General features: G+C 26.4%; 54 protein-coding genes and 1 pseudogene (2 of these 55 cut by a window edge). 40 read left to right on the top strand and 15 right to left on the bottom strand.

All coding sequences use genetic code 11. The features are described from left to right. From Q0984_RS04095 to Q0984_RS04125, 7 genes are all read left to right on the top strand, one after another. Positions 1–497, top strand: partial view of an ATP-binding cassette domain-containing protein gene (locus tag Q0984_RS04095; protein ID WP_299523975.1) — the 3' portion only. Its footprint begins 442 nt before the window's first position; 497 of the gene's 939 nt are visible here — the last part of the coding sequence; its start codon lies beyond the left edge, outside the window; the stop codon is at positions 495–497. Positions 498–503: 6 nt separating this feature from the next. After that, on the top strand, positions 504–1,667 hold the full coding sequence (locus Q0984_RS04100; RefSeq protein ID WP_299523978.1) for an ABC transporter permease: 1,164 nt from the start codon (positions 504–506) through the stop codon (positions 1,665–1,667). 18 nt (positions 1,668–1,685) lie between these two features. Further along, entirely contained in the window at positions 1,686–2,072 is a 387-nt protein-coding gene (locus Q0984_RS04105; RefSeq protein WP_299523981.1) for an adhesin, read from the top strand. 220 nt (positions 2,073–2,292) lie between these two features. Then, entirely contained in the window at positions 2,293–2,670 is a 378-nt protein-coding gene (locus Q0984_RS04110) for a 30S ribosomal protein S8e (RefSeq protein ID WP_004033374.1), read from the top strand. Between the two features lie 122 nt (positions 2,671–2,792). After that, on the top strand, positions 2,793–3,812 hold the full coding sequence (hypE, locus tag Q0984_RS04115; protein ID WP_299523985.1) for a hydrogenase expression/formation protein HypE: 1,020 nt from the start codon (positions 2,793–2,795) through the stop codon (positions 3,810–3,812). A 12-nt stretch (positions 3,813–3,824) separates the two neighbouring features. Continuing rightward, on the top strand, positions 3,825–4,229 hold the full coding sequence (locus Q0984_RS04120) for an RDD family protein (protein WP_299523988.1): 405 nt from the start codon (positions 3,825–3,827) through the stop codon (positions 4,227–4,229). Between the two features lie 32 nt (positions 4,230–4,261). After that, complete coding sequence (locus Q0984_RS04125; RefSeq protein WP_299523991.1) at positions 4,262–4,903, top strand: hypothetical protein; 642 nt, start codon at positions 4,262–4,264, stop codon at positions 4,901–4,903. A 17-nt stretch (positions 4,904–4,920) separates the two neighbouring features. Here Q0984_RS04125 and Q0984_RS04130 read toward each other — a convergent pair whose 3' ends face one another. Beyond that, positions 4,921–5,328, bottom strand: a complete 408-nt coding sequence (locus tag Q0984_RS04130) for a thermonuclease family protein (protein WP_299524389.1) — start codon at positions 5,326–5,328, stop codon at positions 4,921–4,923. Between the two features lie 109 nt (positions 5,329–5,437). Then, positions 5,438–6,121: a PD-(D/E)XK nuclease family protein gene (locus tag Q0984_RS04135; protein ID WP_299523993.1), complete on the bottom strand. Its 684-nt coding sequence runs from the start codon at positions 6,119–6,121 to the stop codon at positions 5,438–5,440. An 80-nt stretch (positions 6,122–6,201) separates the two neighbouring features. Here Q0984_RS04135 and Q0984_RS04140 point away from each other — a divergent pair, with 80 nt between their 5' ends. Continuing rightward, positions 6,202–7,536 (top strand): radical SAM/SPASM domain-containing protein, encoded by a 1,335-nt coding sequence (locus Q0984_RS04140; protein WP_299523996.1) that lies wholly within the window; start codon positions 6,202–6,204, stop codon positions 7,534–7,536. A 33-nt stretch (positions 7,537–7,569) separates the two neighbouring features. Continuing rightward, positions 7,570–8,859: a DEAD/DEAH box helicase gene (locus tag Q0984_RS04145; RefSeq protein WP_299523999.1), complete on the top strand. Its 1,290-nt coding sequence runs from the start codon at positions 7,570–7,572 to the stop codon at positions 8,857–8,859. On the opposite strand, the gene Q0984_RS04150 is transcribed toward Q0984_RS04145, so the two are convergent. From Q0984_RS04150 to Q0984_RS04175, 6 genes are read right to left on the bottom strand one after another with little or no spacing between them, the layout of a single operon-like run. After that, on the bottom strand, positions 8,860–9,663 hold the full coding sequence (locus tag Q0984_RS04150; RefSeq protein WP_299524002.1) for a winged helix-turn-helix transcriptional regulator: 804 nt from the start codon (positions 9,661–9,663) through the stop codon (positions 8,860–8,862). Between the two features lie 54 nt (positions 9,664–9,717). Further along, positions 9,718–11,139 carry a DHH family phosphoesterase gene (locus tag Q0984_RS04155; RefSeq protein WP_299524005.1) on the bottom strand — a complete coding sequence of 474 codons (1,422 nt, stop codon included), beginning with the start codon at positions 11,137–11,139 and terminating at the stop codon, positions 9,718–9,720. Next, complete coding sequence (locus Q0984_RS04160) at positions 11,136–11,405, bottom strand: signal recognition particle subunit SRP19/SEC65 family protein (RefSeq protein WP_299524007.1); 270 nt, start codon at positions 11,403–11,405, stop codon at positions 11,136–11,138. The genes Q0984_RS04155 and Q0984_RS04160 overlap by 4 nt, the downstream gene beginning before the upstream one ends. Before the next feature lie 16 nt (positions 11,406–11,421). Next, on the bottom strand, positions 11,422–12,507 hold the full coding sequence (gene glf, locus Q0984_RS04165; RefSeq protein WP_299524010.1) for a UDP-galactopyranose mutase: 1,086 nt from the start codon (positions 12,505–12,507) through the stop codon (positions 11,422–11,424). 9 nt (positions 12,508–12,516) lie between these two features. Then, positions 12,517–13,620: a glycosyltransferase family 2 protein gene (locus tag Q0984_RS04170; protein ID WP_299524013.1), complete on the bottom strand. Its 1,104-nt coding sequence runs from the start codon at positions 13,618–13,620 to the stop codon at positions 12,517–12,519. Beyond that, on the bottom strand, positions 13,610–14,383 hold the full coding sequence (locus tag Q0984_RS04175; protein WP_299524017.1) for a uroporphyrinogen-III synthase: 774 nt from the start codon (positions 14,381–14,383) through the stop codon (positions 13,610–13,612). The genes Q0984_RS04170 and Q0984_RS04175 overlap by 11 nt, the downstream gene beginning before the upstream one ends. Positions 14,384–14,902: 519 nt before the next feature. Between Q0984_RS04175 and Q0984_RS04180 the strand changes: the two genes are divergently transcribed. Further along, positions 14,903–15,928 (top strand): glycosyltransferase family 2 protein, encoded by a 1,026-nt coding sequence (locus tag Q0984_RS04180; protein ID WP_299524020.1) that lies wholly within the window; start codon positions 14,903–14,905, stop codon positions 15,926–15,928. 153 nt (positions 15,929–16,081) lie between these two features. Further along, positions 16,082–16,417, top strand: coding sequence for a DUF2283 domain-containing protein (locus tag Q0984_RS04185; RefSeq protein ID WP_299524022.1), 336 nt, complete (start codon positions 16,082–16,084; stop codon positions 16,415–16,417). 85 nt (positions 16,418–16,502) lie between these two features. Here the strand turns inward: Q0984_RS04185 and Q0984_RS04190 are convergent, their stop codons facing one another. Further along, positions 16,503–16,736, bottom strand: coding sequence for a DUF3781 domain-containing protein (locus Q0984_RS04190; protein WP_299524025.1), 234 nt, complete (start codon positions 16,734–16,736; stop codon positions 16,503–16,505). Between the two features lie 594 nt (positions 16,737–17,330). Here Q0984_RS04190 and Q0984_RS04195 point away from each other — a divergent pair. The 3 genes from Q0984_RS04195 to Q0984_RS04205 are packed head-to-tail and all read left to right on the top strand — an operon-like array spanning position 17,331 to position 20,767. Next, positions 17,331–18,371: a phosphorylcholine transferase LicD gene (locus tag Q0984_RS04195; protein ID WP_299524027.1), complete on the top strand. Its 1,041-nt coding sequence runs from the start codon at positions 17,331–17,333 to the stop codon at positions 18,369–18,371. A 6-nt stretch (positions 18,372–18,377) separates the two neighbouring features. Continuing rightward, complete coding sequence (locus Q0984_RS04200; RefSeq protein WP_299524030.1) at positions 18,378–19,451, top strand: alanine--glyoxylate aminotransferase family protein; 1,074 nt, start codon at positions 18,378–18,380, stop codon at positions 19,449–19,451. Continuing rightward, a complete protein-coding gene (locus Q0984_RS04205) occupies positions 19,448–20,767 on the top strand; it encodes a Gfo/Idh/MocA family oxidoreductase (protein WP_299524033.1) in 1,320 nt (439 codons plus the stop codon). The genes Q0984_RS04200 and Q0984_RS04205 overlap by 4 nt, the downstream gene beginning before the upstream one ends. 2 nt (positions 20,768–20,769) lie before the next feature. Here the strand turns inward: Q0984_RS04205 and Q0984_RS04210 are convergent, their stop codons facing one another. Continuing rightward, complete coding sequence (locus Q0984_RS04210) at positions 20,770–21,636, bottom strand: phosphorylcholine transferase LicD (protein ID WP_299524036.1); 867 nt, start codon at positions 21,634–21,636, stop codon at positions 20,770–20,772. Between the two features lie 131 nt (positions 21,637–21,767). On the opposite strand from Q0984_RS04210, the gene Q0984_RS04215 reads away from it, so the two are divergent. Next, positions 21,768–23,591 (top strand): aminotransferase class I/II-fold pyridoxal phosphate-dependent enzyme, encoded by a 1,824-nt coding sequence (locus Q0984_RS04215; RefSeq protein ID WP_299524038.1) that lies wholly within the window; start codon positions 21,768–21,770, stop codon positions 23,589–23,591. A gap of 4 nt (positions 23,592–23,595) precedes the next feature. Continuing rightward, positions 23,596–24,663, top strand: a complete 1,068-nt coding sequence (locus tag Q0984_RS04220; protein WP_299524040.1) for an NAD/NADP-dependent octopine/nopaline dehydrogenase family protein — start codon at positions 23,596–23,598, stop codon at positions 24,661–24,663. A gap of 127 nt (positions 24,664–24,790) precedes the next feature. Here the strand turns inward: Q0984_RS04220 and Q0984_RS04225 are convergent, their stop codons facing one another. Continuing rightward, positions 24,791–25,264 carry an Ada metal-binding domain-containing protein gene (locus tag Q0984_RS04225; RefSeq protein ID WP_299524042.1) on the bottom strand — a complete coding sequence of 158 codons (474 nt, stop codon included), beginning with the start codon at positions 25,262–25,264 and terminating at the stop codon, positions 24,791–24,793. 374 nt (positions 25,265–25,638) lie between these two features. Here Q0984_RS04225 and Q0984_RS04230 point away from each other — a divergent pair. The 11 genes and pseudogenes from Q0984_RS04230 (at position 25,639) to Q0984_RS04280 (ending at position 38,708) form a co-directional block, all read left to right on the top strand. Then, a pseudogene (locus Q0984_RS04230) lies at positions 25,639–27,054 on the top strand (AAA family ATPase). Positions 27,055–27,066: 12 nt separating this feature from the next. After that, on the top strand, positions 27,067–27,267 hold the full coding sequence (locus Q0984_RS04235; protein ID WP_299524044.1) for a hypothetical protein: 201 nt from the start codon (positions 27,067–27,069) through the stop codon (positions 27,265–27,267). Between the two features lie 332 nt (positions 27,268–27,599). Beyond that, entirely contained in the window at positions 27,600–28,271 is a 672-nt protein-coding gene (locus Q0984_RS04240; protein ID WP_299524047.1) for a stage II sporulation protein M, read from the top strand. A gap of 272 nt (positions 28,272–28,543) precedes the next feature. Beyond that, positions 28,544–29,830 (top strand): ATP-binding protein, encoded by a 1,287-nt coding sequence (locus tag Q0984_RS04245; protein ID WP_299524050.1) that lies wholly within the window; start codon positions 28,544–28,546, stop codon positions 29,828–29,830. A gap of 219 nt (positions 29,831–30,049) precedes the next feature. After that, positions 30,050–31,546, top strand: a complete 1,497-nt coding sequence (locus tag Q0984_RS04250; protein WP_299524053.1) for a sodium-dependent transporter — start codon at positions 30,050–30,052, stop codon at positions 31,544–31,546. A gap of 754 nt (positions 31,547–32,300) precedes the next feature. Next, positions 32,301–33,296, top strand: a complete 996-nt coding sequence (gene pseB / locus Q0984_RS04255) for a UDP-N-acetylglucosamine 4,6-dehydratase (inverting) (RefSeq protein ID WP_299524056.1) — start codon at positions 32,301–32,303, stop codon at positions 33,294–33,296. Further along, the gene (gene pseC, locus Q0984_RS04260) at positions 33,297–34,448 is read left to right on the top strand and encodes a UDP-4-amino-4,6-dideoxy-N-acetyl-beta-L-altrosamine transaminase (RefSeq protein ID WP_299524059.1); all 1,152 of its coding nucleotides are present in this window, start codon (positions 33,297–33,299) and stop codon (positions 34,446–34,448) included. Between the two features lie 4 nt (positions 34,449–34,452). Further along, positions 34,453–35,283, top strand: a complete 831-nt coding sequence (locus Q0984_RS04265; RefSeq protein WP_299524062.1) for a glycosyltransferase family protein — start codon at positions 34,453–34,455, stop codon at positions 35,281–35,283. Further along, on the top strand, positions 35,280–36,677 hold the full coding sequence (locus tag Q0984_RS04270; protein WP_299524064.1) for a GNAT family N-acetyltransferase: 1,398 nt from the start codon (positions 35,280–35,282) through the stop codon (positions 36,675–36,677). The genes Q0984_RS04265 and Q0984_RS04270 overlap by 4 nt, the downstream gene beginning before the upstream one ends. Before the next feature lie 3 nt (positions 36,678–36,680). Further along, positions 36,681–37,730 (top strand): pseudaminic acid synthase, encoded by a 1,050-nt coding sequence (gene pseI, locus Q0984_RS04275; protein ID WP_299524067.1) that lies wholly within the window; start codon positions 36,681–36,683, stop codon positions 37,728–37,730. Between the two features lie 12 nt (positions 37,731–37,742). Next, positions 37,743–38,708: an NAD(P)H-dependent glycerol-3-phosphate dehydrogenase gene (locus Q0984_RS04280; RefSeq protein WP_299524070.1), complete on the top strand. Its 966-nt coding sequence runs from the start codon at positions 37,743–37,745 to the stop codon at positions 38,706–38,708. A 322-nt stretch (positions 38,709–39,030) separates the two neighbouring features. Here Q0984_RS04280 and Q0984_RS04285 read toward each other — a convergent pair whose 3' ends face one another. Beyond that, a complete protein-coding gene (locus Q0984_RS04285) occupies positions 39,031–39,912 on the bottom strand; it encodes a hypothetical protein (RefSeq protein ID WP_299524073.1) in 882 nt (293 codons plus the stop codon). A 267-nt stretch (positions 39,913–40,179) separates the two neighbouring features. On the opposite strand from Q0984_RS04285, the gene Q0984_RS04290 reads away from it, so the two are divergent. Next, the gene (locus Q0984_RS04290) at positions 40,180–40,875 is read left to right on the top strand and encodes a 2-C-methyl-D-erythritol 4-phosphate cytidylyltransferase (protein ID WP_299524076.1); all 696 of its coding nucleotides are present in this window, start codon (positions 40,180–40,182) and stop codon (positions 40,873–40,875) included. A 1-nt stretch (position 40,876) separates the two neighbouring features. Next, positions 40,877–42,172, top strand: a complete 1,296-nt coding sequence (locus Q0984_RS04295) for a surface carbohydrate biosynthesis protein (protein WP_299524078.1) — start codon at positions 40,877–40,879, stop codon at positions 42,170–42,172. On the opposite strand, the gene Q0984_RS04300 is transcribed toward Q0984_RS04295, so the two are convergent. Continuing rightward, the gene (locus tag Q0984_RS04300; RefSeq protein ID WP_299524081.1) at positions 42,160–42,993 is read right to left on the bottom strand and encodes a phosphorylcholine transferase LicD; all 834 of its coding nucleotides are present in this window, start codon (positions 42,991–42,993) and stop codon (positions 42,160–42,162) included. The two genes, Q0984_RS04295 and Q0984_RS04300, sit on opposite strands and share 13 nt — an antisense overlap. A gap of 126 nt (positions 42,994–43,119) precedes the next feature. Here Q0984_RS04300 and Q0984_RS04305 point away from each other — a divergent pair, with 126 nt between their 5' ends. The 7 genes from Q0984_RS04305 to Q0984_RS04335 all read left to right on the top strand — a co-directional run bounded on the left by Q0984_RS04305 (position 43,120) and on the right by Q0984_RS04335 (position 50,796). Further along, complete coding sequence (locus tag Q0984_RS04305; protein WP_299524083.1) at positions 43,120–44,163, top strand: glycosyltransferase family 2 protein; 1,044 nt, start codon at positions 43,120–43,122, stop codon at positions 44,161–44,163. Between the two features lie 172 nt (positions 44,164–44,335). Then, positions 44,336–45,067 (top strand): phosphoribosylaminoimidazolesuccinocarboxamide synthase, encoded by a 732-nt coding sequence (gene purC / locus Q0984_RS04310; RefSeq protein ID WP_299524086.1) that lies wholly within the window; start codon positions 44,336–44,338, stop codon positions 45,065–45,067. A 12-nt stretch (positions 45,068–45,079) separates the two neighbouring features. Beyond that, positions 45,080–45,346, top strand: a complete 267-nt coding sequence (gene purS, locus Q0984_RS04315) for a phosphoribosylformylglycinamidine synthase subunit PurS (protein WP_299524093.1) — start codon at positions 45,080–45,082, stop codon at positions 45,344–45,346. 12 nt (positions 45,347–45,358) lie between these two features. After that, entirely contained in the window at positions 45,359–46,003 is a 645-nt protein-coding gene (purQ, locus tag Q0984_RS04320; protein WP_299524096.1) for a phosphoribosylformylglycinamidine synthase subunit PurQ, read from the top strand. 9 nt (positions 46,004–46,012) lie between these two features. Then, positions 46,013–46,723 carry a uroporphyrinogen-III C-methyltransferase gene (cobA, locus tag Q0984_RS04325; protein ID WP_299524099.1) on the top strand — a complete coding sequence of 237 codons (711 nt, stop codon included), beginning with the start codon at positions 46,013–46,015 and terminating at the stop codon, positions 46,721–46,723. A gap of 9 nt (positions 46,724–46,732) precedes the next feature. Next, a complete protein-coding gene (gene glmS / locus Q0984_RS04330) occupies positions 46,733–48,517 on the top strand; it encodes a glutamine--fructose-6-phosphate transaminase (isomerizing) (RefSeq protein WP_299524102.1) in 1,785 nt (594 codons plus the stop codon). Positions 48,518–49,137: 620 nt separating this feature from the next. Next, the gene (locus tag Q0984_RS04335; protein WP_299524105.1) at positions 49,138–50,796 is read left to right on the top strand and encodes an adhesin; all 1,659 of its coding nucleotides are present in this window, start codon (positions 49,138–49,140) and stop codon (positions 50,794–50,796) included. Here the strand turns inward: Q0984_RS04335 and Q0984_RS04340 are convergent. Together Q0984_RS04340 and Q0984_RS04345 are read right to left on the bottom strand one after the other, a co-directional pair. After that, positions 50,769–52,004 carry an MnmC family methyltransferase gene (locus tag Q0984_RS04340; RefSeq protein WP_299524108.1) on the bottom strand — a complete coding sequence of 412 codons (1,236 nt, stop codon included), beginning with the start codon at positions 52,002–52,004 and terminating at the stop codon, positions 50,769–50,771. The two genes, Q0984_RS04335 and Q0984_RS04340, sit on opposite strands and share 28 nt — an antisense overlap. 96 nt (positions 52,005–52,100) lie before the next feature. Then, a complete protein-coding gene (locus Q0984_RS04345) occupies positions 52,101–52,856 on the bottom strand; it encodes a hypothetical protein (protein WP_299524111.1) in 756 nt (251 codons plus the stop codon). Positions 52,857–53,035: 179 nt separating this feature from the next. On the opposite strand from Q0984_RS04345, the gene Q0984_RS04350 reads away from it, so the two are divergent. From Q0984_RS04350 to Q0984_RS04365, 4 genes are all read left to right on the top strand, one after another. Beyond that, a complete protein-coding gene (locus Q0984_RS04350; protein ID WP_365907013.1) occupies positions 53,036–54,094 on the top strand; it encodes an acyltransferase family protein in 1,059 nt (352 codons plus the stop codon). 104 nt (positions 54,095–54,198) lie between these two features. Further along, on the top strand, positions 54,199–56,178 hold the full coding sequence (gene tgtA, locus Q0984_RS04355) for a tRNA guanosine(15) transglycosylase TgtA (protein ID WP_299524117.1): 1,980 nt from the start codon (positions 54,199–54,201) through the stop codon (positions 56,176–56,178). A 10-nt stretch (positions 56,179–56,188) separates the two neighbouring features. Beyond that, positions 56,189–56,851: a class I SAM-dependent methyltransferase gene (locus Q0984_RS04360; protein ID WP_299524120.1), complete on the top strand. Its 663-nt coding sequence runs from the start codon at positions 56,189–56,191 to the stop codon at positions 56,849–56,851. Positions 56,852–56,901: 50 nt separating this feature from the next. Next, positions 56,902–57,671 carry the 5' portion of a flippase gene (locus Q0984_RS04365; RefSeq protein WP_299524122.1) on the top strand. The gene runs 661 nt beyond the window's last position, so only the first 770 of its 1,431 coding nucleotides appear in the window; it begins with the start codon at positions 56,902–56,904; its stop codon lies off the right edge, out of view.

A 57,671-nucleotide genomic window follows, 5' to 3' on the forward strand; every position in this document is an offset into this window, starting at 1 on the left:
CTATTCATAATCCTTCTATTGTTGTTTTGGATGAACCTTCAGAAGGTTTAGATCCACAATCTAGACGTTTATTATGGGATTATATTCTCTATCAAAAAGAATTAGGCAATACAGTTATTTTAACTACTCATTTGATGGATGAAGCAGACATGTTAAGTGATAGAGTAGCCATTATTGATCATGGTGAATTATTGAAATTAGACACTCCTAAAAAATTAAAACAGATAATTGGTAAAGGAGATACTGTTCAATTAGAATTAAATAACTATGAAGATAATCCTAAAATCATATCTGCTCTTAAATCTATTTCAGATTTAAATAAAATTTTTGAAACTGAGGATAAAATAAATCTTATTTTATTAGATGCAGTTAAAAAATTACCAGATATAATTCATTTAGTTGAAAATAATAATTCTAAAATAATTGATATTAGTATACGCCAAAATACTTTAGAAGATGTTTTTATTGAGTTAACAGGCAGGCAACTAAGAGAGTGAGTTAAAATGAAAATGTTTGATATTGTCCAATTAAATTTTAAACAATTAACTAGAGATAAAAAGAATTTATTCTTTTTATTATTGTTTCCTGCAGTATTTATGTTAATATTTGGTGTTGCTTTTGGAAGTGGTGTAGAAACTAATGTGGATATAGCTATTGTAAATCATGATAATGCATCAACAACTAATTTAGGAAATGAATTAGTTGATGCAATTAAAGAGTTTAATTCTAGTGAAAATGAAAGTTTATTTTCTGTTCATGAAGTAAGTAATGAAAATCAAGCTCAAAAAATGCTGGAAAATGGTTCAGTTTCAACTATATTAGTTATTCCTCAGGATTTTACTGAAGATATGGGAAATAACCAGTCTAGTTTAGGGGAAGTTGTAATTAAAGGAAATCCTATATCAAGTGATTATGGTATTGGAAGTAGTGTTATTTCAGGTATTGTATCTGAATTTTCTAAAGAAATTATAAAAGAAGTTTCTGGACAAACAATTCCTGAAATTGAGTTAAAATATGAGGACTTAAATATTTCTTCATCATCTACATTTGATTTATATGCTCCAGGTTTAATTATATTTGCAATTTTAATGACTATAACAGTAGTTGCAACTAATGTGGCTCAAGAAGAAGAAAGTGGTATGATTAAACGTTTAAAACTTTCTAAAATGAAAACTAGTGATTATGTTATTGGAAATTTAATTTCCTGGTCTTTTGTTGGAGTAATTCAAGTAATTATAATGCTTTTAGTAGCTATTTTAGTTGGATTTAAATGGGAAGGTGGAGTGTATACATTATTCTTAGCATGTATTGTTGGAGTTGTAACTACATTTTCTTCAGTAGCTGTTGCTTTAATAATTGTAGCATTTTCAAAAAATGCAAAACAAGCTTCAAGTATTTCTCCAATAATTGCTGTTCCATTAAGTTTTATATCTGGATCATTTATTCCATTGCCTGATTGTGTAATAGCTAATTTTGGTGGTCAACCAATACAAATTTATGAAATTTTGCCTTGGAATCAGGCTATTACTGCAGTTCGCCAAGTTTTAACTTATGGACAAGGGTTAAATGCAATATTTACAAATCTAATAATTATATTAATAATGGGTACTATATTATTAGCTATAAGTATTGTTTTATTTAATAAAAAAATTTCAGCACAGGATTAATTTAGGATTTGGTTTATTATGAATACAGAGAATATGGCATATATTTCAATTATTATTGGAGCATTAATTGTATTGTTTGTTATTTCAATTTATGCTATAAGTTATTCTCAGGAAAAAACAAATTTGGAGATTGTTTCTGATTCAAATTTGCATAATGGTGATTCATTTAATTTAAAATTAAGTGATGCTTATAATAGGCCAATTAATAACAAATCAATTGAAATTATTGTAACTGATGCAATAGGTGAAAAAAACTGTTTTAATGTTACAACAAATAATATTGGTGAAAGTAGCTTTGGAATGAATGTTACTCCCGGTGTTTATTCATTTGAATGTATATTTTCAGGAGATAATAGTTATAAGTATTCTAGTGTTTCACAAAATATTTCAGTTTGTGATTACTAGTTTACTTCTTTTTTTTAGTAAAATTCTAATTTTCTTAATTTGAGGTAAGAAATAAAACATTTATATATAATGAAAGAGTAATAGTTTATTATCATTATTCTTTAAGGCTCTTTATTGCTCTCAATATTTAAGTTGTTATTAATTTTCTTGTCACAACAATTTAAATGAAAGGGACTTATTGACGCGATTATTATTTAATTTATATTTATTAGGTGAAATAATGGCAATTTCTCAAGGAAAATCAACAAGATTACCATCTGGTGCAAGGAATGTTGCAAACCGTGGAAAAAGGAAAGCTGAATTAGGTAGAGACCCAGCTGAAACTAGGGTAGATGAAAAAAGATTGAAAAAAATCAGAACTCGTGGTGGAAATGAAAAACTCAGATTAGCTACTGCTAATAAAATGAATTTAACTGATCCTGCTACTGGTAAATCTCAAGTTGTAGATGTTTTAGGTGTAATTGAAAACTCTGCAAACCCAAACTACGTAAGAAGGAACATCATTACTAAAGGTGCTATTGTAGAAACTCCTGAAGGTAATGCTAAAGTAACATCTAGACCTGGTCAAGATGGTGTACTTAACGGAATTTTAATTTAAATAATTTTTTTATTTAAATTTACTTTTTTTTAAAATATTTTTAACATATAACAACTATTATTAAATAGTTGGTATTACAGACATTATAACTATAAACTTTAATTATTTTTTTAGGAGATAAAATGTCAGAAGATAAAATTAGTATGAATCATGGTGCTGGTGGAGAGGTAATGGCTAATTTAATCTCCAAAGCTGTTTTAGAAAATATCACTAAAAAAAGTGTTAATGGTGGTATTAGTTTAGATGCTTTAGATGATGGTGCAACTATTCCTATAGGTGATTATGAGATTGTTGTAACTACTGATGGCCATACTATTGATCCTTTATTCTTCCCTGGTGGAGATATTGGTAGAATTTCTGCAGCGGGAACTATTAATGATGTTTCTGTTATGGGTGCTAAACCACTAGCTATTTCTAATGCAATTATTATGCAAGAAGGTTTTCCTGTTGATGATTTAGATAAAATAATGAAATCTTTAAATAAAACATGTGAAGAAGTTGATGTTGCAGTTATTACTGGTGATACTAAGGTAATGGAGCAAGGAAAGATTGATGGTATTGTAATGGTAACAACAGGTATTGGTATTGCTAAAAAAGGAGAAGTTGTTCGTGATTCTACTTTAGAAGTTGGTGATAAAATTATTGTTACAGGTTCTTTAGGTGATCATGGGATGAGTCTCATGTCATTTAGGGAAGGTTTTGGTTTTGAGACTGATTTAAAATCTGATGTAGCTCCAATGTGGAATGTTATCAAAAAAGCACTTGATGTAGGAGGAGTAACAGCTATGAAAGATCCTACTCGTGGGGGTTTTGCAAATGCCATTAATGAAATGGCTTCAAAATCTGGAAATGGTGTTTTACTTAAACAGGATGCAATTCCAATCAAAAAAGAAGTTCATGCTGTTTCTGAAATGTTAGGTATTGATCCATTTGAAGTAGCTAATGAAGGAAAAGTTGTTATGGGTGTTAAAGCAGATAAAGCTGAATCAGTTCTTGAAGCAATTAAAACAGAGGAATATGGAAAAGATGCAGCTATTATTGGGGAAGTTGTTGAAGGGGATTATGTTGTTGTTGAAACACCTATTGGTGGTGAAAGAATACTTGAAGCTCCAATAGCTGATCCAGTTCCAAGAGTTTGTTAATTAGGTGGTATTATGGCAAGTTTATTTACACGAAGAATTATAGCATATTTTGCTGATTTTTTTGTAGTTTCAGCATTTATGTGGATTGTATCTTTTGTGTTGTATATGGTGGTGAATCCATATAGTATGAATTCTATTTATTATTATTTTCCATTTGTTGTGCCTGTATTAATATTGGTGTATTTTATTGTATGTGAAAAATGTAAAGGAGCTACTGTGGGTAAAGCTTTATTATATCTGCAAGTTAGGTCTAATAATGGTGAATATATTTCATGGACACAAGCTTTTGTACGTAACTTAACTAAAATATATTGGGTTCCAATAATTTTTGATTGGGCTATAGGTAAAATATTAGGTAAAAATGATAGAATTTTAAATTCAATAACTAAAACAAGAGTTTTTGATGAATTAAGATAAAACTCTTTTCTTTTTTTCTTTTGGTGTTTTTTATGATTGATAGAGTGCAAGTGTTATGGTATTTAAATAAAGATGATTTAGAAAATTATTGCTTGGACTTTAAACCTTATAAATCTCATAAACTTGAAGGTTATGAAATTTGTGAAGTTGATGAGGACCTAATTTTTGATTTATGTGATAAGGATCCAGATAGGTTAGAACCTATTGATTATTTTAAAAATAAAAAAGAAATTGAAAATTATTTAACTGATTTTATTACAAATGAAGAGTATGAATTAGCTATTGACTCTCCAGAACTTAAAGATAAAATTAATAAAGCTATTAAAACTATTGATTTTTCTGGTGAGGATTATTATATCAGTGTTGGGTCTGGTGAAATTGGTTCTAATGAAAATAAGATAGTTAGCTGGTATGAAGCTCTTAAAAAAGAATATAACAGTTCTTCAAAAGATAATATGTGGGTTTTAATGGTTACTGGTTATGATCCATATGATTTAAAGCCAAGTGGTAAAGTTTTAACTTATGTGTTGGCAGATATTTTAAATTTACATGAATCTTATTTTGATGATATTATTCCAAATAAAGGTATTTTGGAAATTTCTGAATGGAATGCTATTTTAGATAATGTTTATAAGAAAAATAAACTGTATTTGGGACTTCATAGATCTGTTTAAAAAATAAAAGTGAGAAATTATATACTGCCTTTAGCAAATTCGCTTGGAGGTATGTACATAATTTCAGCTAAATTTTCATGTAATAGTTCTCTATTTATATCTTGATTTTCAGTATAAACAATAGCTAATGTTCTATTGTATTTATCGTAGTGTTTTTTATCATCAATGTCTAAGTAAACAGTTTTTCCAAGACATTTTTCTTTAACATAATCTTTAGCTTCTTGGTATCCATCTTCCCCTTTTTCGGGAGTGTTTACTTGTACAAATCTGATTTTTCCAATACCATCTACCCAGATTGTGTCTCCATCTACTACTTTATAACATTTTCCACTAGCTTCATAGTGTACACTTCTTACTTCATGTGTTTTAGAGTCCTCAATATTAAGTGTTCCTTGTGATGGAGCTGCTGCTACTTCATTATCTATAATGTTTGAAATTACAAATACTCCAACAAATAATATGAGTAATATTAATGAGATGTTTTTTGAATTCATTGTTATTATATATTATGTTAAATTAAATAAATATTGTGTTTTAATCGTGTATACAGTAACTCTGAAACCTGCAGTGTTTACATTTATTGGTATTTTTTGTTTTTATAAATGGTTTTTCTCCATTAAATAATCCATTCATTCTCTCAATTAGAAATTTAATTGATTTTTCTGCATCTTCATCAAATTCTTCACTCCAAAAAATGTTGTCTGTTCCCCGTTGTCTTAGAGCACCTACAATTTTTCTATTATCATTTATCATATTTTTAAATGCGAGACAGTAAGCTCTAACTTGGTTTATTGTTGAATTGTAGGCTCTATTTCCAGGTTTGTCATCAATTATTATAAATTCTTCAGGTGTCATCCATATTTCATCTATAAATCCTCTGATTCCTTCTTGAGGTGCAATTACAAACATTTCTCTAGTTAATATTTTTTGTGTTTTTGAAAGATCAAGTACTTCCTGAAATGTTGAGGGTGTTGCTGTTTTTTGAAATTTTTCTTCTAACTGATTATGAACTTTAGTTCCTTTACTCATGGCTTCAGTTTCTCCAACTTTTATTCCTTGGAAGTACTGAAGATATAGCTGATACTCACAATATCCTTGTTGATTTAACCAGCTAATAGGGAAATTGTTTTTACCATCAATAATTTGAACACCTTTGATGTCAGGATGATATTTAATATCCCAGTCTTTATCTAAATCAGTGATAATTTTGTTTTCCATAATCAATATTTTAGATTCAATAATATTTAAATATCATCAAGTCTTAATTTTATTTTAATTAAATAAATTGGGATATAAAAATGATTTTTACTAAAAATGATGATATAAATAATGAAGATATTGCAAATAAAGTAAAAACATTTGAAAATATTGTGGGTAGTGCTCTAGTTCAAAAATTAATTCAAGCAACAACTGATGAATGTAAAAAATGTGGTGCTAATCGTTTAGAAGTTGCTATTGATTATTATTTAGGTAAAAGAAAAGATATTTGTTTAAAATGCAGATTATTAGTTCCAATAATTAAAATGGTAATTGGAAATAGTATTGATATATTTGGGATCTCTGAAAAAGAATTAATTGAAATGATGCAGGATTCTTATTGGACTAAAGGATTAGTAAGTGTAATCAAAGGCTTGGGAATTTTAGGAATTAAAAAACCATTTATTCCAGCTGCACCTCTTCAAGTTCAATGGGATTTAACACAAAGTAATTTATCTTTTGATGAAATTCATAATGGAATAGATAAATTAGCTGATTTTGGAGTTGCACATATTACATTTATTGGAAATATTGAATCAACATTTATTAAACATGCTTGTGATAGGGGAATTTATCCTTGTTTAGCTACTAATGGGTTTAACTTAGATAAAATTGATAAATATGTTGAATCGGGTCTTAAATTTGTAGATATTTCTTTAGAAAGTATTATTCCAGTTAAACATGATGAAATAATGGGAATGCATAATTCTTGGCAAAATGCAGTTGATTCAATTAAAAAATACAATGAAAAAGATATTTATGTTGAAGTTTCAACAAAAGTAAATAAAAATAATATTTTGGAAATTCCACAATTAATTGAATTTTTAAAAGAATTAGGTGTTGGCTGGTATAAATTAGATGTAGTTACCTCTGATTTAACATGCAATCAGAGATTAGAATTATTTAAATTAATTTACATGGAAAATATTAATGAAAACATGCAAATATTAGTTAACGATCCTCAATTTGGAGATATTACAACAAATATCCAATGTAATAATGTTAATATAATTCCAACTCATTTTTTTAATTTAAATTATACAGAAAGTTCAATGAAGGAACTTGGAAATTATATTGGTAGCTGTGGTGCTGGAAGATTTTATTTGGCATTAAATGGAAATGGGGATATTTTACCTTGTGAATATTTTCAGGACTTTAAAATAGCTAATATAAATGATGATTTAAGTGATGTATGGTTAAATAATGAAATTTTATTAAAATTTAGAAATAGGAATCTTTTAAAAGGTAAATGTGGAAATTGTGAATCAAAATATATTTGTGGAGGATGTAGACTTAGAGCATTTGTTAATGATGGTGATTTTTTAGAAACTGATGATGATTGTTTAAAAGAGCTTAAGGAAGTTCTTTTAAATTAATTATAAATAGCTATTTTAACAAATATTAGGTTAATGAGTAATATAACATTTGATGATTTTGAGATTTTAGCAGAAATTAAAAAATCAATAAGAGAAATGGGTTTTGAAGAGCCAAGCCCAATACAAGAATTAACTATCCCTGAAGCTCTTAAAGGGATTGATATAATAGGACAGGCACAAACAGGTACTGGAAAAACATTAGCTTTCACTGTTCCATTACTTCAAAAGATTTTCATACCGGATAATTCTCCTCAAGCTATTGTATTGTGTCCAACAAGGGAATTATGTATTCAAGTAGCTGGTGAAATTGGTAAAATAGGTTCACACATGAAAAAACTTAAAATTTTACCAGTTTATGGTGGTCAACCGATTGGAAGGCAAATTAGGGTGTTGAATAAAGGGGTTCATGTAGTTATTGGAACTCCAGGTCGTGTTTTAGATCATATTGAAAGAAAAACTTTAGATTTAAAAGGAATTTCAACTGTTGTGTTAGATGAAGCAGATGAAATGTTGGATATGGGTTTCAGAGAAGATATTGAAAAAATATTGAGACACACTCCAAAACAAAGACAAACTTTGCTTTTTTCAGCTACAATGCCTAGTGAGATTAAAAGAATCACTAAATTTTATCAAAAAAAGCCTAAACATTTAAAAGTAGCTCAAAATCAAATGACTGTTCCTGAGATAACTCAATATTATTTTGAAACAAGAGAAAAAGATAAACTTGAAAATTTAACTCGTTTAATTGATGTTTATGATGTTAATTTAGGTTTAGTATTTTGTAATACTAAAAAAAGAGTTGATTGGGTTGCTAAAAATTTAAGAAATAGGGGTTATGCTGCTGAGGGTATTCATGGAGATATGAATCAAAAGTCTCGTGATAAGGTTATGAGAAAATTCCGTAATGGGAATATTGAGATATTAATAGCTACTGATGTTGCTGCTCGTGGAATTGATGTACCTAATGTTGAAATAGTTGTTAACTATGATGTTCCTCAAAATCCTGAGTACTATGTTCATAGGATTGGAAGAACTGGTAGGGCAGGTAATATGGGTTATGCATTTACTTTTGTTGCAGGCAAAGAAATTTATAGTTTAAGAACTATTAAAAAAGTAACAAAATCTAAAATTAAACAAAGGAAAATTCCATCATATAAAGAAATGGAAAATATTAAAAATACTCAGCTAATGAATTCTGTTAAAAATTCTATAGAAAAAGATAATTTAGAAAAATATGTAAGTTTGGTTGAAAAAGCAATGGAAGATGATTTTGATTCTGTGGATATAGCTGCTGCTTTGTTTAAAATGGTTAAGGAAAATTAATCATTTTCCCCCATCAATTATATCAAATTTTATTTTTTGATCTTCAAGTTCACGTGTGAATGACTTAGTCATGTCTCCAACACATAATGCTAAAACATTTAATCCTTTACGGGCAGCATTTGCTGTAGCTTGTGGTGCTGCATATTCAATAGTAACTGGGAGATCTAACATATTAGCTACTGCTCTTGAAACAGTTCCAGCAATAGCTACTCTGTCTATTTTTTTACCATTGGTTGTTCCACGTTCATAAATAGTTTTAATTAATTCTAAGTCGGCTTTATTAGATCCACCTTCTTTAATCGTTGGTAGATTAATAACAACAGCCTCACCAACAGTCATATTAATTAAACCAGTAAGATTAGATAATGCTACATCACAGCCTTCATCAGCATCCTCTAAAACAACTCCTGTTGCATCTTCTTCTTTTTTATGAGCATATAAAACTCCAGAATCCATATAAAGACCAACAATTTCATCTTTTTTAAGATTTTCTTTTGCAATAGCTGGCCATATAGTTTTATAATGATTCATGGTTTCTAAAACAGAATCAGAATATTTTCTAAGAGAAATAGCATCTCTTTTAACTTTATCAATACCTTTTTGAGTTATTTTATATGGTGATCTCCCATCTTTTGATGTAATATATTCGTTTTCAATAAGTGTTTTGATATTTTCTGAAACAGCTTGGATAGTGATTCCTAAGGTTTCTGCTAAATCTTTTTGTTTAAGGTGAGGGTTTTGTTTTGAGATTTCACTTAAAATTTGAAAATGTGTTAAGGCACCTCTTTTTTTAAATGCTTTCATTGTATTCATTCCTCATTTTTTTCAATAATATTTAGTTTTAATTTAATGTTATATTTAAGTTTCTATTTTTCCTTCTAACTTTTGATTAAATTTTTCAAGAAATTCTGATTTTTTTTCAGTTGGAATGTATGCTCCACAAGCGATGGCATGGCCTCCACCTGTACCTCCAACTTCATTAGCAATTTCACGAATAATATTACCAAAGTGGATTCCATCGTAAGCAAGAAGTTTAGAACATCTAAGTGATATTTTAATTTGATTGTCTTTAGGTTTACTAAATCCTAAAATAGGTTTTTTCCAATTACAGTAACCTAAAACCATTCCTGTTATTGTCCCTATGATATTGGAGGCAATATCTTCATCAAAATCATTACAATCAAAATATTGGAAATTATTCAATTCAATAATTTCTGAATGATAATTGTCAGCAACTTTACTAATAGATGTAGCTAAGTTATATTTATGTGTTTTACTAATTTCTTCTAATTCATCTAGAGCAACAAGCCTATCTCCTTTAAGAATATCTACTCCAACAGATTCTTCACGATTTCTACCACAAGCATTCATAGCTGTTGAAAACTCGCAACCATCTCTTAAAAAACTACCTTCTTCTTCATTTAAAAATGTGTATGCATCTCCAATAATTAATTTTGGAACATGTTTAAGATATTTAAGAGGAACTCTTTTAGAAATCATAGTTACTAAAAATTTTTTTATTTCGGTTTTATCTTCTGGTGTAACTTCAGATAATGTTTTTCTATTGTGTTTTTCATCAACACCAAGTTTTTCTAAAACTGCTTTAGCTTCTTGCTGATTATTAGTTATTGGTAACTTAACATCACTAAAATAAGATAAAGCAACATATAATGGTCTGGTACTACGCCCATAAATGTTTAAATCATTTTTAGTTACTTTTAAAAGACCTTCATTAATAGCATCTTCTTGGATAATTTCATTTAAACCTTCAAAGTGTCCACTTTTGTTGTTTTGCATATCTCCGATAGCTGCTAAAATTCCAATCCAACTTAAATCTTTAAAACCAAATGTTTTAGCTAAAAAATAGCATAATCCACCACCACAAATATAGTAAGATCCATCAATACCATAAAATAAAGGATTGATTTCAAGATATGTGTAAGATTTGTCTTTATTATAATTCCTATCTCTTAATGGGGGGTGGTGGTCTAAAATTAAAATCTTCTGATTTTCTTTTGCATTTTTGTCAACTCCTTGACCAGAACCTAAATCAGAAAAAATGGTTAGTTGGTGATTTAAGTTTAAATTTTCTATTTCATCTAAGTTAACAAATTCAATTTCATAATTTTTATTTAATCTGTCTAATATTATAGATAGAATTGCACCAGAGCAGATTCCATCACAGTCAGTATGAGTATAGATTTTAATATCATCATTTTTCTCTATTAACTGTTTAGCTTTAAGAAACTGCTCTTGCATTCCTTCGGGTATTTCCATCATTGTTTTATTTCCTGTAGTTTTAAACTAATTTCTTTTAAAAGTTCTAATTTAGGTTTATCACTTTCAACTAAAATTCTGCCAGATTTTTCATACCATTTACCGGGATATGATCTTTCTTTTTGAGTGCTATGGGATAAATTTAATCTTTTTAAAGCTTTTTCAATATCTTGTAAACTTGGCTGAGCTACAGCAATTTCTTTTGATACTTTTCTACCTTCACTTAATGATAAATTTTTATCTAAGTATTGTGGCCATACTGTAATCATTTATTTCACCTTATTTCTATTTTATTTGTGTTTCAAATATTTCTAAAGCATTTTTAACAACTAAATCCATATTATAATATTTATATTGTGCTAAACGTCCAGCAAATATTACTTTTTCTTCTTTTTCCATTTCCTTTTGATACTGATGGAATTTATCTAAATATTCTTGAGTCGGATATGGATAACATAATTCTCCATTAAATCCAGGATACTCTTTCATAATTGCAGTTTTACCTTTAATATCCTGCATAGTTAATTTTTTAAACTCAGTAATACGTGTAAAGTAAGGATGATTTGGATAATTAACAACACCAACTTCTTGATATGAATCTTCATCTAAAATATCATATACAAAGTTTAAACACCTGTACAATAATTCTCCATATTTGTAATTGTAGAAGTAATCAATAGGGCCTGTATAAATTAAAGTTTCATATTCAATATCTTTTAAATAATCTTTATAATCTGTATTTAAAACAACTTTAATTTTATCATTATCAATCATCTTTTCACACATTTTAGTGAAACCTTCTTTTGGCATTCCTTGATAAGTATCTTCAAAATATCTTGTATCATGATTAAACCTAAAAGGAATTCTTGAAATTACCGAAGAATCTAAATTAGCTGCTGATGTTCCCCATTGTTTTTCAGTATAATTTTTAAAAAGTTTATTATAAATGTCACGACCAGCATTTTTTAAAACAACATCTTCACTTGATTTAATTTCGTTTATATCTTCTTTATGTTTGTCAATCCATTTTTTCATAGATTCTTCATCTAAATCAAGGTCATATAATGCATTTAATGTATCAATGCAAATAGGCATTGGCACTAATTTACCATCAACATTACTCAAAACATGATGTTCATAATCTAACCATTCTGTAAAGTTGGAAAGATAATCATAAACTATTTTTTCATTTGTATGGAAGATATGAGGCCCATATTTTTGTATTAAAAGACCTTCATCATAGAAATCATAAATATTTCCACCAATATGATTTCTTTTTTCAATAATTAAAACTTCTTCATTAAGTTCATTAGCTATTCTTTCAGCTATTGTTAAACCAGAAAGACCAGCTCCAACAATCACATATTTCATTATACCAACTTACTCCTTATGTATTTTAATTGCAGATTCAATAGCTGTTGTCATAGAAGATAATAACATTTTAGTTTTTAAATCACTTTTGTGAATCTTTTTAAGCTTCTCAACTTTACTTAATAATAATTTATTTTCATCTTTGGTAAATGGAGAGTTCTTCCAAGTATGCATCCAATAAATTAAATGAGGATTTACTGAAATTGTCTGAATATCTTTAGAAAATCTTTCGGTACACTGTCTAGCATAAATATAAGAATCCATTAAATCTCCAAGGAATCTAACATTAACATTATTAGTAATGGACTTGTCATCAGGTAAATCACGTACATAATAATCATAACACATGAAATTATTTAAATATACAATTCCATTAGCTTTAAGAAGAGTTTCTAAAGTAAATGCTAAATCGTCCCCAGAAACAAATGGCTGATAACGAATATTCTTGTCCATGATTAATTCTCTTTTAAAAATTTTACTCCAAACAGAAGGAGCCATTTTTAATAAATCTGGTTCTTCTTTAATATTTTTAACATGGATAACATCAACAGGTTCATTTCTTTGGTATTTTCCTTGGATAGTTTTACCATATAATACATGTTCTAAAACATGATCCCAAACATAATCAGGTACATTTAAATGATTAGCTGTTTCAAATGTTTCATCAGGATATGCACTTTCTAAATCATCTAAATAAGGAGAATATGATTTTTGAACAGTTTCACCATAAGTATAAATTCTTCTAAACCTACCAAAAGCCATATCTGCATCATATTTAGTTACCGCATCATATAATACTTCACAAGCATCTAAAGTGTATCTGTCATCAGGATCTAAAAACATAATATAATCCCCACTACACTCTTCAATACCTCTATTACGAGGTCCGTTAGCTGCACCAGTATTTTTCTCTAAGTGAATAGCTTTACAACAATCATATTTTTCATCATATTCATCAATGATTTTTCCACTTTCATCAGTAGAACAATCATCTACCATAATGATTTCTAAATTTTCATTTCCTATAGTTTGATTGATTAAAGAATCAATTCCTCCTCTTAAATGAGGACCAACATTAAAAATAGGTAAAATAATACTTATTTTATCTTCCATGAGAATCTCTCCAAGTTTCAAATAATAATTCCATCATATCTTGAACAGTGTAAGTATCAGGATATATATAATTAATATTATATTGATCTAAAATTTTACCAGTAATGGGACCAATACAAACAGTTAATAAATTATTAGAAAGTAAATTAGCTAATTCTTCTTTATTTTTAGCTATTTTAAAAAAGTTACTAACTGTTAAAGGACTAGTAAAAGTAATTGCATCAATTTCTTTGTTTTTTATTTTAGCTATTAAATCATTAATTTTACCTTCATCCATTGGGAATAATGATTTATATGCTTCAGCAAGTATAACTTTATTATTAAGCTTTTCTAGACCTTCTGGTAAAACAGCTCTTGCAGATGCAGTTCTGGGAATCCCAATTATTTGATTTGTAATATTTCTTTTTTCAAACTCTTCTAAAAGACCTTCAGCAGTAAAATCATCAGGTATTAAATCAACATTTACTCCTTGGTTTTTAGCTATTTTTCCAGTTTTATTTCCAATTACTGCAACTTTACAATCTAAATTCTCTAAAAAATCAGGATAAAAAAGATTTAAAGAAGTAATGGTAGTTGGAGAAGTAAAAACAATCCAATCTAAAGAATCTTTATTAGCTACTAAATTCTTTAAAGATGGGGTGTTAACTGGTTTTAAGTCTAAAGTAGGGGCTAAGACATATTCTCCCCCTAAATTCTCAACAATCTCACAAGCTGCTTTAGATCTGTCAACAGGTCTTGTAATTGCAACAACAGGTCTTGACATTTAATTTACCTTCCAAATAATTTAATAATATTATAATTTTTGATTTTATTAGTTAATATTATTTATGTATTATTTTACAAAATGGTAAAGTGATTTGTTACAAAGTAGTAAAGTGAAATACTACAAAATAGTAAAGTAAATAACTAGAACTAAATCTAAAAAAATGATTTTATATATTATTCTATTGTGATATCAGCATAGGATTTAACTATAGATTGTTAATGAATGATTTGAACATTTGGTTTTATTTTTGAAAAACTTATGTATAAAAGATAATTTCTTTTTTAATTATTTTTACCATAAATTTAGGTACTTGGGTAATCTTAGTTTATTTTATTTTTGGAGTATTTTAAAAACTTTGAATAAATTCTTAGCATAGGAATTTATTGTTTTTTATAATTAAATTAATATTTCATAAGTACGGCACTAATTATAAGTTTTTATCTATTTTTTCATTGATTATAATAAAATTAATAAGATACAAAAATTAATAATAATTAATAAAGATGGGGACTAGCTATGTATAAAATATCAATGATTATACCTGTTTATAATGCAGAAAAATATCTGAAAAGAACAATAAACTCAATTATTAATCAAAGTATTGGTTTTGAAAATATTGAACTTATTTTAGTAGATGATAATTCTCAGGATAACTCAAAATATATTATAGAAGAATATGTGGCTAAATATGATAATATAATAGGTATTTATTCCAATAAAAACCATGGATTTCCAGGATTTGGGAGAAATAAAGGTATTGAAATAGCTAGTGGTCAATATATTATGTTTTCAGATAATGATGATGAACATGATAAAGATTTATGCCTAAAATTATATGAAGCTATTAATTTTGAGGATGCAGATGTAGCTTCCTGTGATAAAGTTAAAAGAGATAATATCAAAAATATTCAGGTATCTGAAAAGTATGTTGGTGGAAAAATAACCTCCAATGGAAATATTATAATCTCTCATGAGGATTTGGCATATTTTGAAGATATAACAATCTGGAATAAAATTTTTAAAAAAGAAATCCTTGTAAATAATAATATACGATTTGTAGAAAACATGTTAGCTGAAGACTTGTTGTTTTGTCTTGAAGTCTTTTTTAACTCATCTAAATTAGTTTATTTGGAAAAATATTATGGATACTTTTGGGATATGCATGAAGAATCATTATCTCATGAATGCAGTCCAAAACATGTTGAAAACCTGCTTAATTCAATTCCTGAAATGTTTAAAATTTTAGATAAATATAATAAAAAAGATTTAGCTAGCTTTTATTTTAAATTCTACTTACGTAACATACTTAGATTTTTCATAGATGTAAATACAAATAGAAATAACTTAAAATCAATGATTAAAAAGTTGTATAGTTATGAAAAGAAAGCTGGATTTGGATGTAGGGCTAATGAAGGTTGGGCAAATTTAATTAATTTTTTTATAGTTCATAAATTCTTTAATTTAGCTATTTTAATAATTAAAGGTATGAAATTTTCAAAAGAATCTACATTTTTAAGAAAAATTTTTAGAACTATTAAGTAATTTTTAAGGGTTATTGTAGTAAATAATAAATATTGCTTTTATTTTAAATAATTGAAGTAATTTATAACATTAATTTTTTTATATTGGTTGATTTAATAAATTTAGTGTTAATTACAAGGAGGTAATAAATGATAGATTTTAATAAATACATATATGATTATTCTTCAGATATTAGGAGTTAAAGTTACAAATAATTTTACTTACAATGAAACAGTTGAAATGGAAGATAGAATATTATTAGATTTTGATAAAAATAATGTCCCAGTTTCTTTAGAAATTATGGATGCTTCTAAAAGATTTAATGTTCCAAAATATTCATTAAATGATTTGAAATTTTTTAATATGAATGTTGTTGTTGATGATAAATATATCATGATTAATGTGGTTATAGGTGTTTTAATTCATAATAATGAAAATAAACATATTTTAGAGTCGTTTACTGACAATAAATATGAAATTCCAAATATAACTGCTGAATTAGCTATTTAATATTATTTTTTTTATAATTTTGAAAAGTTGTTTTACTTTAGAAATATTGTAGTTAAATGTAATTAGTGTTTAATTTAACTTTTTTTTAATTTAAATGTGCAGTTATTATGGTATAACTAGAAGCATTAACCGTTATTATACATCCATCAACTTCAATATAATAATTTTTACCTTTACGACTTATTTTAGCATTTTTCTGTTTAATTTTAGAAATACAATAACTAACAACATCATCAGTATCTAATTTAAGGTTTTTTTTAATTCTTCCAACACCCATTTGGGTTGTGTGTATTTTATCTATATTTTCAAGTAAAGTCATATGTTTATTTTTAGTGTAGTTGTATACATAAATGTTATTTTATGGAATTATGGGGTGAGTACTTGAAAAATGATTTTAGGGGAGATCAATGTATTATTAAATATTTTGAATATTTAAAAAATTAAATTTGGAATAGCTGTTAAGCTATTCAGTTTATTAGCTTTTACGATATGGTAATCTTTTAATAGGCCTTCGTAGTAATTTTAAGCTAATTTTGTTTCGAAAATAGATTTTTTTTATTGTGAGTATATGTTTAGCTATTTTTGTGTGGATGTCTAAGTTAGCTATCTTTTTTTGAAGGATAATATTTATGGAATCTATTTTCAATTAATAATATTATTTTTATACTTTATAAAAGTTTTCCTATTTTGTGTAATTTTATTCTTTAAAAGTGTATTTATCAGATGAAATTTAAGAATTAAATATTTGGATTTAAATTAATTTTCATGAAAATATGGGTGGTTTAAATGACAATTTTTATTTTTAATTTTGTTTTTTAATTACATGATTTTGATTAATAAATTATTTATATTTATATTGATATAGTGTTAATTTAATTAGTGTGGTTTTTCAATAAACCTTGGATCGATTTTTATGGATTTTGAAAAAATTTATGCAAAGTTACCTGGAGCTATTAAATATAATAATCACATGCTTAATTTCTTTTTAAAAGTTCCTAAAAAGTTACAAAATCTAAATAAGAAATCTAATCAGTTAGATTCACAAAATCAATTGTTGGATTTGCTTTTTACGAGTTGTGATATTAAAATAAAAGGTACTTTAAGAAATGTGCAACTATTATATGTGGAGTTACTTCGTTTTTTAGATAATGTCTGTAAAAAGCATGATATTGATTATTGGATTGATTATGGTACTTTACTTGGGGCGGTTCGTCATGGTGGATTTATTCCCTGGGATGATGATATAGATTTATCTATCATGAGAAAAGACTATGAAAAACTAATCAAAGTTCTTCCAGAAGAAATATCTAAATATGAATACTTTAAAGAAAACTGTGGATTATCTTTACTTATTGAAAATCAAAAAAACTATTTTGAAGGATTTAAAAGTGTTTATGATGTTAATGATGAAAATAATTTTTTAGATGGAGACAAGTTTTCATTTTTACAAATTGCTTGGTTAAAACCATATGTTAAGATTGATTTATTCCCAAAGGATTATCTTTTAGAAGAAAAACTAGAATCTTTTAAAAAAAATTATGTGTCAACTAAGTACAAGTTTAATTATGATGTTAAATCAGGTAAAAAAACTTTCTGGAGTGAATTTAATAAAGTAAAAAAAGATTTAGGTTTAGTTAACACTGAAACAAAATATTTAACTGATTCAATTGATGTTTTACAATTAACTCCTGTGTGGATTTTTGAGACAGATAAAATGTTTCCATTAAAAACAATAAAATTTGAAGAATATGAATTTAAATGCCCTAAAGATATAAATTATGCTTTAGAGGTTTCATTTGGTAAAGATTATATGCATATTCCAAGTGTAATTGAAAATCATAGTGTGGTTCCATTTATAGAGCATCAATTTGATTCAGTTGATGAAATGAATGAATCATTTTCAAAATCTATTGGTTATTTAAAAGAAATTAATGATAATTTTTTCAATGAGTGATAAAATATGTTAAATTTTACAGTAGGTCCAGTAATGTCTGATGATATAGTTTTAGAAATTGGAAGTAAGCAAGTTCCATATTTTAGAACTCCTGAATTCTCAGATTTAATGTTTGAAAATGAAGGATTAATAAAAAAATTTACTTATGCTCCTGAAGGTTCAAGAACAGTTTTTATCACTGGATCAGGAACAGCTTCGATGGAAGCAACAATTATGAATGTTTTTGATGAAAATGATAATGTTTTAATAGTTAATGGTGGTGGATTTGGTAATAGATTTGTTGAGTTATGCCAGTTACATAATATAAAATACACTGAAATTCCAATTTCTTTTGGTGAGACTTTAACTAAAAAAACACTTGATAAATATAATGGTGGAGATTTTACAGGATTTATTGTTAATATACATGAAACATCTATTGGTCTTCATTATGATTTAGATTTAATAAGTCAATTTTGCCATGAAAACGATTTATTTTTAGTTGTTGATGCAATAAGTTCATTTTTAGCAGATCCAATTGATATGGAAAAACAAAATATCAATGTTTTAATCACTGGTTCACAAAAAGCATTAGCTTGCCCTCCAGGAATTTCGGTCATTGTTTTAGATAAAAATGCTATTTCTCGTATAAATGATATTACTTGTAAATCTATGTATTTTGATTTAAAAGATGCTTTAAAAAATGGTGAGCGAGGTCAAACACCTTTCACTCCAGCTGTAGGAACTTTAATACAAATTAATGCTAGGTTAAAAGAAATTGATAAACATGGTGGAGTTGAAACAGAAATAAAAAGAATAGCTAATGTAGCATCTGATTTTAGATTAAAAATCAAAGATTTGCCTTTTGAAGTATGTTCTAGTGAATTATCTAATGCAGTTACTCCACTTCATCCATTAACTGCAAAAGCATCAGATATTTTTAATATTTTAAAAGATGAATACGGAATTTGGATTTGTCCAAATGGTGGGGAATTAGAAGATACTTTGTTTCGTGTAGGTCATATTGGAGCTCTCACAACAAAAGATAATGATACCTTAATAAATGCATTAAAAGACTTGGAAAAAAGGGGAATTATATGATTAAAGTTATAACCTATGGTACATATGATTTATTCCATTATGGTCATCAAAGATTGCTGGAAAGGGCAAAAGCACTTGGGGATTATTTAATTGTAGGTGTTACTGCTGATGATTTTGATAAAAATAGGGGAAAAATAAATGTACAACAGTCATTAATGGAAAGGATAGGATCAGTAAGGGCAACAGGATTAGCTGATGAAATCATTATAGAAGAATATGAAGGTCAAAAAATAGATGATATTAAAAGATATGATATTGATATTTTCACTGTAGGGTCTGATTGGGTTGGAGAATTTGATTATCTTAATGAATACTGTGATGTTGTTTATTTAGAGAGAACTGAGGGAGTTTCAAGTACAGATATACGATCAAAAGATAGACAAATTACTTTAGGTTTAGTTGGTGAAGGATTAATCTTAAACAAATTTTACAATGAAACTCAATATGTTAATGGATTAACTGTTGGTGGAATATGTTCATGTGATAAAAACCAACTTAATGACTTTGATAATGATTTAATTTTGACTCAGAACTTTGATGAATTAATAGATGATGTTGATGCAATATTTATTGTGTCTCATCCATCAAAACATTATAAACAAGTAAAAAAGGCACTTGAAAATGGTGTCCATGTTTTATGTGAATCTCCAATTGCTCTTAAAGAAGAAGAATTTTGTGAATTATTCAAACTAGCTAAAAAAAATAATTTAATTTTAATGGATTCAATTAAAACAGCATATTCTACTGCTTATAATAGACTTTTGTTACTTGCTAAAAAAGGTAAAATTGGAGATGTAATATCTGTTGATGCAACATGTACTAGTTTAGCAGAAGGGTCTAGTGATGATTGGAATACTATCACTGCATGGGGTCCAACAGCATTATTGCCAATTTTTCAGTTACTTGGTGTGAATTATAATAACAAAAACATTAATTCTCTTTTATTAAATAATATTGAGAATTTTGATTTATTTACAAAAATAGATTTCACATATCCAAATGCAGTAGCTTCTATAAAAGTTGGAAAAGGAGTTAAATCAGAAGGTGAATTAATAATTTCTGGAACAAAAGGTTATATTTATGTTCCAGCACCATGGTGGAAAACAGATTACTTTGAAATACGTTTTGAGAATCAAAATGAAAATAAAAAATATTTCTACCAATTAGATGGTGAAGGAATAAGATATGAACTTGTAGCATTTATAAAATCAATTGAATTAAATAAAACAGGTTCATATATTGATATTAATATTTCTAAAGAAATATCTGCAATAATAGAAGATTTTGAAAACTGTAAATTTAATCATTTAGGATGAATTTATTTATAAGGTCCAAAATCAACTGTGTTATAAATATGATTATATCTTTCATTTTCTGGAGGTAACTCCATATAATTTTTATCATATAATAAAGTTAAATATGTGTCATAATCATGGGGAACATTAATTTCAATATTTTCAAATTTAACTTTTTTAGCAGGACTTAATGATGATTTAGGTATTATTCTTGGAGTATTGTATGTTGTACTAAGGTTACATACATAGTCGCATTTTTCATTAAGAGATTTATCCACAAATTGGGTTCCATATTTTTTTATTTTTTGAAAATTTATTTTAAATAATTTAAAAATAACTTTAATAACTTTTCCAATTTTTTCTTTATTTTTAGATATGTATGCTTCGCTGTTTGTTATTTCATAAATCCAAATTAATTTCCTTAAAAGTTTCCATTTAAATAAGAATTTTTTTCTTTTGTTTTTATTATTAGGGATGTTGTCTAATACAAATAAATCTAAACTTAAACCTAATGTAAAATCGGTATTAATATCGTAATATTCTTCAGTTTTTGTTCCTTTTAAGTTCCATTGTGAATAAAGTCTACAGTAACCTTTTTTATTTCTAGAACTTAATAATTCATATTTATCTTGAGGTAATTTTTCTAATACATCTAATAATTTTTCGTATTGATCCCTTAATAAAATTAAATCAATATCATCATCCCAAGGGATAAATCCATTATGTCTTATAGCTCCAATCAATGTGCCTGAATCTGCAAAGTATTCTATGTCATTTTCTTCACATATTTTAATAAAATCAGTTAACATCATTAAATTTAAATCTTGAATGTGTTTTAAAACTTGGGAATCATATTTATTGAATTTGTCAGGTATTCTTATAACTGCCATATATATGCCTCTACTATTTTAATTTATATATGACAAATCACATAAATATTATTGTATTTAAGTAAAATAGGTTTTACAATGATTATTTATTTTATAAAATAATGATATAATATTTATTGGGGATATTAGTAATGCAAGCAATTATTCTAGCAGCTGGAATGGGAAAACGTTTAAAAGAGTTAACAAATGATGTTACTAAATGTATGGTTAAAATAAATAATGTCACTATGATTGAAAGAATGTTATCACAATTAGATGACTTAAATTTAAATAAAATTATTTTAGTAATTGGATATAAAGGAAACAAATTAAAAGATTTTATTAAAACATTAAATGTTAATACTCCTATTGAATTTATTGAAAATGAAATTTATGATAAAACAAATAATATTTATTCTCTTTTTCTAGCTAAAGATTATTTATTAAAAGAAGATTCTTTAATTTTAGAATCTGATTTAATTTTTGAAAATGGGATATTGGAGGATTTGATTAATGATCCATATCCTAACTTAGCATTAGTAGCTAAATTTGAAAGTTGGATGGATGGAACTGTTGTTACAATTGATAATCAAAATAATATTATGAATTTTTTATCTAAAAATCAATTTTCATTTGAAGATATTCCTAATTACTATAAAACAGTTAATATTTATAAATTTAGTAAAGATTTTTCAAATCATTACTATGTTCCATTTTTAGAAGCCTATATTCATGCTTTAGGAACCAATGAATATTATGAACAAGTTTTAAAAGTGATTAGTAATTTAGATGAGTCACATATTAAAGTTAAAAAACTTGTTGATAAAAATTGGTATGAAATAGATGATATTCAAGATTTAAATATTGCAGAATCAATTTTTGCCCCATATGATGAAAAACTATCTAAATTCAGTTCTAGGTATGGTGGATATTGGAGATATCCTCGTATGTTGGATTTTTGTTATTTGGTAAATCCATATTATCCACCCCAGTCTTTAATTGATGAATTAAAGTCTAATTTTGAGATTTTACTTGAAAGTTATCCTTCAGGGATGGAAATTAATAGTTTACTTGCAGCCAAATATTTTGGAATCAATCAAAATCAGATTTGTGTTGGGAATGGTGCTTCAGAATTAATTAAATCATTAATTGAAAAAGTTTTAGATTTTGATGATAAATTAGGTGTTATAACACCAACATTTGAGGAATATTCTCATAGAAAAAATCCTGAAAATATTATTAGTTTCACTCCAAATAATAATAGCTTCCAGTATGATGTTGATGATATTATATCATTTTTTGATAATAAAGATATTAAAATGTTAATCTTAATAAATCCAGATAATCCTTCTGGAAATTATATTTATAAAAATGATTCATTAAAATTAGCTACTTGGGCTGAAAATAATGGGATTACTTTAGTAATTGATGAATCTTTTATAGATTTTGAAGATGTGGAAGAAAATCCATCTTTTTTAGATCAAAAAATTTTAAAGGAATATCCAAATTTAATCATTGTAAAAAGTATTTCAAAATCATTTGGAGTTCCGGGTTTAAGATTGGGTGTTTTAGCATCTAACAATTTAGAGTTAATAAAATATATTAAAAAAGATGTGGCTATTTGGAATATTAATTCATTTGGAGAATTTTATCTTCAGATATTTGAAAAATATAAATCTGATTATGAAGAGGGTATTATTAAATTTAAACAAAGTAGAAATAAATTAGAAAAAGATTTAGGTTCTATTAAAAATTTACGTGTAATTCCATCTCAAGCTAATTATCTTATGTGTGAAGTTCAGGGGGAAATTAGCAGTACAGATCTTACTGAAATTTTATTAAATAAATATGATATATTAATAAAAGATTTGTTTTCTAAAAACGGTTGTTATGGGAAATCTTATGTAAGACTTGCTGTTCGTGATGAAAAAGATAATTCTGCTTTATTTGAAGCATTAAAAGAAATTTTAGATTGATAAAATGAATGTTACAATTATTGGTGGCGGTAATATTGGTACATTAATTGCTGCTGAACTTTTAAATAAAAATTATGATGTTTGTATTTATACCTCTAAAGTAGATCAATGGGGTGATTCTTTAGAAGTTTATGATGTTAATAATAAGTTTTTATTTGAATCTACTGGTTTAAAAGTAACAGATAATATTCATAATGCTCTAAAAACTGCAGAAATTATTTTTATAACTTATCCTGCAGCATTATTTCATAAACTTTCAAAAGATATGGAAAATCATGTTCATAGAGGTCAATATATTGGTGTTGTGCCTGGAAGTGGTGGTGCTGAATTTTTATTTGGTAATTTAATAGCTAAAGGTTGTATTTTATTTGGTTTACAAAGAGTACATAGTATTGCGAGATTAAAAGAATATGGGAAATCTGTGTTGATGTTGGGAAGAAAAGATGGGTTAGATATAGCCACTTTCCCAAGAGGGTTTGAACTTTTTGTTAAAAATTTACTTGAAAACATGTTTGATTTGCCGTGCAATGTTATAACTAATTATTTGGCTATAACATTAACTCCTTCCAATCCTATTTTACATACAAGTAGATTATATTCAATGTTTAATCAAAAACAAATATTTGATAAAAATATTTTATTTTATGAAGAATGGGATGATGATTCATCTGAGTTAATGATTAAATGTGATAGTCAATTGCAAGATTTATGTGATGTATTAAGGATTAATGGTGTTAAATCATTGAAAGATCATTATGAAAGTTATTCAATAAAATCTATGACTCAAAAGATAAAATCTATTGGAGCATTTAAAGGTTTAACTTCGCCTATGATTCAAACAGATAATGGGTGGATTCCAGATTTTTCATCAAGATATTTTACAACAGATTTTTCATTTGGCTTAAAAGTTATTATTGATATTGCAAGAATTTATAATGTTGATGTAAGTTATTTAGAAAAAATTTGGGATTGGTATTATAATTTGTGCAATCCAAAAAATTATTTTGATTTATTTAAATTGGGAATTAGTTCTCAAAAAGATTTTGAAAAATATTATTATTTTGATGGCTAAGTTATAATATTTAATTATGATAAAAAATAAAATTTGGAAATTATGGATGTTTTATGTGTTTTTTTACACTCTCTGTAAAAATAATCCCATAAAATTTCATTTTTAATTAATTTTTCAAATACCTAATTCAGGGATGACATACGTTGCAGGGTTTGTATCCATTTGATTCTGCTTCTTGTTTTGAATTAAATGTAATTTTATTTTCTTCATTAATTTTTTTAGCCCATTTACATCCTGGGGTGTGGAATTTATCTGAGTTTGCACTTGCTACATAAGTTTGGTCATTGTCTGTTTGTGTAGTGTCTTTATGAATACTATTTATTTTACAAATAATCAGATTTCCATCATTATTTTCATAATAACTTATGTTGGCTGTTTTTCCATTATTTAATTGTTCAGTTAGGTTTTTATAGTATTTGTCGGGTATGTATATATCGACTGGTTTGGAGTCTATTGTTGTTTGAATGCAATATGGGTCGTTATTTTTAAATAAATCATCATAACTTATTAAGGTTGTTTTGCAGTTTTGTGTATGTGCACTAACACTACTTAAACATAAAACTATTATCATGATTGAAATTAATATTATTTTTTTATTCATGTTTTATTGTCCTTTTTATATTTAGAAATCTTGAAATTGATTTAATATATGTTTTAAGTATTTTTTATAAATAACTTTTTTTTTTTAAATGGATTATATGAATAAATCATATGAAAATTTCATGATTAATATACAATTCATTGGTTTTTAGTTAATGAGTTTATCAGGATATTTAATAATAAATGTAGTCTTATTTATTTGATTAACGTTTTATTTTTTTATTATTTTTTTAAATAAGTCTTAAATTTATTTGATTTCTTATTTATTTACTTTTTCATGTTTAAATCAATTTTAGATTAGTTGTTAGAAAGAATTATATAATAATTTGATTTAAATTATTAAATAAGTATTATTTAAATCGTGAGGTATATAATATGGAGAATATAAAAAATTTAAAAATAGAAAATTTTGGACCTATAAAACAGGCAAATATTGATATATTTCCATTAACTATTTTTATTGGTCCTAATAGTTCGGGTAAATCATTCATTGCTCAGATTATCCAATGTTTCAACAGTCGTTTTGATAATTATGGTGATATATTTAATAATGCTTTAAATTCAACGAAATATTTTGATAAAAAAGCTGAAAAATTATTTTCTAAACTTTCTGATAAAATAAGCAAATATGTTAAGGATAATCCTTAGTTATCTTCAGATTCTCTTAAAATTCCTATTTCAGAATTAAAATATTTAATTGAAAATGGAGTTTTAAAATATTTTCCAGAGTTATTTGAAGATAAAATTAAAAAACAATTTGATGTTAAGAATTTGAATGAGTTAATTCAATTTAAAGAAAATTACTTTAGAATTGAAATAAATGATACTATTCTAATTAAAGAAAATAATAATGACTTTAAAATGGAAAGTTCACTTATGGAAATCCCATCATCTGAAGAACCAATAATTAATGATGAAATAGTTTTAAAATTCGATAAGAATGATGAAAATATATTAATTAATATGAATTCTTTTTTAATTAATAAACGATTTGACAATGAAGATGAAATGATTCATTATATGATTTATGCTCTTTTTGGAGTGTCAATATTTGAAGATACTCTTTTAAAAAATTCTTATTATATTCCAGCTGAGCGATCAATTTTTACTAAAGATAAAACAATAATTTCTAAAAGAATCCAAAATAAGATTGATTTTTCAAAAAACCAAGAAGATTTTGCATTATCTTTATTTAATTTAGATGGTGATGAAAAAGGTCAATTTTATGATCTGGCTTGTAATTTTGAGAAAGAACTTTCTGGAGGCCATATTGTTTTAGAAAAAGATGGATTATTCAATAATGTAAAATATTTAGATTTTAATGAAAATATTAAATTATCTCCAAAATTATTATCTACATCATTAAATGAAATGGCTGCAATTATACTTTATTTAAAATACATATTAAAAGAAGATGATTTATTAATTATTGAAGAGCCAGAGGCTCATTTACATCCAAAAAATCAACGTATTTTAGTTAAATATTTGGTTGAAGCTATTAACAAAGGATTAAATGTTTTGATCACAACTCATAGTGATCATGTTGTTCATCAATTTAATAATTTCATACGTTTGGGAAATTTAACATCTAATGAAATATTTAAATTGAATTATAATGAAAATAATGTTTTGAATTTTAAGGATGTTAATATATACCATTTTAAAGAACAATCAAAATATTCATTTATTCCAGAAAAAATTAATGTTAATAATACAGGTTTTACGGAAGATACTTTTTCAAAAGTCACAGAAGAATTATATGATGAGTCTATAAATATAATTAATTTTTAGAAAGGTGATTTTTTGGAATTTAAACAACATTTTATAAAAGAATATGGTGAAAAGTACATATTGGATAAATGTATGGAAAAAGGATGCTTTTTTAAAGATATTAAAAAAGAAGAATATGTAATTCTTGATGGGGAGGGTCTAGAAAAAAGAAATGGAAAAAGTTCTGTTGATTGTATTATTATTAAATTAAAAGCTAATTTGGATAATAAGTAGGATATAATTTTATGTGAATTAACTTCTGGATCAAAAGATTTAAAAAAAGTTAGGCAAAAATTTGAAGATAGTGGAAGTTTAGTTGTAAATGTCATAGAACACATGGGGAAAGATATAAATAATATTTCTTGTTTGCTTTTAGGTAAAATAAAAGATAATGGTCAAAGGATAACTTATAAAAATTTAATGAATCCTATTTTTATTAATGGGTTTGGAAGGAATGATATTTTTATTAGAAGAGAAAGTTGTGAATATAGTATAAATAATTTTAAATTTAATTAGTATTCTTTTAAGTATAAACTACATTAATATTAAAATCTAAATATTGGGGTATGGAAATTAACAAACATATTTCAATAGCTAAAAAAGAATTTAAACAAGCTATTGTTGATAATAAACGATTAATTTTTTTAATTTTTTCATTATATGTAATTTCAGCTGTTTTTGCTTGGGTTTTTCATAGTCAGTTGTTAGATTTGTTAAATCCTTATTTGGGTGAAATTAAAGCAGAGTTATCAAGAGAATTTACAATGGATCCTGCATTGGAGCTGTTTATTAATAATGAAACTGCAGGTCTTACAACTTATTTTTCATCTGTTTTCTTTGGAATAATGGCATTTGTTAGTGTCATTGTTAATGGAATAACTATAGGGATTGTTGGTGGAAAAATAGTAAGTGCGGATCCTTTTCATATGGGCTTGATGTTTATAGCTTTGATTGTTCCTCATGGAATATTTGAAATTCCTGCAATGATTTTTGAATCAACAGCTGGTGTTTTACTGTTCTTATTTATTTGGAGATTTTTTAAAACAATTGATACTACACGAAATGATATTTCTAGTTTTAAATTAAGAGCTAAAAATTCCTGGAAGTTAAACAAGGTTTATTTAAAACAGTCTGTTGTTCTTATGGTGTTTTCTTGTGTGCTGTTAATTATTGCAGCAATTATTGAGGGACATGTCACGGAATATGTTGGAATGTGGGTTGATTCATTTTTTAATTAATCTTATTTTTAATAATTTTCATATTTTGCTAAAGATGATTTTATTAAACAAATCACTTAATTTTAAATCAATTTTATTTTGCTAGAATTTTTACATTAATAGGTGTTGATGAAAAGTATAAAATAAATTAGATGAAATTTATAAAATAATTTCAATGAAAAGTATAAAATAAATTGGATGAAATTTATAAAATAATTTTAATGAAAAGTATAAAATATATATCATGAAATTTATAAAATAATTTTAATGAAAAGTATAAAAAAGGGATTATGATGAAAAAATATTTGCCGAGATATACCGACCAGGAATTAAAAGAATCATTAGAATATATGGGTGCAGTATTAATAACGGGTCCAAAGTGGTGTGGGAAGACGACAACAGCTAAACAACAATGTAATAGTTTAAAAGAGTTACAACATCCTGTTTATGGAAAATCTTACTTAAAACTTGCAGATACAAATCCTATAGAATTATTAAAAGGTGAAAAACCTATGTTAATTGATGAATGGCAAATGGCACCAGAATTATGGGATACAGTAAGATATTTGGTAGATGAATCAGATGATGAGGGGCTATATATTTTAACTGGTTCAACAATAGTTGATGAAAGTAAAATTATGCACTCAGGAGCAGGTAGGATAAAAAGAATTGTGATGCGACCGATGAGTTTATATGAAAGTGGAGAATCCACAGGAGCAATATCATTGATGGATTTATTTAATAATGATGATTTAAATATTGATGGAATAACATCAAATTTAACTATATCTGATTTGATATTTGCTGCATGTAGGGGTGGGTGGCCAGAATCATTAAATAAAAAAACAAAAGAACAACAATTAGCTATTGTAGTAAATTACCTTGATATAATATGTAATAGTGATGTTTCTAATGTGGATGGGGTTAAACGTAATCCTCAAAGAGTAAAAGCTATCTTAAAATCTTATTCTAGAAATATTTCAACATTAGCAACTAATAAAACACTCATGAAAGACATAAAAACAGAATACTGTGATATTTCAGCACCTACATATAATTCATATATTAATGCTCTTGAAAGATTATATGTTATTCAAAATATTCCTGCGTGGTCACCAAACATCAGATCAGCAAATACTATTAGAAAATCCTATAAAAAAGAATTTATTGATCCATCAATAGCTGTAGCAAGTCTTAATTTAACTCCTGAAAAATTACTAAAAGATTTTGAAACCTTTGGATTTATATTTGAAAACTTGTGTATTCGTGATTTATTAGTTTACTCAAGTTCAGTTAATGGGGAAGTATTGTATTACAATGATGATAGTGGTCTTGAAGCGGATTGTATTATATATTTAAATGATGGTAGATATGCATTAATAGAATTTAAATTAGGCAACAGAGAAATTGATAAAGGAGCAAAAAATTTACTTAAATTAAAAAATTTAATCAAAAAAAGTATTAAAAGCAAAAAAATTGATTTGGAGGAGCCTAGTTTTTTAGCTGTTATAACTGGTGGTGAAATTGCGTACACTAGAGATGATGGGGTAAAAGTTATACCTATAGGATGTTTACGATAAATGTTTTTAGTGGATGGTGGGGTAAGTTACATTAGTTTTTTTTAAAATAGTATTTTTCAAATTTTTTCATAGATTTTTATTCAGTTTTTTCAACTTTAACTAATTTTTTCCGTATTCTTTTTCAAATTAAATGTAGTTAATTAATATAGTACGTTTAACTAAATTAGTAATATTGGTAACAATAAATTAAATTATGTATTATATTGCAGTTGATTTTTTATGGCGAAAACGAAAGATAAAAATGAATGGGGAAGTAATCTATCATTTCTATTAGCTATGATAGGTTCAGCAGTCGGACTTGGTAATATTTGGCGATATCCTTATGTTTTGTACAGTAATGGAGGAGGAGCATTTCTTATTCCATATATTGTTGCAATTTTGATTATGGGTATTCCATTTTTAATTTTAGAATATGGTGTTGGATATAATTTTAAATCTTCATTTCCCAAGGCAGTTCGGAAGATTTCTGAAAAATGGGAGTATTTAGGTTGGTTCTTGCCAGTAGCTGTTTTCATGATTCTTATATATTATTCAGCTATTCTTGGTTGGGATGGATTTTATGTAATTTTGTCTGCATTTAAAGGATGGGGTGCAGATCCAAATAGTTATTTCACTGGTTCTTTCCTTCAAGCTAATGACACTTTAAGTGGGCTTGGTACTTTTGTACCATTTATTGCTATTGCAATGCTTGTAGGGTGGGTTATTGTGTGGTTTATCTCACATAGAGATTTAGAAAAAGGTTTAGGTAAAGTATCTAAAGTTTTAGTACCTTTATTATTTGCTATTATGATTTTCATAGTGATTTTCTCTTTAACTTTACCTGGTGCAAGTATTGGTCTTGCAGAGTTGTATAATCCTGATTGGAGTTTATTACTTGATTTTAATATTTGGATGGCTGCATTTGGTCAAATGATATTTTCTTTAAGTTTAGGTATGTCTATTGCATTTACTTATGCTAGTTATACTAAAGATGATTCTGATTTAGTTTCTAATGCTTTATGGGTAGTTTTAGCTAATTGTGGTTTTGAAAACTTTGCAGCTATTGGTGTTTTCTCAATTCTTGGATATATGTCACTTCAAAGTGGAATTGCAGTGCCTGATCTTGTTACTCAAGGAACTGGTTTAGTATTTATTGTATATCCTACAGTATTTAATGTACTTGGTGATTTAGCTACTATAATTGGACCATTATTCTTCTTTACAGTTTATTTAGCTGGTTTAACAAGTATTTTATCAACAATTGAACCTTTATCATTTTCTATTCAAAATAAATTTGGATGGTCACGTAATAAGACTATGAGTATTTTATGTGTATTTGGTGCTGCTGTTTCTATGATTTATGCAACAGCTATGGGTTCATATATTTTGGGAATTGCTGATACATTTGTTAATCAGATAGCTATTTTAATTGGTGTAATATTTGAATGTATTGTATTTGCTTGGATATTTAAAGCAGAAAATATAATTCCTAAACTTAATGCAAAAAGTAAATCAATTAAATTAGGTAAATGGTGGCTTGTTATAGTTAAATATGTTCTTCCAATTTTTATAGCATTTGTATGGCTTGGAGGACTTGTAGGAGTTATTTCTTCTGGTTCAACAGTAGAGTTAGCTATTTTGTGTATTTTAACTGTAATTTTACTTGGAGCTACATTTATCTTTACTAAATTACCTGCAAAATCTAAATCATGGAATGAAGTTGAAGAAAGACTTTAATTTCATTTTTATTTTTTTATTTTTAATTTATAGCTATTTTAATTTTATTGAAATCTTTTTATAGTTTTATAACTCTATTTTTAATATTTTAATACTTTTTTGGTATTTTTATTAATTAGTAATTATTAATAATTTTAATTTTTTGAAATAGGTTGATTAAAGTTTATTTTAGAACTTATCAAAAATCTATAATTATTTCTATGTTTTAAAGTTCTATTTTTTGTGATTTGCTTAAAGTGTAGTTAATTAGCTTATTTGTTAATTTATTAATGTAAAATAATGAACATTACTCATATTTATCTTTAAAAATTAAACAGTTAACTATAAATAAAACAAAATTAGTAATAATATTGTGGAATGTTAAAAGTAGTTTTTTACTTGAATTTCACAAAAAATCTAAACATTTAAAAAAAAACTCTTGGGGGTAAATTCAATGGATGTTGAATTTGAATTTAGCTTTGAAGAGGATGGATTTATGATTCATATTAAAGAAATTAATTAAATCATTTAATTAAAAATGGCTGATAATATAATTAATTAAATATCAAAATCACCTGTTGTGTTTTTTTAATTATATGGTGGTAAATAGTTTATATTTGCCATTTTTTATCATTTTCTTATTTTATTTAAAACTATTATTATTAATCTAATTTTAATTAAATTAGAGAACTTCTTAGATTTAATAACTCCTAATAATCTTTATATATTTTCAAAGCTAAATTTATTAATATTTAATATTCGGAGTTTATTGTTCATGTTAAATAATAAGACAATATTGATTACTGGAGGAACTGGTTCTTTTGGTAAAAAATTTACAAAAAGAGTATTGGAAAAATATAATCCTAAAAAAATTATCATATATTCAAGAGATGAATATAAACAATATTTGATGCAAAGACAATTTAATGAACATAAAAAAGTAATGCGTTATTTTATTGGTGATGTTAGGGATAAAGAAAGATTTGCACGTGCTTGTGATGGTGTAGATATTATTGTTCATGCAGCAGCATTAAAACAAGTTCCAGCAGCAGAATATAATCCTTTGGAAGCTATTAAAACTAATATTGATGGGGCTAGAAACATTGTTGATGTAGCTATTGATAAACATGTTGAAAAAGTAGTAGCTTTATCAACTGATAAAGCAGTTAACCCAGTTAATTTATATGGTGCTACTAAAATGGTATCTGATAAATTATTCATAGCAGCTAATGCTTATGTAGGAGCTAAAAATACTCAGTTTTCAGTAGTTCGTTATGGAAATGTTTCAGGTAGTCGTGGTTCTGTAATTCCATTTTTCAAAACTTTAATTGATGAAGGTCAAAATAAAATACCAATTACTGACATGAGAATGACTAGGTTTTGGATTACTCTTGATGAAGCAGTAGATTTAGTTATTAAAGCTATTGGTGATGCTAAAGGTGGAGAATTATTTATCCATAAATGTCCTTCATTTAAAGTAACTGATTTAGCAAAGGCTATGCTTCCAGATTGTGAATTTGAGGATGTGGGAATTAGACCTGGTGAAAAACTTCATGAAGTAATGATAACTAAAGAAGATTCAAGATCTGCTTATGAATATGATGATTATTATATTATTTACCCAGATTTAGAATGGTGGGAAGAAGTTAATGTAAAAGAAGGTGGAAAAAAGGTAGAAGATAGATTCTACTATTCCTCTGATAATAATCCAGTTTGGTTATCTGTTGAAGAAATTAGGGAAGCTTTAAAACATATTGATATTGTATATTAGGTGATTTTTATTTCTAAATTTTTACCTTATGGAAAACAATGCATTGATGAAGAGGATATTGATGCAGTTACAAAAGTTTTAAGTGAGGATTTTATAACTCAAGGACCAAAAATAACAGAGTTTGAAGAAAAAATAGCTAAATATGTTGGAGCAAAATATGGTGTTGCTTTTAATTCAGGAACATCTGCTCTACATGGTGCTTATTTTGCATTAGGTCTAAAAAAAGGAGATGAAATGATTACAACTCCTAATACTTTTGTAGCTACTGCTGATGCTGCTCTTTATTTGGATGCTAAAGTTAACTTTTGTGATGTGGAAAAAAACACTGGAAATATTGATGTATCTAAATTAGAACCAAATAAAAATACTAAATTAATAGCTCCAGTACATTATAGTGGAAATCCTGTTAACTTAAAAGAAATAGCAGATATTGCAAGTGATAGCAATGCTAAAATTATTGAAGATGGGGCCCATGCACTTGGTGCAAAATATGAAGGTAAGAAAATAGGGTCTTTAAAATACTCTGAAATGGCAATGTTTAGTTTTCATCCAGTAAAACATATTACAACAGGTGAAGGTGGAATTATTGTTACAAATAATGAAGAATATTATGAAAGACTTCAATTATTTAGATCTCATGGGATTACTAAAACAAATTTAATCAATCCTTCTGCTGGAGATTGGTATTATGAGATGCAACATTTGGGTTTTAACTATAGAATCACTGATATTCAATGCGCATTAGGTTTGTCTCAACTTAAAAAATTAGATTCTTTTGTATCTAAAAGAAGACAAATAGCTAAAAAATATGATGAAATTTTTGAGGATAATCCTTATTTTGATATAATTTCAGAAAATCCAAATGGTGAATCTGCTTATCATTTATATCCAATATTATTAAATGAAAAATATGCAAATCATAAAAAAGAAATATTTTCAAAATTACGTTCTGAAGGATTAGGTGTTCAGGTGCATTATATACCTGTTTATTTACAACCTTATTATCAAAACTTAGGATTTAATAAAGGACTTTGTCCAGTAGATGAAGAGTTCTATAAAAGAGAGCTTAGTATACCAATGTATCCTACATTAAATGATGATGATTTAGAATTTGTACGAGAAAAACTTTACAAAGTACTTAGTGAGTATTAAAAAAATGAAAATTGGAGTAATTATTCAGGCTAGAACATCTTCAACAAGACTTCCAAGAAAAGTTTTAAAACCACTACCTTTTAACAGCGATATTAATGTGTTACAACAAGTTATTAGAAGAGTAAATCAATCTAAACTAATTAATGAAATAATAATAGCTACAACAACACAGAAAGAAGATGATGAAATAGTGGATGTAGCTAAAAAAGAAAATGTTAATTGGTATAGAGGTAGCTTAGAAAATGTTTTAGAAAGGTATTATTTAGCAGCTTTAGAAAATAATCTTGATATTATTGTTAGAATAACTAGTGATTGTCCTTGTGTTGATTCAGATGTAATTGATAAAATTATTGAAAAACATTTAGAATCTAATGCTGATTATACATCAAATACATTGAATAGAGGATTTCCAAGGGGGATTGATGGTGAAGTAATTAATTTTGATGTTTTAGAAAAAGCATATAATCAAGCAACTGATAAATTTGAAAAAGAACATGTGACTCCATTTATTTATAAAACTCATCCAGAAGATTTTAACATTGTTCAATATACAACATTAGAAGATAATTCTGATATTAGGATTACATTAGACACTCCTCAAGATTATGCTTTGCTGTGTAGTGTTTATGATAATTTGTATAATAAAAATAAATTCTTCTCTTTAACTGATGTTATAGAATTATTTAACAATAAACCTTATTTAAAAGACATAAACTCTGAAATTACTCAAAAAAAGGTTTGCAATAGCTTAACTGAAGAATTGGATGAAGTTATTAACTTATGTGAAAAACAAGATTTAGATAGAGCTAAAGAATATATTAAAAAGATAATATGAATGTGATAATATTAACTGAAGGTGGAAAAAACTATGGTTTTGGTCATGTAGCTAGATGTAGCTCAATATATCAAGCATTTGAACAATTTAATATTTCACCTCAATTTATTATTAATGGAGATAAATCTGTTGAAGCAATTTTGCAAAACTTTAGTTATACAATTTCGGATTGGCAAAATTTAGAGTTTAACAAAGATGATATTGTTATTATAGATTCATATCATGCATCTTTAGATTTTTACCAAAAAATAGCCAATACAGTTTCATTAGCTATTTATATTGATGATAATAATAGATTAGAGTATCCTGAAGGAATTGTAGTAAATGGAACAATTTTAGCAACTACTTCTAGAAATGATTCATTATTTGGATCTAAATATATTCCACTTAGACAAGATTTCTGGGATGCAAATATAATAAATATTAAAAATGAAATAAAAACAGTTTTAATTACATTAGGTGGCAATGACTTAAGGAATTTAACTCCAAAAATTTTAAATTTATTAAAAAGTGAACCTTTTACTAAAAAAGTTATTATTGGAAATAGTTTTGATAATCTTTGTGAAATTGAAAAATTTGATGATGATTTAATTTATGCACCTAACAGTAAACAGATGCTTGAAGCTATGGAAAATGTAGATTTAGCTATTTCATCAGCAGGTCAAACATTGTATGAACTTGCAAGAGTAGGTGTCCCAACAATAGCTGTGGGTGTTGTTGATAATCAAATAAATAATATTAAAAACTGGCAAAAACAAGGTTTTATAGAATTTGCCGGATTTTGGAATGATGATGATTTGGAAGAAAATATTTTAACTAAGTTAAAATCACTTAAAGAACCTAATTTAAGAAAAATAAAACAAATTAATGGAATCCGGGCTGTTGATGGTAAAGGATCATTAAGAATAGCTAAAATAGCATTAAACAGATATTATAAAATTAATTCTACTTTTAGAGAAGTTAAAAAAGAGGATTGCCTTAAAATATTTGAAATAGCTAATGATGAAGAAGTAAGAAAAAGTTCTTTTAACACAGATAAAATAGAATTAGAAACTCATAAAAAATGGTTTAATAAAATATTAAAAAGTAATTTGACTAAATTTTTAGTTTTAGAATATAAATCAGAAATTATAGGTCAATTAAGGTTTGATTTTGATGAAAAATATCCAGTTATAAGTATTAGTATGAATAAAAAATACAGAGGATTAGGATTATCTAAATACTTATTAAATAAAGGTATTAGTTATGTTAAAAAGAATTATAATCAGAATATTTTAATTGCAGACATTAAAAAAACTAATATTAAATCAATTTCCTTTTTTGAAACTATGGGTTTTAAAAAAAAGTGTGAAATTAGAGATAATACTGCTTTAAGATTTATTTATAGAGGTTAAATTATGGAATTTGAAATTGATGGTAGATTAATTGGTGATGAACATCCTACTTTTATAATAGCAGAGCTTTCAGCTAACCATATGAATGATTATAAAATTGCAGAAGATACTATTAGAGCAATTGCTAAATCAGGTGCTGATGCAGTTAAATTTCAAACTTATACTCCAGATACTATAACTTTAGATTGTGATAATGAGTATTTTCAAATTAAACAAGGAACAATATGGGATGGTCAAATATTATATAATTTATATGAAGATGCATTTATGCCATGGGACTGGCAACCTAAATTAAAAAAACTAGCTCAAGATTTAGGATTAATTGTATTTTCTTCACCTTTTGACGAAACTTCTGTAGATTTCTTAGAAAACATGGGTGTTGGAGCATATAAAATTGCATCTTTTGAAATTATGGATATTCCATTAATTAAATATGTGGCAAGTAAAAATAAACCTGTAATAATTTCAACAGGAATAGCTACAAAAGATGATATTAAATTAGCTATTGATGCATGTAAAAGTCAAGACAATGATAATATAGCTGTTTTAAAGTGTACTTCATCATATCCTGCACCATTAGATGAAATAAATCTTAAAACAATTCCAGATTTAAAAGAAAACTTTCAAACAATTGTTGGACTTTCAGATCATACTTTGGGCAGTGATGTAGCTATTGCATCTGTAGCTATGGGTGCTAAAATAATAGAAAAACATTTTATTTTAGATAGAAATATGGGCGGGCCTGATTCTGAGTTTTCAATGGAACCTTATGAATTTAAACAGATGGTTGATTCAATAAGAAATGTTGAAAAAGCATTAGGTAAAGTTAGCTATGATTTGTCTGATAAAATGAAATCAAATAGGGAATTTTCAAGATCTTTATTTGTGGTTAAAGATGTTAAAAAAGGGGAAGTATTAACTAAAGACAATGTTAAATCAATTAGGCCAGGTTTTGGTGCACACCCCAAATATTTTAATGAAATTATTGGAAAAGTAGCTTTAAAGGATATTAAAAAAGGAACTCCATTTAAATTGGATTTTGTAAATAAATAAGGGGAATTTTGCATGTTGTTAAATGTTGGGGTTATTGGTGCTGGAGCAATGGGTACTGCTATTTCTCAGTGTATTGCACAAAATACTAATAAATTATTATTATATGCTAGAAGAAAAGAAATATGTGATGATATAAATAATAGTCGTACTAATTGTGAATATCATCCAGGTGTTAAATTACATGATAATATTATAGCGGTTAATGATTTATCCAAATTAAAAGATGTAGATATAATATTTTTATGTATTCCTTCTTCAGTTATGAGGAAAACTATGGTGGAATTAAATGATATTGTATCAGACAAATGTATTTTTGTAAGTACTGCTAAAGGAATTGAAAATAAAACAAATAAAAGAATGAGTGAAGTTATTGAAGAAGAAACGGGAAAATCAGCGGTTGTTTTATCTGGACCAAATATAGCTTCCGAAATGATGAAAAATTTACCATCTGCAACAACAATAGCTAGTATAAAGAAAAAAGACTTGAAAATTGTTGAAAATGTATTAGCTACTCCTAAACTTAAAGTTAATATCAATCATGATGTTATTGGAACCGAATTTTGCGGGATTATTAAAAATATTTTAGCTATTTCTCAAGGGATTTGTAAAGGAATGGGAATTAATGATAATGCTAAATTTGCAGTTTTTACCAAAAGTTACAATGAAACTAAAAATATTATAGAAAAATTAGGTGGAAATAAATCAACAGTTGATGATTATTGTGGTTTTGGTGATATCATAACTGCATCTACACTTAATGTAAGTAGAAATCATACATTGGGAATTTGGTATGGTCAGGGAGTATATTTGGATGAACAAACAGGAGTTCTTTTTGAAGGAAAAAATACAGCAATTGTACTTAAAGAAATTTGTGATAAATTAAATATTGAGTGTTTAACTGTTAATTTTGTTTATGAAGTTATTATTTTAAAGAAAAGTCCTAAAAAAGCTTTTTATGAATTATGGGAAAAATTATAAGTATTTTGTTTAAATGGGATTTATTTATATTTTTTTACTTTCAAGTAAATTTAAGATTTTTTTAAATATAATCAATAGATTTTAATATTTAAATATCTCTTAATATTCTTATTTTTTATAATATTTGCAAATTCGTTATTTTCGAGTTTTATTTTTTGAAAAAAAGACCATACAATTAAATCAGCTATTTTTGCTGTTTTCTTTAAAACTTTTTATGGATTGATTTTTAATATGGTAATACTATTTGAATATTCATATTGTCTAAAAAAGTGGGGGATGTAAACTCTTTAAATTAAAAAGGGAGGTTTAATTTTTCCCTTTTTTATTTTCCTATTTTTAATTGTTTTATTTTGTTTATATTTAATCCAGTTATTTTAGATATTTGTTTTATAGGAATTCCTTCTTTTATCATATTTCCAGCTATTTCTTCTTTTCCTTCTTTTATTCCTTCTTGTATGAGTTTAGATTCTTTTTTAAGTAAGATTTCATTTATGCTTGATTCGTTGATTAAGGTCATTGTTTTCACCTTTTCTTGCGTGTTTTTATTTTGAATAAATATTTCTGTTGTTAGCCACAATCCCCAAAACAGTATTTGTGAGTGTTCTTCTGTTAAGTTATTGATTTTAATAGCTAAGTTACAGATTTCTTCAATTACCTCTTCAGATTCTTTTGTTGTTTTTAAGAATGGTAAGATAATTAAATCTAAGATGTCAAAATCGGTTAGTTTTTCGTTGTTTTTTATTTTGTTTTTTACATTTTTTAATCTTTTGTCACCTTTGTAATTTTTCAAAAACTTCATTTTCTTGGGAGCATAATTATTGTTGTCACTAAATTTAACATTGGTTATTGACTTATTGGGGTCTCCTGTAGATATTATAACAGTGTTTACTAATTTTTTCGTCTTTTTGTATAAATTCATATCATTAATTCCAGTACGGATAATGTTATTTTCAGTCAAATTAGAACTGAAATGTTCATAGTGTACAAATGAATCATCTTCCATTTGATAAACAAAATCCATCAATTGAGAAGTATAATCATCAGTTATTAGTTCAGTAGAATGGATATTTTTAACTTTCGTGCATGTCATTGCAGTGTATTTTTCATTATTTTCTTTTTCTAGCATTTCCAGATAATCAAAGAGATGTTGGCCAAAAAAATATGCCAATTCTTTTAAAAGCCTATCTTGTTTATGAAATACCATGAATGAATTCTCCATTTTTAATTTATTTTTTTAAAATAGTATTGTTAAAATACAATAATACTTTGTAATATGGATTATATAAACTTTATTTTAAAAATTAAGACAATTTTATACTTTAAAAGCAATTTTACTCTATTGGAGCATTTAATTATGAAAGCAATTTTTTAATCTAAAAGCAATATCTAATCTACTTCTTTCTTTTTAAAATATAATATGTAGTTTTTAAAAGAACAATTAGTATAAATAATAAATGACAAATTTTATAATATGATATGTGCTGCACTACTTGCTGGAGGTATTGGAACTCGTTTAGATGTTGGAATGCCTAAGCAATTTTATTTAATAGCAGGTAAACCAATTTTAATACATTCTTTAGAAGCTTTCTTAAAAGTTGATGAAATGGATGAAATTATTGTATCTTCACCAAAAGAATGTATTAATAAGACCAAAGAAGTAATAAAAGAATATAATTTAACAGATTCAAGAATCACTGTTATAAAAGGTGGAAAAAGACGTAGTGATACAATTTTAAATTCTATTAATTATACTATTGAAAATAATTATCCTAAAGATTCTATAATGGTTACTCATGATGCTGCAAGAATATTTGTAACTCCTCAATTAATTAAAGATAGTATTGAATGTGCAAAACAATATGGTGCAGCTAGTGCAGTTATTCCAGCTACAGATGTAATATTTGAATCTAAAAAACAAGGATTATTAACTGATGTTCCTGATAGGCAGTATTTATTACAATCTCAAACACCACAATCATTTAATATTGACCATTATTTAGAAATTTATAATGATTTGTCTGATGAAGAGATTGATAAGTTAGATGAAGCGATGATTTTATTTCACATGAGAAATCATGAAATTAGATTATTTGATGGGGATGGGACTAATTTTAAAGTTACAAGGCCTTCAGATATTAAAATAGCTAATGCAATGTTAAGGGGATAAAATGGTAGATATTGTAATATTTTATGAACTTCCAGAAAGAGAATTAAACAATGCTAATCTTCTAAAAGCAGAATTTGAAAAAAGAGGATATTCTGTTGATATATTGGGTTATTATAATTATAGGGAACTTATTTTTCCAAGAAAATATAAACCAAAATTATTAATTGGTCAAGCAGGTTATAATAATAATGATATTGAAAGATATACAGTTAGATTTAAACCAAAAATTGATAAAATACTCAATTTAAGATATGAACAAGTAATAGCTAAAAGAATTCTTGATTCTAAAGCCCATTATCCAAAAGAATATATGAAAAAAGCTAGTCATGTCTGTTGGAGTGAAAAAATAAAACATGACCTGATGGCAGAGGGAATTGAAGAAAAAAATTTGCCAGTTACTGGTGATATTAAAACAGATTTTTCAAACCATAAATTTGATTCATTTTTCAAAACTAAAGAAGAATTAGCTAAAGAATTTAATTTAGATTCAAATAAAGAATGGATTTTATTTATTTCAAGTTTCACGTTTAATGAAAAGGATTCTAAACGTTTAATGAGTATGAATCATAATTTAGATGATGGTAAATATATGCAAAAATGGAATGTAGAATCAAAAGCTATTATAATGGAATGGTTTGAAAAATTTTTAAAAAGACATCCTGATAAAGAATTTATCTACCGTCCACATCCCGTGGAATTTAATGTACTTGATGAAGATTCTACAATTAGTATTTTGGATGAAAAATATTCAAATTTTCATTACATCAATAAATATGCAATTCAAGAATGGATAAGGCCTTGTGATTATTTAAATACTGTTATAAGTACGTCTATTATTGATGTTTACTTACTTGAAAAACAATGTAACATTTTAAGACCTGTTGAATTAAATCCAGATTTTGATAATCCTCTACTTGTTGGTGCTAAAACAATTAATAATTATGAAGATTTTGAAAAGTTAAATACTCATAAAAACACTGGGGAATTTCCAGTTTCTCGTGAAATGATTAATCAATATTATGATTTTGGAGATAAATTAGCTTATGAAAAAATTTGTGATTATGCAGAAAAAATGATTAATGATGATTCCTTTAAACATGATTTTTATCCAAATCATTCAAGATTCCATAGATTAAAATTTGTAATTAAAAGATCTTTGGATGTTCCAAAATTAATTCCTGCAGTTATTAAATCAGCTATTAAAAATAAATCTTCTACATCTAAAACTAAAGATAATAGGTCAATTTATGAAAAAAATGCTAAAAAAATAAAAGAAATTATTAATCATTCATCATAAGGTCCAAAATCTATTTTTTGAGTTATATGATTGTATCTTTCAGATTCGGGAGGTAAAGTCATATAATCTCCATAAATCTGTGTAAGAATACTGTCAAGATTATTTGGACAATTAACTTCCACATCTTCAAACATTATCTTCTTACTAGGTTTAAAATCTTTTATTTCATAAATTTGTGGGTGATGAAGGGCTGAAATATCACAAACATATCTGCACTCTTTTTCGTTGTATTTATCTAATAATTTATGTGTTTTTTTAAATAATTTTTCTCTTGAAATATTAAATAATTTTAAAAATCCATGACCTATATTAGCTAATGTTTGAACTAAAAGAGGATAACCTTCAAATTTTATAACAGACATTGCAAGTAATCTATCTAAGAAACGGCAACGTTTCACATGGATTAATCTTTTTAGTTTATTATCTGGGACATTGTCTAATACAAAGATATCAATATCAATTCCTAAATCAAAATCTACTTGATTAACCCACCATTCTTCAAAAATAGTATTTTTCAACATAATTTTTGAAAATAAAAAGAAATAATCTTTTGTTTTACTTGTTAAAAAATTATATTTGTCATTAGATTTGGAAAGTGCAACTTTCTTAAATTTTTCATAGTCTTTCCTAAACATTATAATGTCAATATCATCATCCCATGGGATAAATCCCCCATGTCTAACAGCACCTAATGCACTACCACCATAAATAAAATATTCTATATCATTTTTTTCACAAATAGCCATAAAATCTTTTAGAATCATAAGTTCTAATTTTTGTAATTTTTGGATTGTGTCATCAGAATAGTCAGTATAGTGCATTATTTATCCCTTTCAAAAACTTGTTAAATATATAATTTAGTTAAATTTACATATATAACTTTTCTAATGGAAATTTTTATAAATCATGTTTATATAAAGTTTAAGTATAACTGAAATGGGAAGAATATGACTTTTAAAATTAGTGTGATAATGCCTGTTTATAATGCTGAAAAGGATTTGGATGCAGCTATTAATTCAGTAATAAATCAATCTTTAGGTTTTGAAAACATTGAATTAATAATAGTTGATGATTGTTCAACAGATAATTCTAGAAGTATTATAAGTAGCTATGCTGAAAAATATGATAATATTGTTCCTGTTTTTTTAGATGAAAACTCAGGACTTCCAGGTAAACCACGTAGTTTAGGTATTAAATATGCTAGTGCAGAGTATATATCTTTTTTAGATTCTGATGATGAATATCTGCCATCAGGACTTAAATCTTTATATGATACTATTTCAATGGAGGATTCTGATTTTACAATTGGATCACATATTATTAACTTAGATGGGGATAAAGTTAAGGTTAAATTCTTACAAAGTAATGAAAATTTAGTTAATTTAAACCCTTTAGAATCTCAAAAAGTCTTTGATAGTTTAAGTTTAAATTATTTTGTAGCTCCATGGGGTAAAATCTTTAAAAAAGATTTAATTTTAGAAAATAATATAACTTTTCTGGAAGATTCATTATGTGAAGATACTTATTTTTATTTCAAAGCATTAATAAATTCAAATAAAGTTTCTATTTTACCTAATACTCAAGTTTATATGTACAATACTTTTGAACATAAAAAAACAGCTATACATGGGCATGATGTAAAGAAGTTTAATAGATTCTTAAAAGGCATGTATAAAGTTAATAATCTTTTAGAATCAATAAAATTATCTCAACATGTAACAATAGGAGAAAATATTGGAAGTTTGCTTTTAATTTTTTCTAATTTAGATAATAAACATAAAATGGCTGCTGTTAAGGAAATTTACAAATTTGAAAAACATCTAAATTGTAAAATTGATATTCATAGAAGAGAAATAGCTATTTTAAATAATAAAGTTTTAAACAAACAATTTAAACAAGCTATATTTATCTCTAAAGTATATACTTCACTTTACAATAATCAAACAATAAAAAATCTTTATAGGAAATTTAATATTAGGAAAAATAATTAAAATATTATTCACCTTAACTAAAATAAATTTCAATAGTTTTAGTTCTTTTTTATATATTTTTTTATTTCATTAGTTATTTTTAAAAAGAAATCTTTGATTTTAATACAAGAAGTTATATAGTATTTTAATCAAAATTATACATAATATAAATTTAAAAATTACTGTTGATATCATGGATAAAAAAGAGTTAATTAATAAGGGTAAAGTAAAAAGTGTATTTAATACTGATAATGAAGATGAAGTTATCATTGAATTTAGGGATGATATGACTGCTGGTGATGGTGCAAGAAAAGAAGTTATGAGTAAAAAAGGTTCTTATAATGCACTTATTTCTACTAAACTTTTCAAAGTATTAGAGGAAAATGGTATTAAAACACAATTTGTTGATTTACCTGAAACTAATGTGATGGTAGCTAAAAAATTAGAAATGATTCCTATTGAAGTTATTATTAGAAATATAGCTACTGGTAGTTTAATTCGTAAATATCCGATAGCTGATGGTACTAAATTAGAACCACCTATTGTTCAAATGGACTTTAAGGCTGATGAGTTCCATGATCCAATGCTTAATGATTCTATTATTAAAGCTTTAGGATTAGCTACTCAGGAAGAAATTGATGAATTAACTCAAAAAGCATTAAAAATTAATGAAATTTTATCTAAATTCTTTTTAGATGCTGGAATTATATTAGTTGATTTTAAAATAGAATTTGGTAAAGATAAAAACGGTGAAATTATTTTAGGTGATGAAATTAGCCCAGATAGTTGTAGATTATGGGATAGTGAAACCTTAGATATGTTAGATAAAGAATTATTCAGGAAAGGTAAAGATAATGAAGTTATGGATGCTTATGTAGAAGTTTATAATAGGATTATTCCTGATGATGAAAAAATAGAATTGTAAGGAGTTTTTAAAATGATTTTTGATATTGAAGTTAAAGTATCTCTTAAAGAAGGTATGTTAAATCCAGAAGCTACAACTATTGAAAGATCTCTTGCTTTACTTGGTTATGATGTTAAAAATGCAAATACTGTGGATGTTATCAAATTCCAAATGGAAGGTCAAGATAGGGAAGTAATTAGAGAAAATGTTGTAGATATGTGTGAAAGATTACTTTGTAATCCTGTAATTCATAATTATAAAATTAATGTTATTCCACAAAATTCTGCTTGTGGGGAATAAGGAGTTTTTATAATGAAAATTGGAGTAATTAGATTTCCAGGAACTAATTGTGATAGGGATGTAGCTAATGCTATTGAACTTGCAGGTTTAACTCCTGAGTATATCTGGTGGAATCAAGAAAATTTAACTGATTATGATGGTATTGTGATTCCAGGAGGATTTTCTTATGGGGATTATTTAAGAGCTGGAGCTATGGCTTCTATTACACCAGTTATTGATGGTATTAAAGAGTTAGTTAAAGAAGAAAAACCTGTTCTTGGAATTTGTAATGGTGCTCAAATTCTTGGTGAAATTGGACTTGTTCCAGGTGTTTTCATAACTAATGAAAATCCTAAATTTAATTGTGAATGGGTTGATTTAAAAGTTGGAACTACAAGAACACCATTTACTAAAACTTTTAAAAAAGGTCAAACATTACAAATCCCAATAGCTCATGCAGAAGGAAGATTTTACACAGAAGATATAGATTTGTTAAAAGATCAAGATCAAATTGTTTTACAATTTAAAGATAAAAATCCTAATGGATCTATGGAAGCTATCACTAGTGTTTGTGATGAATCAGGACTTGTTTGTGCTATGATGCCTCATCCTGAACGTGCTTGTGAAGAAATATTAGGTTCTACAGATGGATTAAACTTTTTCAAAGGATTTTTATAAGTGGTATAAATGGTAGTTTATTTAGTTGGTGCAGGTCCTGGAGATGCAGATTTAATAACTCTTAAAGCTGTTAAAGCTTTAAATAAAGCAGATGTTGTTTTATATGATTATCTTGCTAATGATGAAATTTTAGAACATGCTCCCGAAGATGCTCAAAAAATTTATGTTGGTAAAAAAGCTGGTGAACATTATAAAACACAAGATCAAATTAATGAATTGATTGTCCAACAAGCTAAAGAACATAATAATGTTGTTCGTCTTAAAGGAGGAGATCCTTTTGTATTTGGTCGTGGTGGAGAAGAAATATTGGCTTTAATGGAAAATAATATAAAATTTGAAGTAATTCCGGGTGTAACTTCAGCTATTGGAGCACCAACTTCACTTGGACTACCGGTAACCCATAGGGCTTTAGCTACTTCTGTTACATTGGTAACAGGACATGAAGATCCCACCAAAAAAGAAAATCAGGTTAAATGGGATTATACTGCAGATACATTAGTTATATTAATGGGTATAGGTAATATTAAAGAGAACACAACTGAAATTATGAAGTATCGTCCTGAAAATACTCCAGTTTGTGTTATAGAAAGTGGTACTTTGCCAAATGAAAATGTAATATTTGGTACTTTAAAAAATATAGCTGAAAAGGAAATTAACACTCCAGCTATTTTAATTGTTGGGGATGTTGTAAATCTTTATAAAGATATTTATAATTATTGAGGTGTAACAATGTGTGGAATTGTAGGTTGCATATTAAAAAATAATGATGATGCAGCTCCTGTTCTTTTAGATTGCATATCTAAATTGGAATACAGGGGTTATGATTCAATAGGTATAGCTACAGTTAGTGATAATGGTATTAACATTAAAAAAGATAAAGGGAAAATTGAAGAAGTTGATGCAGAGTTAGATTTAGCTGATATGCCAGGTTATTATGGTATTGCACATGTTCGTTGGGCTACTCATGGTGATCCAAATAAAATAAATGCACATCCACAAACTGATGAAACTGGATCAGTAGCTATTGTTCATAATGGAATTATTGAAAATTATTTAGATATTAAAACTCAACTTGAAGAAGAAGGTCATGTATTTAAATCAGATACTGATACTGAAGTCATCCCTCATTTAATTCATAAATACATGGATAAAGGTTTTGATTTAGAAGATGCTTTACGTGAAACAGTTAATATAATTCATGGAGCTTATGCTATAGCAGCTATTAGTAAAGATGAACCTGATAAAATAATAGCTACTCGTAAAGACAGTCCATTAATTGTTGGTATTGGTGAAGAAGGTTATTATCTTGCTTCTGATTCTCCAGCTATCTTAAAATATGCAAATAATATTATTTATCCTGAAAAAGGCGAATTTGTTATTATAACTAAAGATGAAATCATTGTTAAAGATGAATTTGATAATGTTGTAGAAAAAGAAATTGAAACTATTGATTGGACTCCTGAAATGGCTGAAAAGGAAGGCTATGATTATTTCATGATTAAAGAAATCAATGAGCAGTCCACTGCTGTTAGAAATACTTTAACTGAAAAAGATCACATTCAAAATATTATTGATGATTTGGGAGATATTTCAAGAATTTGTTTTGTAGCATGCGGTACATCTTATCATGCTTCTTTAACAGGTAAATATCTTTTAGAATCTCTTGCAGGTATTCCAACAGATGTTATTTTAGCTTCTGAATTTAAATATTCTGTAAATACATTAAATGAAAATACATTGGTTATATTCATATCTCAGTCTGGTGAAACTGCAGATAGTTTAAAAGCTTTAGATTTAGCTAATGAATCATCTAAAACATTAGGTATAGTTAATGTAGCAGGTTCAGCTATTACACGCCGTGCTGATTATGTAATACAAACTCAAGCAGGTCCTGAAATAGGAGTAGCAGCAACTAAAACATATTTAAGTCAGTTAACTGCTATTTATTTATTTTCAGCATTGTTTGCTAAAGATGAAAAGTTACTTGAAGATATTCACAGAGTTCCAGATTTCATTGATGAATTACTTAAAGAAACGGATTCAATTAAACAAATGTCTAAAAAATACAAGTTTGCTCGTGACTTTTTCTTTATTGGGAGAGGATATTCTTATCCAATAGCACTTGAAGGTGCACTTAAACTTAAAGAAATTACTTATATTCATGGTGAAGGTTATGCTGCAGGTGAACTTAAACATGGTCCGTTAGCACTTATTGATGAAGGTATTCCTGTTGTTGTAGTATTACCTCCTGGAGAAAATTATAGAAAAACAATGAGTAACTTAGAAGAAGTTAAATCTAGGGGTGCAGATATTTTAGCTATTGGTTCTAAAGATGATGATGGATTAAAATTAAAATCTGATGATTTATTTGATATTAATGGTGAAGTCAAAGAGATAATTGCTCCTTTGGTTTATATTGTACCATTACAATTGCTTGCATATTTTGTTGCAGTTGAAAAAGGTTTGGATCCAGATAAACCTAAAAATTTAGCTAAATGTGTAACTGTGGAATAAGTATCATTTTTGGAATTTAATAAACTTCTATTTTTTATTCATTTTTTATTAATAATTGAATGTGTATGTTGATGATTAAAATATTAATGTTGATGTTAACTATCAATTTATTTAATTAAATGACTTTTATTTTATTATTTTATTTCAAAAACTATAGTTTTAATTAATTCTACTTTTATTATTTTTAGTACTTTCAGGATATCTTATTTTTATTTTCATGTATTTTTTTTATCTTGGAGTTCAATGGGCTGTATTTCTTTTATTTGTAGTTTGTTTTGTTAAATTTAGGTTATTTATAAAAATAAATTATTAAAAGTTAGTTATAATTAAAATAAAATTTTAAATTAGTTTTTAAGGGTTCATCTTTGATTTTTTAAAGTTTCTATTTCATTTGGTTTGATTAATATGGTGGATATATTTGATAATATTTAGTTATCTTTTGTTAACAGTTTTAAAACTTTAATTAATATTCATATTTTTTTTAAGCTTTATATGGTTTATTTCACGTAATTTAGCTTTATTTTAGCTTATTTTTAAATTCAAAAGCTTTTTATAAGAAAACATGTAAATGGTATATTTGCAAGAAAAAAATATTTCTTGATTCATAAGAGGTTTAACTTATGTTTGGTAAAAAAATGAAAATATTTTTAGTTACTCTTTGTTTCATGTTATCAATATCTGCAGTTAATGCAGCTTCAGATGTTAATAATGTAACAACTGTTGGTGATGATTGTGAAACAGGAGATTTGGATGTTGATCCCCCATCGGGAATCAATTTAGAAAACATAGTAACTTATTCTAGTATAAAAAATGTTAATTCTACTTCTGAACCAATTATATCTAGTGAAGATATGTCTATGTATTATAAAAATGGAAGTAGATATGAAGTATATGTTTATCAGGACTCAAATATTATAAGAGCTCATGAAAATACTGCTAATTCTTCAGTAATCTTTAATATTAATGGTATAAATTACACAAGAGAATTAGTAAATGGGAAAGCATCAATTGGGATTAATTTAATTCCTGGAAATTATTCTGTAACTACATTTTATCACTATGGAAATAAATTAATTTCTAAAACAAATAATATTGAGATATTATCTACTATTTATGGTGGGGATATTGTTAAGTTGTATCGGAATGGTACTCAGTATTATGCTATGTTTTTAGATGGTGATGGTAGTCCTTTAGTTGGTAGTAGTGTTACTTTTAATATTAATGGTGTTTTTTATGAAAGGCAGACTAATGCTAGTGGTGTAGCTAGATTAAACATTAATTTACTCCCTGGAAAATATATATTGACTGCAATTCATCCCAATGGATTGAAATATGGAAATAATATCGAGATATGGTCTACTATTTATGGTGGGGATATTGTTAAGTTGTATCGGAATGGTACTCAGTATTATGCTATGTTTTTAGATGGTGATGGTAGTCCTTTAGTTGGTAGTAGTGTTACTTTTAATATTAATGGTGTTTTTTATGAAAGGCAGACTAATGCTAGTGGTGTAGCTAGATTAAACATTAATTTACTCCCTGGAAAATATATATTGACTGCAATTCATCAAAATGGTGAAGAAAAATCAGATAATATTACTGTATTATCTACTATTTCAGCAGAAAACATTACTTTAACTGAAAATGTGGAAGGTATATTAACATTAAAAACATTTGATGGAACAAATAATGTTTCAATAGTAGTTAATGGCATTGAATATATTGTTCAAACTGATAAAGAAGGAATAGCTACTTTAAAACTTAATTTAACTAAAGGAACATATGTGGCACATTCTACAAACTTAAAGTCTAAAGAAGAATTGGACACTACAATTTATGTGGTACAAAATCCTGATTTAGTTCAATATTATGATTGTTATGGAGTATCTCCTGATGGAAAATATATCATGTCTATTGGAAGACCTTCAGCATCTGGAGAATTATCTGCATATGGTTATAAATTTTATAAATCAGTATTTACTAGAATATGTCCATGTTGTGGAAGTGATAAACTTTACTGGGGAATATTTTGGGCAGGAAGCGAAACAGCTAACTGGGGAGTTTTCCCAGCTACAGGTAATAAAGAATCAGGAAGTGCAGAAGGACATATTTTCTGTGCTTATTGTGATGCAGATTTCTCAGCTATTGATGGTAAAAATCATGGTGGAGATGGTAAAAACCTAAAGAAAGTTTCATCAACTACTGCTTCTTCTAAAGATGAGGCATATTTGTTAAAAAATGGAAAAATAGTTTATTCTTCTGAAGATATAATCTCATAATTTCCATTTTTTACTTTTTCTAATTTTTTAATCATATCAAGAATTCTATTTCTAGAGTTATTTTTTAAATCTTGTTTTTCCTGATAGTTTTTTTCACATTCTAAAATATAAAATGCTTCTTTGGAAGTTGTAGATGGAATATTCATTTTAACTAAATTACGTTCAACACGTCTTTTTAATTTTTCATCATCCATTTTCTTAGTTAAAAAGATCGGTGTTTTAACAGCTGAAGATATTTTAGTATTATGTCTTGCATTGTGTCTTACTTCTGTTCTTTTATCTAAAATAACATCACTATTATTATTTAATCCATGATCTCTAAATGGGATACCTACATCAGATAGTGCAATTCTAATTTCATCATTTTTTGGAAGGGATTTATCTAACATTTTTGGATTTGGACTAGCTAAGGTTCCTCCCTGTTTTCTTCCAAAAATAGGGCCTTGTCCAACATGGAATCCAGCTTCTATAAATCCTGCTCGAACTGGTGCAGATGAAGTATAAGTAGCTATAATACCAGTATCTTTGATTACACGTTTAAATTCTTTAAAAAAATCTAATGAAAATAATTCTGGAGCCATATTTTGACTAAATGGATCTAAAAATATCGCATCATAATAATTGTCCTTTAGATTCTGAATAGTCTGTCTTGCATCTTCAATATACACATTAATGTTAATATTTTTAGGAATCTCTTGTTTTTCATAGTTAATACTAGCATAATTCTCTTTAATTAATTGTTTTTCAATAGCTTTTTTAGTAATATCATGTTCTTTAATGGGTGATGGAACTAAAAGTCCACATGCAAGTGTTGCTTTTGAAATTTCAACCATATCTACCTGTAAATTTGAATTGTTACTGTTTTTGATAAAATCAGCTATTGCTGCAGATGAATTATATCCTAATCCTGCACAGATATCTAAAATAGCTATGTTTTCATTATAATTAAATTTCATAGGTTTAATAAATTTTTCAAAGGATTCACTTATTGCACCTGTGGATGTATGAAGTGTTTCAATTTTATGATTTATTTCTTTAGAGTTAATAGAATAAGATCCATCATCAGTTAAAACAAAATATTTTTTGTAATCATCAAAAAAATTAAGTCTAGGATTAATATTTCCATTACTTCTTTCACTTTCAAAACAGCTATTAACTAAGTCAAAAATATCATCATTAATTACTCTAGCATTTTTTTCATAACTCATTTTAATCTATTTAAATAATTAATTTTTGATTAATATAAATCTATTAGAAAAAATAATTACTTTTTTTAAAAAATAAATTTGAGAATTTTATATCAATTAGATATAATTTAATAAAGAAGCCAAGATGGAATAAGAGGATTCCCCAGATTCTGACCAATCAGAACTAGTAGAACCAGATTCAGAAGAACCGGAGTCATAATCATAATTATAATCATAATCTGAATAATGTCCATCATTGTATCCATCAGAATAACCATAAAAGTATGCATACATTAATTCTTCTTCACTAAGTTCTCCAGATTCATTACTTTTGGTTGGGGACTGTGAAACATGTTTAACTTCTTGATTTTGGTTAGATGTAGTATTATTTATATCTATGGTTTTATTCGTGATTATAATGCTGTTTACCATTGATTGTAAACTATCTAAATCAGGAGCTCCAACAATAATAAAAACACCAGTTGGATTATATGTAGCTATATATTTTGTATTTCCAGAAGCATGGTTTAACTTATAAATATGTAGTGCAGAATTATTTTCCACATTAAACCCTTTTGTGTCTTCAATAGCACTATTTTTATCAAGAATTCCTTTAAACATTCCTGCACCTATGCCTTGACTTAAATCTTGAGTATTTAGTTCACCAACAAAATATCCTTCGCTACTATTGACCATGTGGATGTTATTAACACTAGTTTGAAATTCAATGGATTTTGGTACCTCAATTGTAAATTTTTCAAAGGTTAATGTTTGAGTTTCATTATTGTTGAAAAATAAAAAATAACATCCACTAGCGATAACAGCTAGTAAAATTATAGTTAAAATTATTATTATAATTGATTTATTATTCAAATTAAACACCTTTAATAATTATATTATATAACTGGTGTTTATTAATTAATTGGTCTAAGTAGTAGTGTATTTATTAATCTCCTTATTGGGTGGTTGATAATAATTTGTTGTAATTTAATTCTAAATTGCTATAATTTTAAATACTATTTTAATACAATATACTATTTGGTGTGTTTTTTTTGGAATTTTTAAATTTTGATGTTGGTAAAAATCGTATATATTGGGTTGATTGGTTAAAAACTATTGCAATACTTGCAGTGTTGTTATTGCATTGTTCTTCAAAATATTTACTTCCGGAACTCGTATTTCAACCAAATTGGTATTGTGGTGTATTTTTTGAATCAATTTCCAGATTTGGAGTTCCTTTATTTATAATGGTTTCAGGATTTCTTATTTTAAGGAAAAACCAACCAATATCTTCTGTTCCTAAAAGACTTAAAAGAGTTTTTATTCCTTTTATTTTTTGGTTGATAATTTATGTAATAGCTAAATTTGTAATGATTAACCATTCATTTGATTTAATTCAATTAGGATATTTCATGGTTCAAGCAATATTGGATCCTACTATTGCTTCAATTGAGTTTTGGTTTGTTTACATGATTTTAGGATTATATGTATTTTCACCAATTATTACTACATGGTTACATAATACTGAAATATATGAAATAGAATATTTTTTAATTGTATGGGCTTTAATCTCATTTGTAGGATTTTCAAATGTTGATTTTTTATTATATGATTATTTAAAATATTTCACAGGAAGTATTGGTTATTTTATATTGGGATATTATTTGTATGTAAAACAAAAATCTATTTTAAAAAATAAACATTTTGGATTATTATTGTTTGTAATAGGAACATTAGTATCATTTTTAGGAACAATATTATCTTCTATGGCTATTGGTGAACAGTCTTTATTATTTTTTAATTTAGGGGATATTACTCCAAATGCATGTCTTCAAGCTATGGGGATATTTATAATAGTATCAAATACAGATTGGAGAAAATATTCTAAATCAATTAATAATGCAGTTGTTTATTTTAGTATTGCAAGTTATGGTGTTTATTTGGCTAATGTATTATTTATTAATATTTTAGATAAAATCATTTCATTTAATATTTTAGGTAATGCTACATTAACTATAATTGTGGAATGGATTATTGTATTTTTACTATGTAATATTTTTATTAGATTAATGAGTAAAATTCCAGTTTTAGATAAATTTTCTGGAATTTAATATTTTTTATTTTTTCATGTTACTTTTTAGTTTAAAAATGAGGAAAATTTATATAATTTTTAATTTAAACTTTATTTTAACTAATTAATTTAAGGTTAAATAAAATGTTTGAGATTAAAGCTAAAGATAATAGAGGGCGTGTTGGAGTTTTAAAAACTAATTCTGGTGATGTAAAAACTCCTAATTTAATGCCTGTTATTCATCCACGTAAGCAAACTATTGATGTTAAAAAATATGGGGCAGATATAGTAATTACTAATGCTTATTTGATTTATAAAGATGAAGATTTAAAAAAGAAAGCTGCAGATATTGGATTACATAAATTAATTAATTTTGATGGTCCAATTATGACAGATTCTGGTTCATTCCAGTTATCTGTTTATGGTGATGTGGATATTACAAATAAAGAAGTAATTGAATTTCAAGAATTGATTAAAACTGATATTGGAACAAGTTTAGATATTCCAACAGCACCTTTTGTAACTCGTGAAAAAGCTGAAGAAGATTTAAAAATAACTTTAAACAGAGCTAAAGAAGCTATTGATTATAGAAATTCTCAAGATATGAAAATGAAAATAAATTCAGTAGTTCAAGGTTCAACTTTTTTAGATTTAAGAAGGAATTGTGCTGATGAATTGACAAAATTAAACGCTGATTTGTATCCTATTGGTGCTGTAGTTCCTTTAATGGAATCATATCATTATAAAGAACTTGTTGATGTTGTAATGAATAGTGTAGCACACTTGCCAGATAATAAGCCTCGTCATTTGATGGGTGCAGGTCATCCAATGATTTTTGCTCTAGCTGTGGCTATGGGTTGTGATTTGTTTGATTCTGCAGCTTATATTTTATATGCTGAAGATGATAGGTTATTATCCACTAGGGGAACATATAAACTTGAAAACTTACAAGAAATGCCATGTTCTTGTGAAGTGTGTTGTAAATACACTCCTGATGATTTAAGAGCTATGCCTAAAGAAAAAAGAAGGGATTTAATAGCTCAACATAATTTAAATGTTTCATTTGCTGAATTAAGATTAATTAGGCAAGCTATTTATGAAGGTTCATTGATGGAGTTAGTTGAAGAGCGTTGTAGAGCACATCCTAATTTATTAGAAGCACTTCGTCAACTAGGTAATTACAATAAAGATTTAGAAAAATATGATCCTAGAAGTAAAAAATCTGCATTTTTCTACACCGGTCCAGAGTCTTTATACAGGAGTGAAGTTTTAAGACATATTCAAAAATTAAGACAAATGCCTAAAAAACGTGATTTAGTTATTTTACCTGCTTCACGTAAGCCATATAATAAATATATTTCAGGAAAACTTGGAACATTTTATGTGTATGGTAGTGAACAAGAATTGGATTTGGATAATACTGATTTTATGGTATTAGATGTTCCATTTGGACTTATTCCACTTGAAATTGATGAAGTATATCCATTAAGTCAAAATGAATCTCCTAGAACTTGGGATGTAAGTAGTTTAGAGTTTATTGAAGATTTCATGTCTGAATTTATAGGGTATTATGATCAAGTTTTGATACATTCTAATGTAATTAAAAAATTAGATGTTGAATTATATAATATTCATAGTCAGTCTGATGAAATTAGATATAAAAAAGATGATCTTAAAAAGATTAAAGCAATTGCTGACTATCAATTTGGTGTTGGAGTTGGTGATGAGTTATTTAAAGGCAATATAAATATAGAAAAAAGTAAAAAAACAGGTAAAATAAGACATATTTATGATGGCAAAACATTAATTGTAAATATGAGAGCTTCTGATAGTTTTTTAATTCTTTCAAAAGAAGGAGCAAAAAGACTTCATAATGCTACAAAATATCCTGAAAATAGGGTTGTAGTTAACAAAGACTCAGAACCATTTGCATTAGATGGAAAAAGTGTCTTTTCTAAATTTGTTGTTGAATGTGATGAGAATATAAGGGCTAAAGATGAAGTATTAATTGTAAATGAAGATGATAAATTACTTGCCTATGGTAAATCCTTATTAAGTGCTCATGAAATCACTGATTTCCAAACAGGACAAGCTATTAAAACACGTAAAGGAATGAAAAAATAGGGGTAAAAAGATGTCTGATAAAGTAAATACAGGTAATAATATTGAAGATAAAAAACTTATTAAAAATGCTAGAAAACCAGAAGGAAAATTAGGGCATGAAATTCTGGATAGAATGAATAAATCTCATGAAACAATGGCAAGGTGGGGAGTTAGTCATTTTAAGATTAATAAAAATGATAAGATATTAGACATTGGTTGTGGTGGAGGAAGAAATCTAGAACGTTTCTCAGCTGAAATATCTGATGATGGAAGTGTTGTAGGAATAGATTACTCTGAAGTAAGTGTTGAAAAATCAATAAAATTAAATAAACAAGCTATTGATGAAGGTAAAGTTAAAGTTTTACAAGGTTCTGTATCTGAAATGCCATTTGGGGATGAAAGTTTTGATATTGTAACAGGATTTGAAACAATTTATTTTTGGCCAGACTTTATAAATGACTTAAAAGAAGTAAATAGAGTTCTTAAAAAAGAAGGATTAGTATTTTTCTGTAATGAGGCAGTTTACAGAGAAGGTGAAATGGACAAATATGAGGATTTAATTGAATTGTTGGATATGAAAATTTATTCTGAAGATGTTTTAGAATCTGCACTTGCTGAAGCAGGTTTTAAGGATTTTCAGGCATTTATCAATGATGAAAATGACTGGATTTGTGTAACTGCAAGAAAAGTTTAATTATTAAAAACAATATAATATCATTTTTCAAATACTTCTAAGGTTAGATTATGAATAAAGTGCGAACAATTTTTGCAAATATGAGTTGGTTAATGGCTTCTCAAATTATTACAAGTGTTTGTGCTTTTATTTGGACTATTTTAACTGCACGTTACTTGGGAGTATCTGATTATGGTATTTTGGGAACTGCAACTTCTTTTTCTGTTATTGTAATTGTTGTTGCAGATTTAGGAGTCACTACTTATATTACGAGAGCTATTGCTGTTGATTATACTATTGAAAAAGAGTATTTAGGTAATGCTTTAGGTCTTAAATTGTTATTGTCAGTGATTTATTTACTTTTAACATTATTTATTTCGTTTATTTTAGGTTGGAATAATTATGTTATTTTAATAACTTTTTTATTTGCACTTGAAAATTTAATTAAATCATTTTACAATTTGTTTTTTGCTTCTTTTCAAGCTCATGAAATGATGAAGTATCAAGCTATTACAAATACTTTACTTAATGTGTTAACATTAATATTTATTGTTGTAATTTGTTTTACGAATTTTGGATTGCTTGGAATTAGTTTTGCATATATTATAGCTAATTTGATTGGTTTAGTTTATTGTGTTCTAGCATTAACTAATCATATTGTAGTTCCAAAAATTTTATTTGATTTTTCATTTTTTAAAAAATTAATCATTGCAGGCATTCCTTTTGCTTTAACTACTTTATTTTACACATTGTATTATTCTATTGACATGGTTATGATTACTCAATTTTCAACAACCTATGCAACAGGACTTTATAATTCCACGTATAAACTAATTAATGT

Origin of the sequence: uncultured Methanobrevibacter sp., from assembly GCF_934746965.1 — an archaeon.
GTDB lineage: Archaea > Methanobacteriota > Methanobacteria > Methanobacteriales > Methanobacteriaceae > Methanocatella.

Bases quoted from the DNA above. Each gene is read 5' to 3' on its own strand.
- Q0984_RS04100 (WP_299523978.1), top strand. From the start codon at position 504: ATGAAAATGTTTGATATTGTCCAATTAAATTTTAAACAATTAACTAGA.
- Q0984_RS04105 (WP_299523981.1), top strand. From the start codon at position 1,686: ATGAATACAGAGAATATGGCATATATTTCAATTATTATTGGAGCATTA.
- Q0984_RS04110 (WP_004033374.1), top strand. From the start codon at position 2,293: ATGGCAATTTCTCAAGGAAAATCAACAAGATTACCATCTGGTGCAAGG.
- hypE (WP_299523985.1), top strand. From the start codon at position 2,793: ATGTCAGAAGATAAAATTAGTATGAATCATGGTGCTGGTGGAGAGGTA.
- Q0984_RS04120 (WP_299523988.1), top strand. From the start codon at position 3,825: ATGGCAAGTTTATTTACACGAAGAATTATAGCATATTTTGCTGATTTT.
- Q0984_RS04125 (WP_299523991.1), top strand. From the start codon at position 4,262: ATGATTGATAGAGTGCAAGTGTTATGGTATTTAAATAAAGATGATTTA.
- Q0984_RS04135 (WP_299523993.1), bottom strand. From the start codon at position 6,121: ATGGAAAACAAAATTATCACTGATTTAGATAAAGACTGGGATATTAAA.
- Q0984_RS04140 (WP_299523996.1), top strand. From the start codon at position 6,202: ATGATTTTTACTAAAAATGATGATATAAATAATGAAGATATTGCAAAT.
- Q0984_RS04145 (WP_299523999.1), top strand. From the start codon at position 7,570: ATGAGTAATATAACATTTGATGATTTTGAGATTTTAGCAGAAATTAAA.
- Q0984_RS04150 (WP_299524002.1), bottom strand. From the start codon at position 9,663: ATGAAAGCATTTAAAAAAAGAGGTGCCTTAACACATTTTCAAATTTTA.
- Q0984_RS04155 (WP_299524005.1), bottom strand. From the start codon at position 11,139: ATGATGGAAATACCCGAAGGAATGCAAGAGCAGTTTCTTAAAGCTAAA.
- Q0984_RS04160 (WP_299524007.1), bottom strand. From the start codon at position 11,405: ATGATTACAGTATGGCCACAATACTTAGATAAAAATTTATCATTAAGT.
- glf (WP_299524010.1), bottom strand. From the start codon at position 12,507: ATGAAATATGTGATTGTTGGAGCTGGTCTTTCTGGTTTAACAATAGCT.
- Q0984_RS04170 (WP_299524013.1), bottom strand. From the start codon at position 13,620: ATGGAAGATAAAATAAGTATTATTTTACCTATTTTTAATGTTGGTCCT.
- Q0984_RS04175 (WP_299524017.1), bottom strand. From the start codon at position 14,383: ATGTCAAGACCTGTTGTTGCAATTACAAGACCTGTTGACAGATCTAAA.
- Q0984_RS04180 (WP_299524020.1), top strand. From the start codon at position 14,903: ATGTATAAAATATCAATGATTATACCTGTTTATAATGCAGAAAAATAT.
- Q0984_RS04185 (WP_299524022.1), top strand. From the start codon at position 16,082: ATGATTATTCTTCAGATATTAGGAGTTAAAGTTACAAATAATTTTACT.
- Q0984_RS04190 (WP_299524025.1), bottom strand. From the start codon at position 16,736: ATGACTTTACTTGAAAATATAGATAAAATACACACAACCCAAATGGGT.
- Q0984_RS04195 (WP_299524027.1), top strand. From the start codon at position 17,331: ATGGATTTTGAAAAAATTTATGCAAAGTTACCTGGAGCTATTAAATAT.
- Q0984_RS04200 (WP_299524030.1), top strand. From the start codon at position 18,378: ATGTTAAATTTTACAGTAGGTCCAGTAATGTCTGATGATATAGTTTTA.
- Q0984_RS04205 (WP_299524033.1), top strand. From the start codon at position 19,448: ATGATTAAAGTTATAACCTATGGTACATATGATTTATTCCATTATGGT.
- Q0984_RS04210 (WP_299524036.1), bottom strand. From the start codon at position 21,636: ATGGCAGTTATAAGAATACCTGACAAATTCAATAAATATGATTCCCAA.
- Q0984_RS04215 (WP_299524038.1), top strand. From the start codon at position 21,768: ATGCAAGCAATTATTCTAGCAGCTGGAATGGGAAAACGTTTAAAAGAG.
- Q0984_RS04220 (WP_299524040.1), top strand. From the start codon at position 23,596: ATGAATGTTACAATTATTGGTGGCGGTAATATTGGTACATTAATTGCT.
- Q0984_RS04225 (WP_299524042.1), bottom strand. From the start codon at position 25,264: ATGAATAAAAAAATAATATTAATTTCAATCATGATAATAGTTTTATGT.
- Q0984_RS04240 (WP_299524047.1), top strand. From the start codon at position 27,600: ATGGAAATTAACAAACATATTTCAATAGCTAAAAAAGAATTTAAACAA.
- Q0984_RS04245 (WP_299524050.1), top strand. From the start codon at position 28,544: ATGAAAAAATATTTGCCGAGATATACCGACCAGGAATTAAAAGAATCA.
- Q0984_RS04250 (WP_299524053.1), top strand. From the start codon at position 30,050: ATGGCGAAAACGAAAGATAAAAATGAATGGGGAAGTAATCTATCATTT.
- pseB (WP_299524056.1), top strand. From the start codon at position 32,301: ATGTTAAATAATAAGACAATATTGATTACTGGAGGAACTGGTTCTTTT.
- Q0984_RS04265 (WP_299524062.1), top strand. From the start codon at position 34,453: ATGAAAATTGGAGTAATTATTCAGGCTAGAACATCTTCAACAAGACTT.
- Q0984_RS04270 (WP_299524064.1), top strand. From the start codon at position 35,280: ATGAATGTGATAATATTAACTGAAGGTGGAAAAAACTATGGTTTTGGT.
- pseI (WP_299524067.1), top strand. From the start codon at position 36,681: ATGGAATTTGAAATTGATGGTAGATTAATTGGTGATGAACATCCTACT.
- Q0984_RS04280 (WP_299524070.1), top strand. From the start codon at position 37,743: ATGTTGTTAAATGTTGGGGTTATTGGTGCTGGAGCAATGGGTACTGCT.
- Q0984_RS04285 (WP_299524073.1), bottom strand. From the start codon at position 39,912: ATGGTATTTCATAAACAAGATAGGCTTTTAAAAGAATTGGCATATTTT.
- Q0984_RS04290 (WP_299524076.1), top strand. From the start codon at position 40,180: ATGATATGTGCTGCACTACTTGCTGGAGGTATTGGAACTCGTTTAGAT.
- Q0984_RS04295 (WP_299524078.1), top strand. From the start codon at position 40,877: ATGGTAGATATTGTAATATTTTATGAACTTCCAGAAAGAGAATTAAAC.
- Q0984_RS04300 (WP_299524081.1), bottom strand. From the start codon at position 42,993: ATGCACTATACTGACTATTCTGATGACACAATCCAAAAATTACAAAAA.
- Q0984_RS04305 (WP_299524083.1), top strand. From the start codon at position 43,120: ATGACTTTTAAAATTAGTGTGATAATGCCTGTTTATAATGCTGAAAAG.
- purC (WP_299524086.1), top strand. From the start codon at position 44,336: ATGGATAAAAAAGAGTTAATTAATAAGGGTAAAGTAAAAAGTGTATTT.
- purS (WP_299524093.1), top strand. From the start codon at position 45,080: ATGATTTTTGATATTGAAGTTAAAGTATCTCTTAAAGAAGGTATGTTA.
- purQ (WP_299524096.1), top strand. From the start codon at position 45,359: ATGAAAATTGGAGTAATTAGATTTCCAGGAACTAATTGTGATAGGGAT.
- cobA (WP_299524099.1), top strand. From the start codon at position 46,013: ATGGTAGTTTATTTAGTTGGTGCAGGTCCTGGAGATGCAGATTTAATA.
- glmS (WP_299524102.1), top strand. From the start codon at position 46,733: ATGTGTGGAATTGTAGGTTGCATATTAAAAAATAATGATGATGCAGCT.
- Q0984_RS04335 (WP_299524105.1), top strand. From the start codon at position 49,138: ATGTTTGGTAAAAAAATGAAAATATTTTTAGTTACTCTTTGTTTCATG.
- Q0984_RS04340 (WP_299524108.1), bottom strand. From the start codon at position 52,004: ATGAGTTATGAAAAAAATGCTAGAGTAATTAATGATGATATTTTTGAC.
- tgtA (WP_299524117.1), top strand. From the start codon at position 54,199: ATGTTTGAGATTAAAGCTAAAGATAATAGAGGGCGTGTTGGAGTTTTA.
- Q0984_RS04360 (WP_299524120.1), top strand. From the start codon at position 56,189: ATGTCTGATAAAGTAAATACAGGTAATAATATTGAAGATAAAAAACTT.